Genomic DNA, 57,671 nt, shown 5'->3' with positions numbered 1-57,671 from the left:
CCGATGATCAATACGAGCTGTTCCGTCGCTACCTCGATACCCGCCACGCTGATGGCGGCATGGCCGATATGGACGTTTTCGAGTTCGCCGCGATGATCGAGGAAACCCCAATCCGCAGCCGCGTTGTGGAGTATGCCGACCCCGAGACCGGAAACCTGATCGCCGTCAGCCTGACCGATGTTCTGGATGACGGCCTCAGCATGGTTTATTCCTTCTACGATCCAAACCAGCCGCAGAACTCCTTGGGCACCTACATGATCCTCGACCATATCGAGATCGCGCGTGAGGCCGGCTTGCCCTATATCTACTTAGGCTACTGGGTACCCGGCAGTCCGAAAATGGGCTACAAAGCCAAGTTTTCCGGGCTAGAGGCCTATGTTCAGGGGCGCTGGGAGAAAATCTCCAACCCCGAGGCTTTCGCAGATGCCTCGCACCATCCTCTCGCCTCGGCTCCGATAGCTGAGCAAGTGGCAAACATCCAACTGCCCGACCGCCACCCTACCAAAGGCTGATCCCTTCATGAAACAGAGCCTGCATGCTGTCACCCTCGTGGTGCCTGATTACGATGCTGCGATCAATTTCTACACTGAAACGCTAGACTTCACTCTTTCCAAAGATATTGATCTGGGAGGCGGAAAACGCTGGGTCCTCGTCACGCCGCCGGGTTCAGGCGAGCCCTCCCTACTGCTGGCCAAAGCCGACGGGGCCGAACAAGAGGCCGCTATCGGGAACCAAACCGGAGGTCGTGTTGGGTTCTTTCTGGAAACCGATGACTTCCAACGCGATCACGCAGCGATGCACGCAAAGGGAGTCCATTTCGAAGAAAAGCCCCGTGTCGAACCCTACGGCACGGTCGCGGTATGGCAGGACCCTTTCGGCAATCGTTGGGACCTTATCCAATTCGCCTGATCCCGTTCATCCGGCCGAAGATAACTCGTGCAACGTCCGCGAAAGCGCTTCGCAAAAAAACTCAAGCAAGAAAGCAAAAGGGGGCCCTGCAGGCCCCCTTTTTCATTTGGACTAGACTCAGCGGATCAATTCGGGATCAGATCCGGCACGATGGTCACAATGGTCGGGAAGAACCATAGGATCGCAATACCAACGACCTGAATGATCACGAAAGGTACAACGCCACGATAAATATGGCCTGTCGTCACCTCTTTCGGGGCGACCCCTCGCAGGTAGAACAAGGCGAACCCGAAGGGAGGCGTCAGGAACGAGGTCTGCAGGTTCACCGCCACCATGATCGTCACCCATTTCGGATCGAACGACCCGCCATAGATCACAGGCCCAACGATGGGGATCACGATGTAGATGATCTCGAGGAAATCCAGCACAAAGCCCAGAATGAACAGCACCAACATCACGATCAGGAAGACCGTGAACTCGTTGTCAAAGCTGCGCAGGAACTGCTGGATATAATGCTCACCCCCGAACGAGATCACCACAAGGTTCAGCAACTGCGACCCGATCAGGATGGTAAACACCATCGAGGTCACCTTCGCCGTCTCGCGCACCACCGGCGTCAGAACCCCGCTTGAGAACAGGACCCAGCAGCCGAACAACAGACCGAACAGAGCGTACAGGTACGTCGCATAAGCCAGAATGAAGGCGATCCAGGTCTCAACCGGGACATTGCCCTGATTGATACGCAGATCGAAATTCACACCCATCAGCAAACAGATAATGACTGCAAAGGTCGACCAGATGATCACACTTCCGGACCGGCCCTGATCCTGCAGCTTGCGGTACGCAGCTAACATGATCGCACCACCGGCACCCAGTGCCGCAGCAGGTGTCGGATTGGTAACACCGCCAAGGATCGAACCAAGCACCGCGATGATCAGAACCAGCGGCGGGAACACAACTCGTATCAGATCGTTGGTGGCACAACGCGCGGCAGCCTCCTTACAGCCGTAGATCGCGATGGCGAAGGGAATCGCCAGCAACACGAATGTCGCCCCGGATGAGGTTGTTGGCTGGATGAAGAGAATATCCACCAACAGCATCAACAACAGGCCAATCGCCCCAACGATCAGAGGTTGCGGCGAGCGCGACGGCGCGATGCCACGACCCAGAACCAAGGTCAGCGCCAGCAGCACCACCACAATCGAAACACCGGTTCCGATAGGAGCCGCATTGGCGATCTTGGCGTCACGGGCGGCGGCGAGTTCCTCCTCGCTCAGACGCTCGGCGCTGGCAACGCCACCGGCGGCGTCGATTGCCTCCTGCTCGGCCACGGCCTGATCCCAGGCGGATTGGCCATGCAGCTCGATCATCGAGGCCTGACACTCAGCCGAGACATTCGTGCGCAAAGACGCACCCTGCCCCACATCCGAGAAGGCCGAGACCGAGATGTTCTGGCTGCCGATCACACCCGCGCTGCCCAGAAGCACCGCACCGACGATGATCGCAACCGGCGCACCCAGCAGCCAAGTCAGACCCTCAGAACGGGTGATCGTCTCACCAGAGCCACCCGACAGCTCAACAGCCGGAGCCTTGTCCGGGTTCAGCAGCGCATAACCAAAGGCATAAAGCGCATAAAGCAGCGCTAGCATAATCCCCGGCAACAAAGCCGCTTGGAACAAGGTTCCAACGGAGACCACTGCAGGTTCCCCCAAAAAGGTCAGTGCATCGGTACAGCCCGCCTCGACCGCACGCTCTTCCTGTGCCGTCGAATAAAGGTCACCCGCCAGCGTACCCAGAAGAACAATCACGATCGAGGGTGGGATGATTTGCCCAAGTGTCCCCGAGGCCGCGATCACACCTGTCGCCAACTCGGGCGAATAGTTGTTCCGCAACATCGTCGGCAGCGCCAGCAGGCCCATGGTCACAACGGTCGCACCAACGATACCAGTCGAGGCGGCCAGAAACGCACCCACGACAACAATCGACACGGCCAGACCACCGGGCAGCGGTCCAAAGACACGCGCCATCGTTGTCAGCAGGTCATTGGCGATCTTGGAACGCTCCAGCGTGATTCCCATCAGAACGAACATCAACACGGCCAGAAGGGTTTCAATCGACTGACCGGCCAGAACCCGTTCGTTCATGCGGTTCACGATGAAGGAAACATTCCGGTCCAGCGCGGTTTCCCAACCTGAGGGGAAGACCGGCTCGCCTATCCTTGGTAGGTCCGGGTATCGGAAAACCGAGACCGTATCGGGTTTCACCCCGGAATTCACCAGGTCTCGGTAAGCTTGTGAGCCAGTGTCAATCGCCTGGTGGATAAGCAGTCCAGCGCTGTCCAGCGCGGCGATGATCCCGAAGGAGATCACACCCGCTCCACCGATGGCGAAGGCCACCGGGAAGCCTGAGAGAATGCCTCCGAAAAGGCAAAAGAATACGATAATGAGGCCTATCTCGACGCCATCAAGTCCGAATAGCATTGTCTTGGTCTCCGTCCTTAATGTGCGCCTTCGTAGGCTTCTTCACCCTCGCCAAGGCTATCCTTGTCGAGGTATTTTCCGGCGCTTTCCGGCCCTTCCACGTATTCCAGATACGACCGCCACAGGAAGGCAACCGCGTGCAGGAACACCATGCCCGCAAAGATCACGAGCAGGATTTTGAACAGGAAATACGCGTTGAACCCGTTCGGGCTGAAGCCGATGGTTTCCACGTTCCAGCGCAGGGCGCGCGACTTGGCCACCAGCCTGTCCAGCGTGTCACTGGCCGAGGGTTTCGGTACGATCAGGTGCCGCCACATGAAGTACCAGCCATACATCCAGGTCAGCACGGCCATCGGCATCATGAACAACACCGCGCCGCACATATCGACCACTCGTTTGGCGCGGTGGCTGATACCGGCATAGATCAGGTCAACCCGCACATGCCCGCCCTGCACGAAGGTGTAGGTGCAGCACAGGCAGACGACCATCGCGTTATAGAGCTTCAGCTCTTCGGCAAACCAGCTGATGTCCTGATTGAAGGGGATACCCAGACCAAAAGACATATCAGGCCGGGCAAAGACACGCTGCATAAACACGATAACGATCTGCTGGATCACCATCAGCAAACCCGCCCAGGCAAAGAACCGCCCGGTCGTGTTGGCGAAGGCCTCGAGCCCGCGCACCATGCCCCACATCACGTTTCGGCAGTAGAGGCCGATGGCCGTCAGCACCAGAAACAGCGTGAAAACCACGAAGAAGAACTCGACCGAGCCTCCGTAGTAGACAAAGCGCATGATGGATTCTTTGTCGGACCAATCCAGCCACAGCTGCGGATGCGTGATCGCATATCCAAAATTATAGAAGGCTTCGGCAATGTTCTGAATGAACCAGATCAGTCCATTCCACAGGGCGCCGAAAAACGAGATACCGTTATCGTCCTGCATGTTGTCCCCGGGTCACATCAGTTGCACTGCAAATTATAGCGGCATGATGGGTCCGCGCATATGCAACAAGAAAGGCTCCCCCGCGATTGCGGGGAAACCGTTTGGTCAGTTCACTTGGGATTAGCCGCGAACGCGGTCGCGCTGAGCGGTATAGGCACCCGACGACAGGTTCAGCCAGCCCGAGGACGATGCCATCGAGGCCATTGCGCTGTCGTGGATCTTCTTGAACAGCTCGTCGCCCATGTTCTCGTCCAGAACCTCTTGCGAAGCCTGACCGAATGCGTCCCATACGCTGTCTGGGAATTCCATGACCTTCACGCCACCCGACTGCAGACGCTGCAGAGCTGCGCCGTTGTTGGCCAGGAACTGCGCCAGGTTCCACTGGTGCGCTTCGGCGGCTGCGATCTCGATGATCTTCTGCTGGGCCGGTGTCAGCTCGTCAAACACGTCGCGGTTGGTCGCCAGCGACAGACCAGCGCCCGGCTCGTGGAAGCCCGCGGTGTAGTAGGTCTTGGTGATTTCCTGGAAGCCCGCTTTTTCGTCCGCCCAGGGGCCGATCCACTCGGTGCCGTCGATCGCACCCGAGGACAGCGCCTGATACACTTCCGAACCCGGAATGTTCTGAACCGATGCACCCAGTTTACCCAGCGCCTGGCCACCCAGACCCGGCATGCGGAACTTCAGACCCTGGAAATCCTCGGGGCCGTTGATCTCTTTCGAGTACCAACCGCCGGCCTGCGCACCGGTGTTACCCGCCAGGAAGGATTTCAGACCGAAGATCGAGCCCAGCTCGTCGTGCAGCTCCATGCCGCCGTCGTGGTAGTACCAGTTCACCAGTTCCTGCGCGGTCATGCCGAACGGAACAGCGGTGAAGAAGGCATAGCCTGGGTGCTGACCCACAAAGTAGTAGTCAGCCGCGTGGTACATGTCGGCCTGACCGGAAGAAACGGCGTCGAACACTTCGAACGCACCAACCAGCTCGCCTGCTGCTTTGATTTCAACATTCAGGCTGCCATCCGACATCGCGTTGATGCTGTCGGCGCAGCGCTGCGCGCTGTCGAACACGCCGGCCAGACCACGACCCCACGAGGTCACCATGGTCAGGGTCCGCTGACCCTGCGCATAAGCCGGTGCCGCTAGTGCGGTAGCCGCAGCAGCCGAGCCGCCCAGAGCAGATTTCTTCAGAAATGAACGACGATCCATATGAGTGTTCCTCCCCTTCATAAGTCTTCACCCGGAGGTTTCCGGGCCTGTCGCTTTCAATGGATCGGAGCCTAGAGGCAGCGATATGAAAGGGAATACCTACTACTGCGTAGAAACCCGAATTTCTGCCCGTTTTTCGCAGATAAAATCGGCAAAAAAGCCAGCCATCCCACGTTCCCGAGGGCATTTACCCCCAGAAACGCTCAATCTTTTTGCATTTTCGCCGCCGCTTGCGTATCGATTCGACCATGCAAAGACTCCGACATCTGGTTTCGCTGACCTATGCGCAGAAACTGTCTTTGGTTGCGGCCATCCCTCTGGTCGTTGCCGTCGCGGCCATTGCCTTTCTGGTCGCCTATCAGGCCCGAGCGACATCCGAGCGCGAAATACAGGCGCTGGAGCTACGCCTGATCGAGGCCAAGAAGGAAGAACTGAAGAACTACGTCACGCAGGCCCGCAACGGGTTTGCCTATATCTACGGGCGCGCTGAACCTGACGATGACGTCGCCAAAACGCTGGTCACTCAGATTCTGTCGGCGATGATCTACGGGCAGGACGGGTTCTTCTTTGTCTATGACTATGACGGCACGAACTTGGTCAGCCCGCGCCAGACTCAGTTCATCAACCGCAATTGGGACGGTCTGACCGACAGCGACGGTACTCCGGTCGTGGATGAGTTCATCCGTCTGGCCCGCCAAGGTGCAGGCTGGCACAGTTTCATGTGGGAAAAGCCCTCGACCGGGGAAGAGGCGCAGATGATCGCCTATGTCGTGGGCCTGCAGGATTGGCGTTGGGCCGTGGGTACCGGTGTCTTCATCGACGACATATTGGCCACCGTCGCCAATGCCCGCGCCGAGGTCGAAGATCGGGTCCAGCGCACCTTCATGTATATCGGCGCCATCGTTGTGGCCTCGGTTCTGATTGTCTTCGCCTCGGGCATGTTGCTGAACATACGCGAGCGTCGGCTTGCAGATGCCAAGCTGAAAGAGCTAACCCAGCGGGTCTTCGACGCCCAGGAAGAAGAACGCGGCCGCGTCGCGCGCGAGCTACATGACGGGATCAGCCAGATTCTTGTCGGTGTGCGCTACGCGCTGGACAATGCGCGAAGGCGCTTGTCTCGAGGCGATGACGCGGGCGCGCAGGCCCCGTTGGACAAGGGCATTGATCATCTTGGCACTGCGATCACCGAAGTGCGCCGCATCAGCCGCGACCTGCGCCCTGGTGTGCTGGATGATCTGGGCCTCGGCCCGGCCCTCAAGGCGCTGACCGATGACTTCCGCGAGCGCACCGGGATCGAAACCGAGTTTTCGACCGTCGTCTTCCGCAACCGGCTGGATCAGGACAGCAAGATCGCCCTCTACCGCATCGCTCAAGAAGCTTTGACCAATATTGAGCGCCACGCAGACGCCTCGCATGTTACAATCGACCTGCGCGGGCACAAGAAAGGCGCGACCATGCGGATCACCGATGACGGGCGCGGGCTGCGTTCTGAACCGGATCAGAGCGGCACCGGCATCGGGTTGCGCAACATGCAGGAACGGATCGAACAGCTTGACGGCACGCTGCGTATTCTGTCATCACGCGGCCCGCAGGGGGGCACGGTGATCGAAGTCAGCCTGCCCCTCAGCCACCTGCTGCCGCCGCAGGAAGACGCAACACCGAACCGAAAGGCCGGGACATGACCATCCGAGTCCTCATCGTCGACGATCACCCCATGGTGGCCGAGGGCATACAGTCGATCCTCGAAAGCTATGATGAGATTGAGGTTGTCGGCACTTTGGGCAGCGGTCAGGCCGCGGTTGATCATGCGGCCGAGTTGACCCCTGACGTGATCCTGATGGACCTCAACATGCCCGGCCTCGGCGGCCTGAGCGCGACCGAACTGATCCTCGAACGCCTGCCCGAAACCCGCATCCTGATCCTCTCAATGCATGACAGCCCCGAATACATCTCGACCGCTCTTAGCCACGGGGCCAAAGGATACGTGCTGAAAGACGTCCCCACGGATGAGATCAAACAGGCGATTGATGCCGTGATGAAGGGCGAGCAATATCTATGCACCGGCGCCAGCGGGTCCTTAAAGCCCAAAGGCGACAGCACCCGCGAAGCCCTTACCGGGCGAGAACAGACCATCCTTCTGGAACTGGCGCAGGGCAAATCCAACAAAGAAGTCGCCCAGGCGCTCGATATCTCGGTCCGGACGGTCGAAACCCACCGCAAAAACATCAAACGCAAACTGGGCATCTCCTCAACAGCAGGCCTGACCCGTTATGCGCTGGAACATGGCGTGCTACAGGGCACCGGCGTCGGCTTCTAGGGTCAGGACCCATTCATCTTGCGCCACTGGCGCGCGAACGGCAAAAAAGCAGTGGTTTGGAGCGCGCCGGGACTGGCGGCGTCAATTCCAAGCGATCAAAGCCGCTGCTTTGCAGCGGTTCACGCGTCCGAAGGATTTGGCTGACTTTACTTCTGAGCTGCGTTACTTCCCTTTGAAATAGAACCACTATTCCTGCAGGGAAGTGCCTTGTCAGAACCAAAATCAGTCAAACCAGCGGTGCAAGATGAATGGGTCCTGACCCTAAGCGACCGCAGCGCGGCACGCGCTGCCCGGCCCAACCAGAGGAGGCGCGCCGCAGGCGCGTTGACGATGGGCGGGAGGGCTACCCGCGCGGCCTGATATCCTCACCGAAAAAGATCAACGTCCCATCCTCGTCAATGACGTGAAATTCGCGCTGCTGATAAGGCTGATCAAACGGAGGGCGCACACGTCCGTCGGGCAGATCTTCCAACCTCGGTTTGAGGCTATCATACAGCGCATCAACCCCCTCGACATCTATGTAAAAAGACTGCTCCTCCCCCAGCAGCTTGCCATCGTCTCGCGGCGGGCATTCCAGCAGCCGAATGGCCACCGGACCGCGTGACAGAAAGGCATAGTTGTCCTGCCGAAACCCGCAGCTGAATCCCAAACGGTCGCAATAGAAATCAATCTGGTTCTGCAACGACGAACACAAAACAAATGGAGTGAGTTGCAATACACGCGCCATGCCAAAGCCCTCCCTGAATGGGCCCTAGCCTACCTCCGTCGGCAACTCAGTCCAACAGCTCGTCGGCCCGACGGCCTTCCCGCGCGTAGTGATGCGGCAGAACCCGGCCATAGAGCTGTCGTGTCCTCTCAACACCGCCACACATGCCTTCGGTGTCCACAAACGAGAAGATGCCAACGTAGCGCTTGCGCGCACCTTCAACCGGCGCAACTCGGTGCAGGGCATAGCGACCTTTGAATATTTGCAGATCACCGGGCTGCAAGTCGATCCGGTGAACGGCCTGCATATTGCCGTCCAGAACAGCCCTTACCGCCGAAAAATTCTCGTCGTCTGAACTGCGCAGATCCGGGGCATATTCAAACGCACCGCCTGTTTCGGCATTCTGAATAGCCAAAGTGACAGTGTAGTTGTTGGTGTCGAAATGCCAGGGAAACCCCTGCCCCTCTTCCACGACATTGATGATGACATCCGCCAGCGGATCATCATAGCGAAAGAAGCGATCCTCAGGCTCATCCAGCGCATCGCGAATGAAGGGAAGAAAGCCGTTGAACTCGTAGATGCGCCTCAAAGGTCCTGATCCGGGGAAATTGTCCGCGGGCACAAACGCATTTGACCGGTCATAGAACCGGCGCACCGGATGCCCGATCCCAAAGCTTGGGTCGTCCTTGGTGAAATAGACATTCGTACGGTTGAAAGACCGGTGAGCCTTGGGCGCGACAGCATCTGCCTCTGCCAGTAACTGCTCCAACCCAGACTCATGCGCAAAGCCCGGCAAAACCGCGCACCCGTCATGCTCAAGCTCTCGGCGCAGATCACCGATCAACTGGCGGTACGCGGTCGAGTCCGGACGATCAATCGGATAGCGCCCCAAATCCACGAGTTCCTGCAGCAAGGCCGACCTCCCTATTTGCCCCTCATACAAGGTAGCCTGCCGCAGCACTTGGCGTGCTTCTGTTTCATTTCAGACATCGCGTTGGCGGATTTAGACAAGTCGGAAATCCGTCAAAAAACCACACGAACCCCTCCATTTTACCGGAAATTCCCGACATGCGTCATTTTGCGCAACAAAATGTCGCAAAATTCATCAATCCGGTCATGAAATTCATACGATTGACTGTTGACGCTCCGTCGTGCCGAACATAATGTCCCCTGCAAGCTGATAAGGAGCCTCTGGCGATGAACACGCTAGTCGTAATCGTAGGAAACACGCGTATGGGCCGGTAACGGAAAACCACAATAGAACCCATGCGCCTCCGAAAATCTCGGGGGCTTTTTTTTGGCAAACGCAAGACACATGTCGCGAACGGAGCAAAGCAGATGACACGTGAGATGACCGGCGCAAAGATGGTGGTTCAGGCCCTCAAGGATCAGGGCGTGGACACAGTATTCGGATACCCCGGTGGCGCCGTCCTACCGATCTATGACGAGATCTTTCTGCAAAACGACATTCGCCACGTCCTGGTGCGGCATGAGCAAGGCGCGGTCCACGCGGCCGAAGGCTATGCCCGGTCGACTGGCAAACCCGGCGTTGCGCTGGTGACATCCGGCCCCGGCGCGACCAACGCGGTCACCGGTTTGACGGATGCGTTGCTGGACTCGATCCCGATTGTTGTTCTGACCGGCCAGGTCCCCACCTTCATGATCGGCTCGGACGCGTTCCAAGAGGCCGACACCGTTGGCATCACCCGCCCCTGCACCAAGCATAACTGGCTTGTGAAGGACACGGATTCTCTGTCTGAGACCATGCACGAGGCGTTCCACGTCGCCACCTCGGGCCGTCCGGGTCCGGTTCTGATCGACATTCCCAAGGACGTGCAGTTTGCATCGGGTGACTATACCGGCCCCAAGACCTCGACCTCTCGCTATCAGCCTGTTCTGAAGGGCGATCTGGAAGAGATCACCGAACTGGTTGCCGCGATGGAAACCGCCAAGAAACCCGTTTTCTACACGGGCGGCGGCGTCATCAACTCGGGGCCCGCAGCCAGTCAATTGCTGCGTGAGCTGGTGGATGCGACGGGTTTCCCGATCACTTCAACCCTGATGGGTCTTGGCTCTTATCCGGCGTCCGGTAAGAACTGGCTGGGCATGCTGGGGATGCATGGCCTCTATGAGGCCAACCTGGCGATGCATGATTGCGACCTGATGATCAACATCGGCGCGCGGTTCGACGACCGGATCACCGGCCGTATCGACGCGTTCTCGCCGAACTCGAAAAAGGCGCATATCGACATTGACCCGTCCTCGATCAACAAGGTGATCCGCGTCGACATCCCGATCGTCGGCGACGTGGCCCATGTGCTGGAAGATATCCTGAAGGTCTGGAAATCGCGTGGTCGCAAGACCGACGTGGCCTCAGTCGCAAAATGGCAGGAGCAGATTGCCGACTGGCGCAAGGTCAACTGCCTTGCCTACACCAACAGCGAAAAGACGATCAAACCGCAATACGCGCTGCAACGTCTTGAAGAGCTGACCAAAAACCACGACCGCTACATCACGACCGAGGTTGGTCAGCACCAGATGTGGGCCGCGCAGTACCTTGGGTTCGAAGACCCCAACCGCTGGATGACCTCAGGCGGTCTGGGCACGATGGGCTACGGCACTCCGGCTTCGATCGGTGTGCAGATGGCGCATCCCGACGCGCTGGTGATCAACGTCGCGGGTGAGGCCTCGTGGCTGATGAACATGCAGGAAATGGGCACCGCCGTTCAGTACCGCCTGCCCGTGAAACAGTTCATCCTGAACAACGAACGCCTCGGCATGGTCCGCCAATGGCAGGAGCTGCTCCATGGTGAGCGCTACTCGCATTCGTGGTCCGAGGCCCTGCCCGATTTCGTCAAACTCGCCGAGGCCTTTGGGGCCAAGGGCATCCTGTGTTCCGACCCCGCCGATCTGGACGACGCGATCATGGAGATGATCAACTATGACGGTCCGGTGATCTTTGACTGCCTGGTTGAAAAGCACGAGAACTGCTTCCCCATGATCCCGTCGGGCAAAGCCCATAACGAGATGCTGCTGGGCGAGGCCGAAACGCAGGGCGTGATCGATTCCAAAGGTTCGGTTCTGGTTTAACAACATTCGTCGGAATTGACCGGGCGCCCGACGCCCGGTTTTCGCAAGATGATGAAAGGGACGTAAATGTCTGCCCTACATATCAAAAAAGGCTCTACCCGCCACTCGGCCTACAACCTACGCCCGACCTTTTCGGACGTGCAGGAGCGCCATACGATTGCGGTTCTGGTTGAGAACGAGCCGGGCGTTCTAGCCCGCGTGATAGGCCTGTTCTCGGGCCGTGGCTACAACATCGAAAGCCTGACCGTGGCCGAGGTCGACCACACTGGGCACCTTAGCCGCATCACCATCGTGACCACCGGCACCCCGCAGGTGATCGAACAGATCAAAACACAGCTGGGCCGTATCGTGCCGGTTCACGAGGTCCATGACCTGACTGTCGAAGGCCCCTCGGTCGAGCGGGAACTGGCGATCATCAAGGTCGTTGGCGAAGGCGACAAGCGGGTCGAGGCGCTGCGTCTGGCCGATATCTTCCGCGCCAATGTGGTCGACAGCACGTTGAACTCGTTCATATTTGAGATCACGGGCGCTCCCGACAAGATCGATGCTTTTGCTGACCTCATGCGCCCGTTGGGGCTCGTCGAAATCGCCAGAACTGGCGTTGCTGCCCTGTTGCGCGGCGACTGACAACTGCAAGGTCCCGGCAGGGCATCGCCGGGACCCTTCGCTTTTTTCGGCCAATGTCTATTTGATACTTCGCGCAAAAAAGCCTGCAAATAAACTGTAAAGGTCACCCCCAGTAGACAAATACCTATTGCCTTTACCCAACGTCGGATTAGCATCTCTGGTGCAACGCGGCGTGGGGAAACGTTGCTTTGGGGTCATCTTTACGATTTCGGTCACACATCCGGTCTGCCGATCTGCACCGCTGTTTTCACGACTGAAACCGCCGATGCAGGGGGAACCGATGCCAGAGGATACGCGCAGCCCGGACGAACTTCGCGCCATGTTCGGCGCGAACCTCAGACGCTTGGCGCGAAACTACCCTTCGATTTCTGCATTGTGCCGCGAACTAGGCATCAACCGAACGCAGTTCAACAGGTATCTTGCGGGCGAGAGCTTTCCGCGCGCGGATGTTCTGGACCGGATATGCCGCTTCTTTGATGTGGATGCCCGTATCGTTCTGACCCCGCTTGACGACATCCCGGATGCCAATACGCATCATGTGAACGCCACTCTGACGCAATTCCTCGGCTCGGGCGCTCAGGCCACCCACGACTGCACCTTTCCGCCAGGGTTTTATGCGGCGACGGACACCCGGACGTCCATTGTTTTGCACGCCAAACGGCTGCCACAATGCACGTTGATCCGTGGCTTCACACCGCGCAGCGTGATGCCCGGCAGCCCATCCATGGCACGAGAGGTGCGCGGTATAGCGAGCTGTTCCGGCGATTATGTCTACATGCTGATTTCCGGTCGTAACGGCCAAAACAGCCGGGTCTATGTGGTCAGCAAGAAAGATACCCTCTGGCAAGGTACAAGCTACACGCGCCCGGACAAAGACGACGCGCGCCCCGTGACCCTGACCCGGCTGGGGCAGGATGCAACAGATGCGCTCGGCGCCGCGCGCAAGCTGATAAGGGCCCACAGGCCCGACGAACGACGCTAGCTCGGGCCATCCTCGCAGATCAGGCGATACAGGTGCCAGCTTGCATGGCCTAAAAGCGGCAGCACCAGCAGCAGTCCCAAGAACCATGGCACCATCGCGACAAACGTCAGCACGGCGATGAAAATGCCCCACCCGATCATGACCGGAAAGTTGTCCCTCACGTAGGAGAAACTTGCGATCATTGCCGTCACAAAATCCAGCTCGCGGTCCAGCAGCATCGGGATGGACAGCACGGTGATCATGTAGAGGATCGTGGCAAAGACCGCCCCGACAGCAGACCCTACGGCCAACATCATCAACCCGTTCGACGTCAGGTACACCTCGAGCGACGAGGACACATTCGTCAGCGTTGACAGCCCCATGAACAGGGCAAAGATCATGTGGCCCAGAAAGAACCAGAACAGAAACATCACCACAATAATCGCGCAGATTGAGGGCAACTGGCGACGGCTCTGTTGCAGCACGACTCCGAATATCGCCTTGAAATCAAGCTCCTCCCCCGCCTCCAGGCGACGCGAGACCTCATAAAGCCCGACCGCAGCAAACGGTCCGATCAAAGGGAACCCGATCGCGGCGAGGACCAGCCAATAGCTTGTTCCCGTCCGAAGGGTCACCCAGGCGATCGCCCAGCCCGCCAACACATAGAACCCCGCAAATATCAAGCCGAACAGAGGCGCCCTGCGAAGGTCAACCCACGCCCGCCGCATCGCCTGTTTCAGCATCCCACTGTCAACAGGGCGCATCTTAGGCGCTCCGAAAGGTCTTTCCATCTGTTTCTCCTCCCCGTCTGGCCCTATCTCATCGCGGGCCTTTTCTGCGGCCATGTTGTTGCCTCGTGATACGCCGCCCCTATGGACAGCAGCCGCGCATCCGACCCTTTGGGCCCAAATAGCTGAAAGCCCATTGGCAGGCCTTCCGCTCCGAACCCGGCAGGCGCAGCCAGACAGGGCAAGCCAATCAGGCTGACCGGCACCGTCACCTGCATCCAGCGATGATAGGTATCCATCGCCCACCCCATGATCTTACGCGGATACGGCGTCTCGATATCGAAGGGCCAGACCTGTGCGGCAGGCAGGACCAAAGCATCATAGTCCTGAAACAGCCCAGCCGCCTGCCGGAACCACTCCGACCGAGTAACGCTGGCCTCATACACCTCCATCGCGGATAGCATCAGGCCACGCTCCAACTCCCACTGTGCGCTGTCCTTCAAGGCCTCTGAATTGCCCTGCAACGGTTGCAGTCCCGCCGCCACGGCCCAGGACCGCAGGGTAACCCAACTGTTCCACATCTTTTCCGCATCGAAGGGCGGAGACACATCCTCGACCACTGCGCCTTGGTCTTCGAAAACGCGTAGGGCATCGCGGCAAAGGTCCAGAATGCCATCCTCAACCGGAAATGCGCCGCCCCAATCTCCCAACCAACCAATCCGCGCCCCGCGCAGATCAGCGGCTTGAACGGGACTCACCTGCCCGGCATCCGCGACCAAAGGTGACCGGGGATCAGCGCCCGAGATCACATCGAACAAGAGCCCCAGATCCTCAGGGCTGCGCGCCATCGGCCCCAGGGTGGATAACTGATGCAGAAACCCGTCCCCAATAGGTTCCGAAGGTACCCGCCCCCAACTTGGGCGAAATCCGTAAACGTTGTTCCACGCGGCCGGATTTCGAAGGCTTCCCATCATATCCGAGCCATCGGCCAACGCGACCATCCCAGTCGCCAACGCAACCGCCGCGCCACCAGACGACCCCCCACAGGTACGCAAGCCGTCATAGGGGTTCCGGGTCGCGCCATAGACCGGGTTGAACGTGTGCGAGCCAAGCCCAAACTCGGGCGTGTTGGTCTTACCAATCAAAATCGCCCCCGCCGCGCGCATCCGCGCTGCAATCAGATCGTCCTGTTCGGGCACAAAATCGCGAAACAGCGGCGATCCCTGCGATGACACTATCCCGGCGACATTGACCAGATCCTTCACCGCAATCGGCAACCCGTGCAGTGGTCCCCGCTTCGGACCCGCATCCAGTGCCGCCGCCTCGGCCATCAGATCATCCGCGTCGCGCGGCGCCATAATCGCATTGACCGCTCCATTTACGGCCTCGATCCGCGCCAGCGTCGCAGCCATCACCTCGACCGATGAAACAGCGCCAGATGACAACTGATCGACCAGCGTCTTTGCGGAAAGCTGAGTGACATCCATCCGGGTTTCAATCGCCTCAATCCGTTGAATTCAAGTCCAGCCTAGCCGCGCACCCCGACCAATAAAACCCATTGTTTAAATACATCTTTTCCCGAATGGCTAAGCGCCACCCGGATCCCCTTCATCTGGCTAAAAATATCTCGGGGGAGTCGCGGCTTGCCGCGGCGGGGGCAGCGCCCCCTGCCCAGACTTAGTCGCCCTGCGCCTCGGACCGGCTTTTGCCCGCCACGTTCAATGCCAGGGTCGCCGCCATGAACCCATCCAGATCCCCGTCCAACACACCTTTGGTGTCCGAAGTCTCATGATTGGTCCGCAGATCCTTCACCATCTGATAGGGCTGCAAGACGTAAGACCGGATCTGGTTGCCCCAGCCCGCATCCCCCTTTGCCTCATGCGCCGCATTGATATCGGCGTTCCGACGGTCCAGCTCTTGCTGGTAGAGGCGTGATTTTAGCGCCTTCATGGCGATATCGCGGTTCTGGTGCTGCGACTTCTCGGATGAGGTCACAACGATCCCGGTCGGGGTGTGTGTGATCCGCACCGCCGAGTCCGTGGTGTTCACGTGCTGACCACCCGCACCCGAGGACCGATAGGTATCAATCCGAATATCGGCCGGGTTCACCTCAATCTCGATATTGTCATCGACCACGGGGTAGACCCAGACCGAACTGAACGAGGTGTGCCGTTTGGCCGCCGAGTCATAAGGCGAGATTCGTACCAGACGATGCACGCCGCTTTCCGATTTTAGCCAGCCATAGGCATTGTGACCCGAAATCTTGTAAGCCGCCGATTTGATACCGGCTTCTTCGCCCGCTGTTTCGGATTGCAGCTCGACCGTATAGCCCTTCTTTTCCGCCCAACGCACATACATCCGCGCCAGCATCGAGGCCCAGTCACAGCTCTCGGTCCCACCCGCGCCCGAGTTGATCTCGAGGAAGGTATCGTTGCTGTCAGCCTCGCCATCGAGCAGAGCCTCCAGCTCTTTCTTGGCGGCTTTGTCCTTCAGAGACTTGATCGAGGCTTCGGCGTCCTGAACAACCTCTTCATCCTCTTCCATCTCGCCCAGCTCGATCAGCTCGATATTGTCGCTGAGATCGGTTTTGATGGACTCGTAGGTCTCGATCGCGTCGACCAGCATCTGCCGTTCGCGCATCAGTTTCTGTGCGTTCTCGGGGCTGTCCCACAGGTTCGGATCCTCGACCCGCGCGTTGAATTCCTCAAGCCGATGGGGCGCGGTTTCATAGTCCATGCGCTGCGCCAGCAGCTCTAGTGACTTTTCGATTTCCGCCACGATATTCTGGGTTTCGGCGCGCATGGTCTTGCCCCAACTTGGTCAAACAGGACTGCGTGATAGCAAGAGCAGAAGGCCACCACAAGACGGGCCAGACGGGATTACACGTCTGGCCGTCAGAGATTTTGCAAAGCGATCAGTAGAGGCCGCCGGTACTCAAATCCCCTTGCGAGGCTTTGGGGCCAACAGTGACGGTGCTACCTGTCGAGGTCTGGACCTGAACGCCTGCGCGTTGCGCCTCTTCGAACAGCGGAAGGTCCGATCCGATGGCAAAGCCGCCGTCATAAACGCGGTCGATAAACCCATCCACACCATCCCGGAAGAACTCGGCCACGACATATTCGCCGGATGCGTCATCAGGCAGGCGCGCGCCACTGAAACGGTCGATCTTGATGAAGTGACCACCCTCGGGCACTTCGAACGGACCACCGCCGTATTTCTCAACGGCTTTTTCCATGAAGCTCTGGAAGACCGGCCCGCACATGGTGCCGCCATAAGCCCCCCGGCCCATCGGACGCGGACGGTCATAGCCGATATAGCAACCGGCAACGATGTTCGAGGTGAAGCCAATGAACCACGCATCCTTGGATTCGTTGGTGGTTCCGGTCTTGCCTGCCGTCGGCACCGGCAGGTTGACATAGCGCGACGCCGTCCCGCGATCCACAACACCCTTCATCATCGAAGTCAGCTGATAGGCGGTAATCGCATCCATGACCTGAGAACGGTTGGTCTCGATGGTCGGCGACTCGTTCGGTTCGAGCCAAGTTGAGTTGCAATCGAGGCACTGGCGATCGTCATGGCGATAGATCGTCTTACCAAAGCGGTCCTGAATCCGGTCGACCAGAGTAGGCTCGACCCGCTCACCGCCATTGGCGAACATCGCGTAGGCCGCAACCATTTTATACAGTGTGGTTTCCTCGGACCCCAGCGAGTTGGCCAGGAACGCACCCATTCGGTCATAGACACCAAACCGTTCCGCATAGCCCGCGACGACGGGCATCGTGACCTCTTGCGCAAGGCGGATGGTCATCAGGTTCCGAGACTGTTCGATCCCGGTGCGCAGTGGCGTTGGGCCGTAGAACTTGTTCGACGAGTTCTTGGGGCGCCACAGGCCCTGAGGAGTATTCACCTCAATCGGAGCGTCAACAACGATCGTCGCAGGGCTATAACCACTGTCCAATGCAGCGGCGTAGACGAACGGCTTGAACGAGGACCCCGGCTGACGCTGCGCCTGCGTAGCGCGGTTGAACACGGTATCCTGATACGAGAACCCGCCCTGCATCGCCAGAACACGGCCCGAATTCACGTCCATCGCGACAAAGCCGCCCTGTACTTCGGGCACCTGACGGGCGGACCACTGCCCCTCTTCCCCGGCCATGACAAGGATCACATCGCCGCGTTTGAAATTGTCGAAGAAGTTGCCCTGCATCCACTTGATGTCAGAGCGAGGAATGGTGCCATCGGCGGGGCCATCCTCGATCCCAACGGTCAATTGTTGTTCGGCCACATCCAGCACAACGGCCGGATACCATTGGGTCGGCAGAACGACGTCGCGGGGGATTTCCATCTGCGCCAGCGCATCGCGCCATTGGGCCTCATCCACCAGCTGTTCTTCTGCGATCACCTCGCCCGTGCCACGCCATCTGCCGCGTGACAGGTCGTATTTCTGCAATGCCTCACGCAGCGCACGCGCGGCCTCGACCTGCATTTCCTCGTCAACCGAAGCGCGCACGGTGAAACCACCCGTAAAGAACTCACCCTCACCAAAATCCTCGCTCAGCTGGCGGCGGATTTCGTCGGTGAAATAGTCACGTGGCGGCAGTGCGGTGCGGAAGCTTTCAAAATCCCCGTTCTGGACTGAACGCAGAGGCATCTCGACCTCGGCTTCATAGGTCGCCTGATCAATGTAACCGTTCTGGTTCATCTCGCGCAGAACATAGTTGCGGCGAGCCAGCAGGCGTTCCTTTTGGCGGACCGGGTGGTAGTCCGACGGCGCCTTGGGCATCGCGGCCAGCATCGCGGCCTCATGCGGGGCCAGTTCCTGCAGGGTCTTGTTGAAATAGGTCTGCGCCGCAGCGGTCACACCATAGGAGTTCTGACCCAGAAAGATCTCGTTCATGTAAAGCTCGAGGATCTGTTCCTTGTCGAGCGTATCCTCAAGCCGGGTGGCTAGGATGATTTCCTTGATCTTGCGCTCGGCCCGACGGTCGCCCGACAGCAGGAAGTTCTTCATCACCTGCTGCGTGATGGTCGAGGCACCGCGAACGGTTTCACCTTTGGTGCGTACAGCTTCGACACCAGCAGCGATGATGCCGCGCGGGTCATAGCCCTGATGGGTGTAGAAATTCTTGTCTTCCGCAGAAATGAACGCCTGTTTCACCAGGTCGGGGATTTCCTCGGACGGGGTGAACAGACGGCGTTCTTGGGCGAATTCGTCGATCAACTGACCCTCACCGGAATAGATCCGGCTGATCGTGGGCGGCTTGTACTGTGCCAGCGACTCGTGGCTGGGCAGGTCGCGACCATACATCCAAAAGACCGCGCCGATCACCAGCGCAACCATGAAGATACCCAAAGTCACGAGGCTGAAAACTGCCCCGAAAATCGATAGAATGAACCGGATCACGTCACTGCCTTTTTTTCGCGCTGTCGCCTATATAGGGATGCCAAGCCCGAGGGTCAAAACCACAAGCGCATTCTAGCCGTTTTGCGTCGTCAGGTCACTGTCCAATCAGGGATCGTCTGATCACATCTTGCTGCCGCCAGTCCTCGAGCCCCTGATAGATTCCCAGCGCCATTTTAGCGCGCCAGTCGGGATTTTTGATGTTTTTCAGGTCTCTGGGGCTGGAAAGAAACCCAAGTTCGACCAGAACGGACGGTATGTCCGCCGCCTTCAGCACCGAAAACGATGCGGTGCGCAGCGGTTTGCGATTCATCGGCCCGCCCTGTTGCGCCATGCCATTGGCAATCGCGCCCGCAAGCGATGTGGTGCGGGGTTTGGTCTCCTGCCGCGCCATATCCAGCAGCACATCGGTGACCTGATCATCAGCCCCGTTCAGATCGACCCCAGACAAAAGATCGCCCCGATCGTGGCGCTCGGCCAGTTTGACGCTGGCCACGTCCGAGGCATCCTCGGACAAGGTATAGACCGCCGCGCCGTGGGCCTGCCCGTCAGAGAGGGAATCGGCATGCAGCGAGATAAACACATCTGCACCCGCCCTGTGTGCCAGAGCGAGACGACGCTCTAGCGAGACGAACTGATCCTCGACCCGCGTCAGAACCACCTCGTAACCACCTGACCTCAATAGCAATTCACGTAGTTCACGCGCGAAGGTCAGCATCATGGTTTTCTCGTCAATGCCACCGAACTCGGCGCCCGGATCAATACCGCCATGGCCAGGGTCCAGCATCACCCGCAAGACCTGCGCTACGTTGCGCGGGGCCTCGGATGTGGTGACGGCAGGTTCTGGAAGATCCCAGCCGTGGTTCTGCGGCACGCCAGCGGACGCGTTGAACGTGTCAAAATCGGTACCGACCAATTGAAGGGTCAACAGCGCCGCGCCCGAGGCCTCATCCAAACGCAACTCGGCCGTGTCCACCGCCATAGGCGCGCCCAGTTCCAGCACCATACGGGACCAGCCGGGGACATAGGCCCCGAACTGCACGCCACTGATCCGGTCGGTTTGTAGGAAGTCGTCGGCGTTGAGGCCGGTCCAGTCGACCTCCTGAAAGTCGAGGACCATGCGGTAGGGATCGCGCAGCGTGAAGATGCGGTAAGGCACACCCTGGGTGACGCCAAGATCGACCTGAACCGCCGTGCGACCAGAATCGATGATGCGGCTTTGGTCCGGCTGCACGCGCGCCAGCGCAGTGAAGTCCTGCGCCAATGCGGCACCGGACAGCGCCCAGATCAGCGCGATGCAATAGAAAATCCTGCTCATGGCCTCAAGTTTTCCCGAGATCGTTTGAGCGTGACCCTAGCGCATCCGCCCCCTCTTGTGAACGCTTTACACCGGCTGCAACGCGCCGCGTTCGACCATGAAGCTGCGCAGACGCTCTAACCCGTCCTGAATATCGGCAGTGGCCCTTGCGTAGGAGAATCGCAGGGTCGCATGTCCTCGCTCAGGATCGAAGTCCAAACCTGGCGTGACGGCGACACCGGCCTTTTCCAGAATCTCGGCTGCAAAGGCGCGGCTGTCATCTGTCAGGTCAGAGACATCGGCATAGACGTAGAACGCCCCGTCAGGTGGCGCGATATTCGTGAAACCAGCTTTTGGCAGCCCTTCGAGCATCAGCTCACGGTTGCGGCGGTAAACATCGAGATTGGCCTGCAGCTCCTCGTCGCAATCCATCGCGGCCAACGCGGCCACCTGGCTGGCATGGGGAGCGCAGATGAACATGTTCTGAGCGATCCGCTCGACCACGCGGACCTGATCCTCGGGAACTACCATCCAGCCAACACGCCAACCTGTCATCGAGAAATACTTCGAGAAGGAATTGATCACATAGCACTCATCCGTCAGCTCCAACGCAGTGACGGCTTTGGCCTCATATTCCAGCCCGTGGTAGATCTCGTCACTGATGAACGAGGCACCCTGCCCCTGCGCGGCGTCGATCAACGCGCCCATCGACGCGTGATCCAACATAGTGCCGGTCGGATTGGCGGGGGACGCGACCATCAGGCCCTGAAGATCAAGCCCGGCAAAATCCGAAGGCACCGGTTGCAGCCGATTCTCGGGCAAGGTCGGCAGGTCGACAGGCACCAATGCAAGCGCCTTGAGAATCTGGCGGTAGGACGGATAGCCCGGCGCGCCGATCCCCACGCGATCCCCGCTGTCAAAAAGCGCGGTAAAGGCCAGCAAGAACCCGCCGGAAGACCCCGGCGTCACCACGACACGTTCGGGGTTCAGATCGACATTGTACCACTCGCCATACATCTGCGCGATCCGCTGTCGCAAGGCGGGCAGCCCAAGCGCGACGGTATACCCCAACGGGCCTTGCTCCATTGCCTTGGCGAGGGCTTCGGTCGCGCCTTTCGGGGCGCCGGTTCCGGGCTGACCGACCTCCATATGAATGATGTGGCGTCCGGCCTCTTCGGCTTTGCGCGCGGCCTCCATCACGTCCATCACAATAAACGGATCGACCCCGGACCGGGTTGAGTTTCTCATGCCCATCTCCCATGTTGCAGCCATGGCTTTTGAACGCGTATCCAGGCTGGCGTCAATCCCAGCCCTGATACTTGCGGCTGTCCTCTGGCTGACGGCGGCAGCGCAGAGCCACGCCCAAAGCCTGATCCGCGATCCCGATATCGAGTTTGGCCTGCGTGAACTGGCCTTTCCGGTGCTGCGTGCCGCCGGGCTAAGCACCAATCAGGTGCGTATTCTGGTGGTCAACGACAACACCTTCAACGCCTTCGTGATCGACTACAACGCGATCTACCTGAACTACGGCCTGATCCTGTCGGTCGACAGCCCCGAAATGCTGCAAGCCGTCATCGCCCATGAGGCCGCTCATATCGCCAACGGTCATCTGGCCCGCCGTCACCAGAACCTGCAGGACGCGCAGCGCAAGGCGAGCCTCGGTACGGCGCTTGCCTTGATCGCAGCCGCTGCGGGCGGAGGGGAAGCTGCTGCCGGGATTGCAGCCGGCACGCAGGGCGCGGCCATTCGCAGCTTTCTGGGGCACACACGGGCCGAGGAAGCCTCGGCCGATCGCAGCGCGGCCAGCTATCTGCGGTGGGCTGGAATCTCACCCAAGGGGATGGTCGCGATCCACCGGAAATTCGCAGGTCAGGAGTTGCTGAGCACGGCCAATCAAGACCCCTATATGCGCTCGCACCCCACCAGCCGGGACCGCTTGCGCGCGGCTGAGGCGTTTCTGGACGAGTTTGGCGATCAGACCCAACCCAATGAAACCGCCGACTATTGGTTTGCACGGGTGAAGGGCAAGCTCTCGGCCTTTCTGCGCTCTCCGAGTTGGACAATGCGCCGCGCGAAAGAGGAAACGGCTTACGACATCAGAATGATGCGCGAGGCGTCGGCCCATCACCAGAATCGCGATCTGGCACGTGCCCGCGCGGCGATAGATGAAGCCTTGAAAATTCGGCCCGAAGATCCCTTTTACTACGAACTGAAAGGCCAAATCCTTCTGGAAAACAGGCAATTGTCCGAGGCTGTAAATGCATATGCCCAAGCGGTTGAAATGGCACCTCACGATGCGTTGATCCTTGCCGGATACGGACGGGCGCTGCTGCTACAAGGCCAGACTGACACGGCGTTGGAGGCGCTAGAGAAAGCCCGCGCCCGCGACTACCGCAACGCGCGGCTGATGCGGGATTTGGGCGTGGCCTATTCCAAGGTCGGCAACAACGGGATGGCCTCGACCGTCACCGCAGAACGATACGCATTGCAGGGCCGGCTGGCCGATGCAGGCATTCACGCAAAACGGGCCATCGGGCAACTTCCCGAAGGCTCACCGGGTTGGCAAAGGGCACAAGATGTGTTGATTGCCTCGAAACGCGCAGAGAAAGCGAAAAGGAAACGCAAATGATCCTGAAACATGCAGCCCCCGCCCTTTTGGGGCTTTCCCTGATATCGACTTCGGCGCAGGCGCTAGACCTCAACGCGCTCAGCGACGCCGAAAAGGCCGAGTTCGGAGCGCAGGTGCGCGAGTATCTGCTGGAAAACCCCGAAGTGATCATCGAAGCGATCACCATTCTGGAGGAGCGCAACGCAGCGACCCAGGAGCAGGCCGACCGCGATCTGGTCGCTTCGAACGCGGATGAGCTGTTCAATGACGGCTATAGCTGGGTGGGCGGTAATCCGGATGGCGACATCACCCTGGTCGAGTTCATGGACTACCGTTGCGGCTATTGCCGCCGCGCCGTGCCCGAGGTGGCCAGCCTGTTGGCCGAAGACGGTAATATCCGTCTTGTGATAAAAGAGTTCCCGATTCTGGGCGATGCCTCAGTTCTGTCCTCACGCTTCGCCGTGGCAACCAAACATGTCGCCGGGGATGACGCCTATAAACAGGTCCACGACGCCCTTATGGAATTCAGCGGAGAACCCAGCGAAGTGACCTTGCGCCGTATCTCAGACGGGCTTGGGCTGGATAGCGACGCCATCATCGCCGCGATGGACAGCAACCAGGTCACCGAAGAGATCACCCGCACCCGAGAACTGGCACAACGCATGCAGATCACCGGCACGCCGTCCTTCGTTCTAGGCACCGAAATGCTGCGCGGCTTCCTACCCGCAGATCAGATGCAGCAGATCGCAGACGGAGTGCGGGCTGAACAAGGGTAGACTCCCGAAGTGAATCGTCGACAGCTTTTGATTGCCGGAGGGGCGCTGGGAGTTGTGGGTTTGCCAAGTCAATCCTCAACCCAGCCTCGTTCTGGCTACTACGTACCGGCCGAGGAAATGCGTCATCAGCGCACTTTCATGCAATGGCCCAGCAGTAGAAAAGTCTATCGCGACCCCATATTTCTAGACTTGGTACAACAGACAATTGCGGACATTGCCAACGCGATCGCGGCTTTTGAGCCTGTAACGATGTTGGCTGCAGAAGAACATCAAAACGCCGCCCGCAGGAGGCTTTCTTCGCAGGTCGAGCTTTGGGACATCCCTACCGAAGACCTTTGGTGCCGAGACTCCGGTCCGGTTTTTGTCGTAGACGGACAAGGCAAACTGGCCATCAGCCAAATCCAATTCAATGGCTGGGGGCAAAAGCAACTCCACGCCCTCGATGCAAAAGTAGCCAGCAGGGTCGCGGATCGGTTAGGCCTAACTCTGCGACCCACCGGTTTGCAAGGCGAGGCTGGTGGGGTCGAGCAGGATGGGCATGGGCTGCTCATGGCGCATGAAAGCTCTTGGGTGAATGAAAACCGCAATCCTGGCATGACACGCGGCGAAATCGAAAGCCGTCTGCTGGCAGCTTATGGCGCTGACCGCATCATTTGGTCCGAAGGTGTCTTGGGCGAAGATATCACCGACTACCATATTGATAGCCTCGCCCGCTTTACAGGGCCGGGGCGCGTTCTCATCAACCTTCCAGATGAACCAGACATGGGTGATCCGTTTCACCTAGCTGCACTGGACACTCATGATCGGCTTGCGGACGAAGGCTTGCAGATCGACGTAATCCCCGAACCTTTCGAACGTCGTGTTCAAGACCCGGAATTCGTAGCCTCATATGCAAACTACTATGTCTGCAACGGTGCAGTGGTGATTGCCGAGTTCGGAGATAGTGAAACGGACAAAATTGCGCGCAATGCCCTTGGGCGTCACTACCCCGGGCGCGAGGTCGTTTCATTGAATGTCGACATACTGGGCGAACTGGGCGGAGGCATTCATTGTGCGACGCAGCAAATGCCCGCAGTGTAGCTACTCTGCAGCCTCCTCTGCCGCATCCAGCTCAGAGGCCTTTTTCTCGACCTCTTCCACGATGTGATCGATCATCTGGTCGTTCGACATCTTGTGGCTAGCCTTACCTGCGAGATAGACCATGCCCGACCCTGCTCCGCCGCCGGTGAAGCCGACATCGGTCATCAGTGCCTCGCCCGGGCCGTTGACGACGCAACCGATGATCGACAGGGACATCGGCGTCTTTATGTGTTCCAGACGATGCTCCAGCGCCTCGACGGTTTTGATCACGTCGAACCCCTGACGCGCGCAGGAGGGGCAAGAGATGATGTTGACGCCGCGATGGCGCAGGCCCAGCGATTTCAGGATTTCAAAGCCAACCTTGACCTCTTCGACCGGGTCGGCGGACAGGCTGACACGGATCGTATCTCCGATCCCCATCCACAGCAGGTTGCCCAGCCCGATGGCGGATTTGATGGTGCCACTTACCAACCCTCCGGCCTCGGTGATGCCAAGGTGTATGGGGGCATCCGTGGCCTCAGCAATGCCCTGATAGGCCGCCGCCGACAGGAACACGTCGCTGGCCTTCACGCTGATCTTGAATTCGTGGAAATCATTGTCCTGCAGAATGCGGATATGCTCCAACCCGCTCTCGACCATCGCCTCGGGACAGGGCTCGCCATATCTCTCAAGCAGGTGCTTTTCCAGCGACCCCGCATTCACCCCGATGCGGATCGAGCAATTGTGGTCGCGGGCGGCCTTTATGACTTCTTTCACGCGTTGTTCGTTGCCGATATTGCCCGGGTTGATCCGCAGGCAAGCGGCGCCGGCTTCGGCCGCTTCGATGCCGCGGCGATAGTGAAAGTGAATGTCAGCCACGATGGGAACCGAGCTTTCGCGCACGATCTCTTTCAGCGCCTTGGCCGAGTCCTCATCCGGGACCGAGACCCGCACGATATCGGCCCCAGCCTCAGCCGCAGCCTGAACCTGCGCGACCGTTGCCGCCACATCAGTGGTCAGGGTGTTGGTCATGGTCTGAACGGCAATCGGAGCATCGCCGCCGACCGGCACGTTGCCGACCATGATCTGGCGGGATTTACGGCGGTAGATATCGCGCCAGGGACGTACGTGGTTGAGCGACATGAAGAGTGGTCCGCATCTGCCTAGGTTGCCTCATAGATAGTTCGGCAACCGGACTAGAGCAATGGCAAGACTATTCGGCAGGCTCGTCGGTTACTTGCGTCTGAAGTTCGGCAACCAATTGCTTGAGGGCACTGTTCTGTTCAGCCTCGAGATCGGCGACGGCATAGGTCTCAGCCACCGCGTCCTTGGACAGGACGACGCCCTTCGCCACAGTGCCAGGGGCACCAACCGGACCGAAATGCTCACCATTCATCGAAAAGAACACCGAACCCGACGCCCCGGCCCGCAACAGAGGAGGTTCTTCGGTCAGCGGCACTTCGAACACGCTGCCCTGTTCTACCGTGCCGAGCGTACCTTCGAAGATCACGCTGCCATCGGCGGCCGTGACGCGCATCCACGCAGGGTTCACGGCGACAATCTTCAACGTCGTATCCAGCTGCTCAACCACCTGCGGCAAGGCCGGGCGTTCAACCGTGTGCAATTCGGCCACCTGAACCTCGGGCAGTTCCGGCGGGCGGAATGTGCCAACGGTCCGCGGGTCAAGCGTGGAAATCGGAGCATCCCGTGCGACCATCACCGGCACATCCAGCGCTTGCGGGCGATAGAGGCGATCCAGCGCTTCGGTCGAAGCGGTCTCGACGGTGTCAGTGCTACGCGCCGCATCAAGGGGGTCTAGGTCCGACAGAACAACAGGAGCTTGCTCAACCGGGCTGACCTGCACCTGCTGGATTTTGTTCAGCACGGCCCAGCCGCCATAGCCAATGCCGCCGATAACGGCCAGCAACACTAGGGATGAGCCAATCGCGCGCGGTTCAACCTGACTGACAAAAGATTCTTTGCCAGGGATATATGGCGTGTTCGGAGACACAAACGGATCCCGCCCCATCGGGCCACGGGCCGGAAGATCTCCGGTCGGTTTGCGCACGACCGAGGCCTCGGCGGACATGCCATGCGCGACCTCAAAGCCGCTTTCCTTGCAAAAGGCGGCAAAGGTCTCATCCGGGTTCATGCCCAGATACCGTGCGTAAGAACGCACATACCCGGCGATGAAGCCGGGTGTATCGAACGCATCAGGATCGGCGTTTTCGATGGCAGCGATGTAGTTGGCTTTGATCCGCAGTTCGCGCTGAACATCTAAAAGGGATTTGCCCATGGTGGCGCGCTCGCCGCGCATCTGATCACCAAGCCGTACTTCGTAGTCGTCAAAACCCTTTGGTCTGACTTCCACACCTTCTTCGGAATCGCGCTGTGATCTGCGCCCAATCATTCCTGCCGCCCCATTTTGCCTGTCGCGTGTTTCACGCTAATGGCGAATCGTCCCCATAACGATTCGTCCACTTATTTTGTTAGCGTAAGCTTAACACGCGGCAAACACGTTGCACACTTTAGCGTGAGGTTAACCGGCAAGTTCGGCGCGATTTAGCGCACAATGTGACCAAAGTTCGTCCATCGCCTGAACCAGGCGGTTCATCTCACCAGGTCCATGGACCGGAGATGGGGTGAAGCGCAGGCGCTCTGTACCACGTGGAACCGTCGGGAAATTGATCGGTTGCACATAGATACCGTGGTCATCCAGCAAGCGGTCGCTCAGGATTTTGGTATGGACTGGGTTACCGACGATAACAGGCACGATGTGGCTGCCATGGTCGATCAGCGGCAGGCCCAAGCCTTTCAGACGCAGTTTCAGGATTTTGGCCTGTGTCTGATGCTGCTCGCGCAGTTCCGGTGTCACTTTCAGATGCGCGACCGAGGCCGCCGCACCAGCCGCAACAGCGGGCGGCAGAGAGGTGGTAAAGATGAACCCCGGCGCGTAGGAACGCACGGCGTCGCACATCTTTTCGCTGGCGGCGATATAGCCCCCCATAACGCCATAGGCTTTGGCCAGAGTGCCATTGATGATGTCGATGCGATGCGCCAGACGGTCACGCTCGGTCACACCACCACCGCGCGGGCCGTACATGCCAACCGCGTGGACCTCGTCGATATAGGTAAGCGCACCGAATTCATCTGCCAGATCGCAAATCTCTTCGATCGGGCCAAAATCGCCATCCATGGAGTAGACCGACTCAAATGCGATCAGCTTGGGGGCTTTGGGGTCGTCTGCTTCGAGCAGCTCACGCAGGTGGGCGACGTCATTGTGGCGGAAGATGCGCTTGGCGCCGCCATTGCGCCGCACGCCTTCGATCATCGAGGCATGGTTCAGCGCGTCCGAATAGATGATCAGCCCCGGGAACAGTTTCGGCAAGGTCGAAAGCGTCGCGTCATTGGCGATATAGGCGCTGGTGAACAGCAGAGCGGATTCTTTGCAATGCAAATCGGCCAGCTCGGCCTCAAGACGCTTGTGATATACAGTCGTGCCCGAGATGTTGCGTGTTCCGCCCGAGCCTGCACCCGCCGCATCGACGGCTTCGTGCATTGCGTTCAGAACAACCGGGTGCTGGCCCATGCCAAGATAGTCGTTGCCGCACCACACGGTAATGTTCTGTTGTGTTCCATCGGGACGGGTCCGAACGGCATGCGGGAAGTGCCCGTTGCGGCGTTCGATATCGATAAAGGTCCGGTAACGTCCTTCGTTATGCAGCCTGGCAATCGCTGAATCGAGCTGAGCAGTATAGTCCAACGGACCCTCCTTGATCGCCTCGGGCAAACCCCTCACCCAAAGCCTGTATTCCGCCACCTTACAGGGCATTGCCCCTAAAGCAGCTTTGTGTTCGCACGTTCGACCTTATTAAAGCCGCTAGTTAGAACCCAACTTTGATTTGCATCAAATATAAGCTTCATAGCCGCGCAGCAAGTAAACTTACGTCTAAAAGACGCGGGGAAACGACGCAGGTACAGAAGCTTAACTTCAGCCATTCACTACGGGGCAGTACTGCGCACTCTGCTCTGGACGGCAGCGCCAACACTGATAGGGTTCGCGCAAATCATTCTCTAGCAGGAGCCCTGTTATGTCGCTAGACGCCGTGCTGAACCGGATCGACTCTGATCTGCAAACCTCGATCGATCGCCTGATGGAGCTGTTGCGCATCCAATCGATCTCAACCGATCCCGCTTACAAGGCCGAGGTCGACAAGGCTGCAGACTGGCTGGTCTCGGACCTGCAGGGCATTGGTATTGCAGCGGAAAAGCGCGAAACACCCGGTCATCCTATGGTTGTGGGTCATGTGGGTGACGATAACGAAGGCCCACATGTGCTGTTCTACGGGCATTATGATGTGCAACCCGTCGATCCGCTGAACCTGTGGAACCGCGATCCGTTCGACCCCGCCATCGAGGAGACCGAAAATGGACCCGTCATTCGAGGCCGTGGTTCATCCGACGACAAGGGCCAGCTGATGACTTTTGTCGAGGCCTGCCGCGCTTGGAAAGCTGTCCACGGCACCCTACCCTGCCGCATCACCTTTTTCTTTGAAGGTGAAGAGGAATCAGGCTCGCCCTCGCTGGTGCCGTTCCTCGAAGCGAACAAAGACGAATTGCAGGCCGATCTGGCCCTGGTTTGCGACACCTCGATGGTGTCACGCGGAGTGCCTTCTATCGCGTCGCAATTGCGCGGCATGCTGAAGGATGAGTTCACCATCGTCGGCCCCCGCATCGACCTGCATTCCGGCCACTACGGCGGCCCCGGCCTGAACCCGCTGCGCGAATTGTCCAAGATCGTGGCTTCCTTCTATGACGATGAGACCGGACGGGTCGCTGTCGAAGGTTTCTACGAAGGCGTTCACGAGGTCCCGGCAGATCAATTGCGCCAGTGGGAAAACTGCGGTTTTGACGAAGCCGAATACCTGAACTCGGTGGGATATAGCCAACCGCATGGCGAAAAAGGTTATTCCACGCTGGAACAGCAATGGGCACGCCCAACGCTTGAGGTCAACGGCCTGTGGGGCGGCTACAACAGTGCCGGATCGAAAACGGTGATCCCGTCAGAGGCCCATTGCAAAATCACCTGCCGCCTAGTCGGTGACATGGACCCCGACGCATTGCGCGACAAAATCCGCAAGCACGTAGAAGAACGCCTGTCGCCGGACGCCAAAGTTGTCTGGGACAATGACCTCGAAGGGTCCCCAGCCTCGGTCATGAATCTCGATCGCCCTGAATTCGAAGCGGCACGTGATGCGCTGTCTGACGAATGGGGCCGCGAAGCCGTGTTCACCGGAATGGGCGGCTCAATCCCGGTTGTTGGTTACTTCGACACCGTTCTGGGCCTGGATTCGATGCTGGTCGGCTACGCCAATGACGACGATGCCATCCACTCTCCGAATGAGAAATACGATGTCAAAAGCTTCCACAAGGGCATTCGCTCTTGGGCCCGCATTCTCGATGCTTTGAATTCGTAGAAGTCTTTTGCGAGGCTCTGCCTCGCGCTCCGAGGTATTTTCGGCCAGATGAAGGACGGATCTCATGCTTCATCTGGCTATAAAAATCCCGGGGGAGTCGCGGCTTGCCGCGACGGGGGCAGCGCCCCCTAACCCCTTACATATGGATCACGCGATCATACGCATCCAGAACGCTTTCATGCATCATTTCTGACAGTGTCGGATGCGGGAAGACCGTGTTCATCAGGTCTTCTTCCGTCGTCTCCAACTGGCGACCGACCACGTAGCCCTGAATCATCTCGGTCACTTCCGCGCCGATCATATGCGCGCCCAACAGCTCACCGGTCTTGGCGTCGAAGATCGTCTTGATCATGCCCTCAGGCTCTCCAAGCGCGATCGCTTTACCGTTCCCGATGAACGGGAAGCGGCCCACCTTGATGTCGTAGCCCAGCTCTTTGGCCTTGGCTTCGGTATAGCCAACCGAGGCCACTTGCGGGTGACAATAGGTGCAACCTGCGATGCTTTCGGGTTTGACCGGATGCGCGTGTTTGCCTGCAATCAGGTCGGCCACCATGACACCTTCGTGGCTGGCTTTATGAGCCAACCAAGGCGCGCCGGCGATATCGCCAATCGCATAGAGACCATCAACGCCGGTGCGGCAGAATTCGTCTGTGACAACGTGGGTGCGGTCGATTTTCACACCCAGTGCTTCCAGTCCCAGATTCTCGACATTGCCGACAATGCCAACGGCCGAGATTACCGTGTCGAACTCGTGCTTCTCGACCTTGCCTTTGACTTCGATATGCGCGGTGACCTTGTCCTTGCCGCGATCAAGCTGCTTGACCATCGCCTTCTCCATGATGGTCATGCCCTGCTTGGTGAAGGCTTTCTTCGCGAAGGCGCTTATCTCGGCATCTTCAACCGGAAGCACGCGGTCCATCACTTCAACCACGGTCGTATCCGCGCCCAGCGTGTTGTAGAAGCTGGCAAATTCGATGCCGATGGCGCCTGAGCCGATGACAAGCAGTTTCTTGGGCATCCGCGGCGGCTGCAGAGCGTGTTTGTAAGTCCAGACCAAATCGCCATCCGCTTCCAGCCCCGGAAGCTCACGCGCTCGTGCACCGGTGGCGAGGACGATGTTCTTGGCGGTCAACTCTTCGGTGCCCTTCTCGGTTTTCACCGAAACTTTGCCCTTTGCGGTAATCGTCGCCTCGCCCATCACGACACTGACTTTGTTCTTCTTGAGCAAGTGGCCGATCCCACCCGACAACTGGCCGGCAACGCCACGTGAGCGTTTGACCACCGCGTCCAGATCGTAACCGAACTTGTCTGCCGTCAGACCAAAGTCCTTCGCGCGCTCCATCAGGTGGAAGACTTCTGAGGAGCGCAGCATTGCCTTGGTGGGAATGCAGCCCCAGTTCAGACAGATGCCGCCCAGATGCTCTCGCTCGACCACGACGGTTTTGAGGCCCAGCTGTGCCGCGCGGATTGCGGCCACATAGCCGCCCGGACCAGCACCGATTACGATCAGATCAAAAGATTTTTCAGCCATGTGTCCCTCTCGGCCCAGGTCGGTTTGAAATTTAGTTTAGCATTAAACTATTTTTCACAGCGCATCAATATAGACATACCGCGACAAAAGCGACGCCGGTACGTTAGGGTCGATACGTGCAGTTTTCAGCCTATACCCAAGCTTTTTCAAAGGCTAGAAAAGAACAGCTAGGGCCTCTGCCCACCATATATTCACAAAGAATTCGAAAGACTTATCATGGCCAAGACCCTCAAAGACCTTCTCCTTGCACTTCTGAATGCAACGCTGATCCTTGTCGCACTTTGCCTGTTTTTGGGTTGGAAACTGGCTTCGACGGTGGAGGACGTCACCTCGGGGCTGTCGGAAAAGCTACAAGTTGTCGCCCCGTTGCAGGACGAGGCGCAGGGTATTCGCGAGCAGCTTTCCGGACTGCGCAGTGATTTGGCCCGCATTCAAGAGGACGGTCTGGTGAGCAACACCGTCGTTTCTCTGCGAATGTCCAATACGCTGGACAAGCTGGAAACGATAGAAACCAAGCTGCAGACCGTTCAGACCCGGTTTGCAGAGTTGGCGGAATCACCTGACCAATTAATTGACCATGCAATTGAGACCTCGGCCGACGTGGTAGCCGACCGGATCATTGCTATCCGCGGATGCGGGCCCGAAAGTTAACCGGCTGCTTGCAACTCGCGCACAGTGGCGCCATAGCCGCCCATGTCGACATAGGCGGTCTCATGCACGGTTGGGGTACGTGACAGGGCCTCATTCCGATAGGGGAAGCGTCCGAATTTTCGGATTACCTCACGATGCGCGCGCGCGTGCAGCAGGTTGCTGGAATCTTCGCTGCTGAGGTTCTGGCAAATCAGACGCACACAGCGTTCCTGATCACACAGGTTCTCGGAATGCATCATCGGCAGATAAAAGAACTGCCGCGCGGGTTCGTCGATTTTCATATCCCAGCCCTTGTCCACCGCACATTTCGCTGCGGCCAGAGCCGCCCGATCCGACGAAAAGGCCCGTGCCTCACCCCGGAACATGTTACGCGGGAATTGGTCTGTTAGGATGATATAGGCCAGCGACCCGCTAGGATATGTCAGCCAGAGCGAAAACTTGCCCTCTGCCGCGGCTTCCCAAGTGGTCAGGAAACGGTCGCGGATCTGCTGATCCAGCGCGTCGTCCTGCATGTACCACCCCTTGGGGCCGACCTCATCCAACCAAAAACTCAATACGTCTTCAGGACCAACCATTGCCCTTAACTCCGTGTGTTGCCCTCCCCAGGGACGTAAGGTCATTTAAGGCTGTTTTACAGATTTGTAACAGTAAAATATTACTACATTTCGGACATATTTAGGCGTTAGCGGAAACATCTTGTGCGTCCTCCTCGGCCTCGGCGGCTTCGATGGCCACTTCCTGGGCCACCTCAAGCGCAACGGGGGATGCGGACGGGTACAGAGGCGACATGGTGCCGGTTTCGTCGACTGGGATCGCCGCGCGCTGCGTCATGCGATACATTGCGTAGCCGGCCATCGCGAACAGCAACGCCGCGATGAACAGGAAAAAGCCAGGAGGTCCAAAGATCCCGTCCCCCATCAACCAACCTGTAATCAGCGGGCCAGCAATCGCGCCCAAACCGTTGATGAAAAGCAAACCACCAGATGCAGCGGCCATGTCCTCACGATCCAGAAAATCGTTCGTATGGGCGATTAGCAGGGAATAGAGCGGGTTTGACATACCACCAATAAAGAAAGCGGTAACCAGAAGGATCGGGAAATTCACCCCGAATAGCATGCCAGCTACGGCACTGGCACCCCCCATGGCTGCCGCCAGCAGGATCAGAAAACGCCGATCCATCCGATCCGAGAACCATCCCAGCGGGTATTGCAGCACGATAGCGCCGATGTAGAAGGCGGCCACGAAGGTCGAAATCTCGATCAGGCTCAGCCCAGCACGCGCGCCATAGACCGCCGCCATGCCGAACTGCGCCGAGAACACTCCACCCAACAGGAACATGCCCACACAGCCCAAGGGGGATTTGCCCATCAACTCGCGCAGGGTCATGGGTTTGGTGGTATCGAATGCAGGGGTTGGAGAAATCGATAAAAGGATCGGCGCGAACGAGACGGAAACGAGGATCGACGCGATCACAAAAGTCTCATACCCTGCTGGATCGCCCAGCAGAACCAACCCCTGAGCCGAAATGATCCCCAGCATCTGCACAATCATATAGAGCGACAGTGCCTGCCCCCGGTTTTCATTACTGGCCGCGTTGTTGAGCCAGCTTTCAGCGGTCACGTACACGCCCGAGAAACAGAAGCCGATCACGGCACGCCCCAGGAACCACGCGATCGGGTCGGTCAGCATCGGATACATGATCATGACCGCTGAAATGAAAGAGGCCAGGGCTGCGAAGACACGCACATGGCCGACCCTGCGGATCATCTCAGGTGCGAGGCGCGATCCGCCCAGAAACCCCATGAAATAGGCCGACATCACAAAGGACATCTCAAGGGTCGAGAAACCTTCGATTTCACCGCGAACACCCAGAATCGTACCTTGCAGACCGTTGCCGACCATCAGCAAACCCATGCCGAGAAGAAGCGCCCAAGCGGTGGACAGAACCTGAATCATTTGGGCCTCCGGGATGTGCCAAGCTGAATTGCGAGTCGTTTTGCGATCAAAACAAATGCAGATCGCGCCTGTCTACGACATTCCCTGTCTGACAGTGTCGCGGCTGAGGGTTTTAGGGGATCAGAAGGGATGAATCCCCATACGAGAAGAAGCGATATTTCTGTTCAATCGCATGGGCATAGACGGACCGCATACGCTCTTGCCCCATCAGGGCCGAAACCAGCATCAGCAGGGTCGATTTGGGCAGGTGGAAATTGGTCATCAGTGCGTCTGTCACATGGAACTGAAAGCCCGGATAGATGAAGATGTCGGTTTCCCCTTCCCAAGGCGCGATCTGCCCACTGCGCGCCGCACTTTCGATCAGACGCAGTGCGGTGGTGCCGACCGGGATCACCCGGCCCCCTGCCTCTTTGGTGGCGCGGATCTCATCAGCGGCCTGCTGACTGACCCGGCCCCACTCGGAATGCATCTTATGAGTTGTCACATCCTCGACCTTGACCGGCAAAAACGTGCCCGCGCCCACATGCAGGGTCACGAGGCTGAACTCCACCCCGCGCTCGGCCAGTGCCGCCATCAGCGCATCGTCAAAATGCAGCGACGCGGTTGGTGCGGCCACAGCGCCCGAGTTGCGCGCCCAGATGGTTTGGTAATCCGTCTTGTCCTGCTCATCCGCTGGACGTTTGGCGGCGATGTACGGTGGCAAAGGCATAGCACCGGCCTGTTCAAGGGCGGCGTCGAAATCCTCACCACTGAGGTTAAACTGGAGATAGGCTTGCCCGTCCTCGACCCGGCCCAGAGTCGCACTGAGATCGTCGGAGAACACGATCTCTTCGCCCGGTTTGACCTTTTTCAACGGCTTGATCAGCGCGGTCCAGGACCCATCCGCCTGAGGCTCCAGCAACGTCGCCTCGATCGCAGCGGAAACCGGCCCCTGCGCGCTGTCGCGGTGCCGCCGTCCGCTGAGCCTTGCCGGGATCACGCGCGTATCGTTCAACACAAGCCGATCGCCGGGGCGCAGCCAGTTGGGCAGATCGAACACATGGCTGTCCGAGATCGCCTCGCGCTCGGCCACCAGCAAACGCGCGGACGAGCGCGGGTTGGCGGGCCGGGTGGCAATCAGGTCTTCGGGCAGGTGGAAATCAAAATCGCTGAGTTTCATGGCCGCGCCATACAAGGCCGCAAGAGATTCGGCCATATCCCTAGCGGTCGCTTTTCGGGGCGCCGTAAGTTCGCTTGGGTTCGTCAGGTTTGCGCGGTTGAGCGTTCGGCCCATCTGAAACCGTAGGGGCCGGAGGACGCAGAAGGTTGCGCAGGAACAGCGGCGCGAGGCCCGACAGCGGGTTCACCGAGACCTTCGGGTCTGCCAAAGGCCCCGTAAGGGAATAATTGAACCCGATGACCCCCTCGCCCTTTTTGGTAAAGACGCTGCCAACCGCATTCAGCAGGTAGATCGGGGAAATGGCACCCCGCAGGTTCAGCGTCCCGGCCACCGTATTCACCGTTCCGTCAAAAGACAGGCCCATGGACGGGCCAACAGCACTTCCGCTGAGAATCTTTACCTCGGTCGGGGTGATCCGCATCCGGCTGTCGATGGACGAGAAGAAAATGCCCTGGCCAGCCATCTCGTCCAGCAACCCGACCAGACTGATTGCGTTCAGCAGTGCAGCCATCGCAGGCGCATCCTGAATACGGGTGCTGACGATACTCAGGATCACGTCATAGCTGCCAGCTGCCGCGACCGGCTCCAACTGTACGTCCAACGTTCCGCCCCTTGCTTGCGTCAGCAAACCCGCCGAGCGCAAGACGGCGCCGGCATCGTTCGAGGTCAGCTCTACCGCGCTGCGCGCGCCCCGCGGGGTGAGGCGGCCTTGCATGGCAGCCCCTCCGTTGACACGAGCGTTGAAGGTACCGTTGACCCCTCCGGTCGTTTGAAAGGCGCCTTTGAAGCCGGTCAGCGCCACGCCCTCGGTGACTTGCAGACGGTCAAGCGTTACGTCGAGATTCGGGCCAGCGCCCGAGCCGCTGCTGCCGCCCTCGGAACCGCCGAACGTGGCGCGGCCCAGGTTCAGCACCCCGCCGAGAACGCGAATGTCAGGTGCGGCATTGCCCCGCCCGATCAGCTCAGCCGGTACAGCCAGCCAGTTGCCCAGATCGAAGGAACTGAAGGAAACACGGTCAAAATCCCCGTCCCGAAAGGTGATCGACGCTGCGGTCCGCAACCCCGCCGCCTGTAGGTTCAGGGCATCAACCTTCAGCCCATCGCCCAGTGTTGCATCAGCAGTCAACGTGCCGCTGGTCGACGCGGGTTTGCGCCATCCCAGCTCGGGTATAGCCAGCGTGACGCCAACCAGATCGGAATAGGCCGACAGTTGCGGCGGTGCGCCTGCACCGATACCGAGCGTAAAATCAGCCGTGCCAGACCCGCTTAGGAAGCTTTGCGGCAATCCGGCCTTCAATTCAGCCATCAGGCGCTGAGACAGCTCGATCTGCCCCGTCAAGGTGCTGCGCTGCGCCGTCTCGCCATCAATCGGCTGTTGCCATTTGGCCTGCATGGGCACATCGCCGAACAGGCCCTGCCCTTCGATTTGCACTCCAGTCTGGTCTCCGGACAACTCCAGCATCGGTGCGCTGACGGAAAATCCCGGCACCAGACGGTCGCTCCGCAGGTCGCCGAGGCTGCCTGTAAAGTGAAACTGCGTGTCCTGAAACTTGAGACCCTTGATCAGCGGCAAGGACAACGTGCCCGAAAGCACCACATTTCCCTCGGCCATATCGACCGGCAGCCCCGCCTTGCTGAGCAGGCTAAGCGGCGGGCGATCCAGTAGTGATAGCGCGGCAGTGACACCCCCCGTTGCACTTATCCGTGCAATACCCGGCGTATTTTTTTTGATTTCGGTATCGGGAATGATAAACGACGTCCCCGACGCATCCACCGCCCCGCCCTGATCGGCCATCACCACACCCTGCTGTGCTGTTGCGGTAAAGCGGTCGTCAATCAGGCTGGCCTGCCCCTGCGCGCCTACGACCGGAGGCAGCGTCTTGGCAAAACGGATGGTGGCATCCTCGAACCCGAAATCCAGATAGATGTCGGGTTTGTTGTCGGGCCGCAGACGCAGCGCGAAATCCATATCCGACAACGCCCCCTTGGAGAGGTTCTTGGTCACCCATTCCCGCGGCTTCGGTGCCAGACGCTCGGGCCAGTAGTTCAGAACCTCATCCGAATTCATCTGGTTGAGATGCGCATCCAGATCGGCCGACCAGCCATCGGCCAGCCCGACCAGCAGACCCGAGGCCCGCACGCGGTGGCCGCCATCCTCGATCGTCATCTGACCTACGCGCAGCCGGAAAGGGGCGAATTTCATCTGAACGTCCAGATCGGCCCTTTTCAGGTTCAGAGGCTCGGGGAAGAGGTTGGCCGGGTTGACGTTGATCCCCGTCAGGCTCCACTGCCCATCCAGACTGTCGAGCGTGCCGTTTTCCACCCCTTGCAGATAGGCTTTGCCCGTGGCCTGCACCGATCCCCATGCGGAATCGATCGAGACCTCGTTGAAGTCCAGCTCCTGCCGGTTGGGGTCATAGGTGAAATAGGTGCGCGCAGAGTCGAACGGGATGGCGCGTGTCTCGGGGTTCGGCTGAACCGCCCCGGCCCCCAGATTGAGCGTCGCGAAAACAGGGCCGAACGCGCCTGAACCATCCACACTGCCCCGCACCGCGCCCGAGATCGGCGTTTTCAGAACCTGCAACCACGCCAGCGCCGGGCTTTGGCCGTAGATATCCTCGGCCGGGAGGTCGGTGATCGTCACGCCAAAGCGCGCCTCGGGCGTGCCCAGAATGCTAGTATAGTTCGCCTCGATCTGGCTGACAAAATCGCGCCCCGACAGGACCGAGAACCCGGTGGCCAACCGCATGTCATCGTCATTGCGGGTAAGCTGAATGTGGCCGCCGTCCAATATCCAGGACCGCCCCAACCGCAGATCGCGATAGTCCAGCGTGATCGCATCCAACTGCACCGAGGTCAGCGCAGACAGGGCCGGAGACAGGAACACCTCATCCCCGGCCTCGATCAATTCGGCCAGGTTCGACGCGCTTTGCACCGGCGCGCTGCCAGTGCCCACTGTCAGCGTCAGCGCGCCGTCCTCACCTCGGGTCAGGGCGATCTGCGCTCCGCTGAGTATGATCCGCTTGGGCCGCACATGACCCCGCAGCAAGGGCCGCATCGCAAGACTGGCCCGCATGTCCGACACTTGGGCGATCTGTTGTCCGGCCTGATCACTGATGGACACATCCGTCAGTCGCAAACGGGGCCGCCAGCCTTCGTGAATGATAAAGCTAACATCGCCAAAGCGGATCTGGAGGCCACCCAGATTCTCCTCCAACCGCGCCTCAACGTGACTGCGCAGCCAGGCCGGGGCGTGCATGCGCTGGCCCAGCACCATGAACCCCGTGACCACAGCCAGAACGACCAGCAAAACAACGCCGCGCAACGTCCAGATGCCCGCCGTCCGACGGCGCGAGCGGCGGCGTTTCGGTTGGCCAACCTCTTCGCTATTGTCCTGATCCTGCTGCACCAATTTGCGTTCCACGCCTTTCAACCCGTCCGCGTTGCCCTATGATATCGGGCAGCGTTTAAAAACCTTTAGCGGAGTTTCCAATGCCCGACGTTTCAGACATGGCCCCTGATTTCACCCTTCCCCGAGACGGCGGCGGTGAGGTATCCCTCGCGGATCTGCGCGGCAGTACCGTCGTTTTATTCTTTTATCCCCGCGATGATACGCCGGGCTGCACCAAGGAATCCATCGGTTTTTCGGAGCAGCTTCAGGCCTTTGCCGATGCGGGCGCTCAGGTCTTCGGCATCTCGCGCGATAGCGTTGCCAAACATGACAAGTTCGTCGCCAAACACGACCTGACCACGCCTTTGCTGTCGGATGAAAACTCGACCGTCTGCGATGATTACGGCGTCTGGGTCGAAAAGAACATGTATGGCCGCAAATCCATGGGCATCGAACGCTCGACCTTCCTGATCGACGCCGAGGGCCGCATCGCTCAAGTCTGGCGCAAGGTCAAAGTGCCGGGCCACGTGGATGCGGTACTTGAGGCCGTCAAGGCGATGTAGCCCCCTCGACCCCGCGCGCCATCCGGTTTATCCCCGGCCCCGACACGACAAGGCGGAGCGTACCCGTGCCCAAAACACTGACCCAGATGGCAACCGAGGTTCTGACAACAGCGGACGGGCGGGAGAAAACCGCCCTGTCCAAACGCCATGCCGCCGCTTGGTTCGCATCGCGTAAGGGCGAGGGTGACGCGATTGAAATCGGCACCGCAACCCCGCCTTTGAACCCTGCACGCCCTAAAAAGCCCGAGCTACTCTCACCGCGCGAAGTGCCAAAGCGCAAACCGGGGTCCGAGGCCGGACGGATCGCGCTCCTGCACGCTGTTGCACATATTGAACTGAATGCCGTGGATCTGCATTGGGACATCATTGCCCGCTTCGGTCACGTGCCCATGCCGATCGGTTTTTACGATGACTGGGTCAAATGCGCCGAAGAAGAATCGCGCCATTTTGAGATGGTGTGCGATTGTCTGGAACAGATGGGCAGCCTTTACGGCGCCCTGCCCGCCCATGCAGGCATGTGGCGCGCCGCCGAAGACACTGCCGAAGATCTGATGGGCCGCCTTGCAGTGGTTCCCATGGTGCTAGAGGCACGCGGGCTGGACGTCACACCCGGCATGATCGATATCTTTCGCAAGGCAAAGGCGGAACAGGCCATCGCTGCACTCGAGGTGATCTATGCGGAAGAGGTCGGCCACGTCGCCTATGGCTCCAAGTGGTTCCATTTTCTATGTGGACGCGAAAACGCCGACCCCAAGGACGTCTTCCACCAATTGGTTCGGCGCTATTTCCACGGTGCCTTGAAACCGCCCTTTAACGAAGAGAAGCGTGCCGAGGCAGGATTGCCGCCGGACTTCTACTGGCCGCTAACCGAGGACATGCCCGCGCCGGGTCAGGTCTCAGACTGAGTCTAAAGGTAAATTTCGGCAGGTTTTCGCCGATCCGTAGGGGGAAAACTGCACCTTCAACGACAAATTGGTCAACAAACTTGCCGGAATGCTGAGACCCTATTAAGCATCCCGTCCAAGGGACGGCTATTGCACCACGACCGGTCCCGATCTTGGGGATGAGAGGTAAGACGCGTGAGAACACGTCTGGCAATTAAATTTCACTCGCTGCTCGAACGGCATTTCCCGGAACGCCGGGTTTTTCTGAAATCTGACAAAGACACGCGGTACATCCGTCTCAGCTCGGAAACGCAGATCGCTGCGGTGGCCGGTGTGGCCGTCATGGTTGGCTGGACCGCCGTCGCCACAGCGATTCTGCTGATGGACAGTATCGGATCTGGCAACTTCCGCGAGCAAGCCAAACGCGATCAGGCCACCTATCAAGAACGTCTCAACATCCTGTCCGCTGAGCGTGACGCCCGCGCTCAGGAAGCCTTGGCCGCGCAGGACCGGTTCAACGCTGCACTGGCGCAGGTCTCGGCGATGCAGTCCGAGCTTTTGGCCTCGGAAAACCGTCGGCGCGAGTTGGAGACTGGGATCGAGGTGATCCAGACCACGCTGCGCGCAACGATGAAGCAACGCGAAGAGGCCCGTGGCGAACTGGCGAAGCTGCAACAGGATGCGGATACAACGGACTCCTACGTCGTGGCCGCCTCGGCCCCGGCGCAGATGGAATTCATGACCGACGCGCTGGCTCGCACCGCGGAAGAGCGGGATCAGATCGCAGCCGACGCGCGTGATGCGCTGGACCAGCGCGATGACCTGGAGCTGGAAATCCGACTGATGCAGGAACGCAGTGACGAGATTTTCCGCCAGTTGGAAGAGGCGATGGTGATCTCGGTCGAGCCTCTGGACAAGATGTTCCGCCAGGCGGGTATGCCCACAGACCGCATCATCGAAGAGGTGCGACGCGGATATAGCGGTATGGGCGGTCCGCTGACCCCTTTATCCCTGAGCACCCGCGGCGAGGAGAGTGACATCTCCGCCGACGAGGTGCGCGCAAACCAGCTTCTACAACAAATGGATCAGTTGAACCTTTATCGTCTGGCGGCCGAAAAAGCGCCCTTTGCGAACCCGGTTCATTCCGCTGTGCGGTTTACCAGCGGCTACGGCTCGCGCCGCGACCCCAAAACGGGCGGACGCCGGATGCATAACGGCGTCGATTTCGCGGGTCCCCAAGGCACCGATATCTTTGCAACCGCAGATGGCGTGGTCACCCATGCCGGTTGGCAGTCCGGCTTTGGACGCCTTGTGAGGATCAAACACGCCTTCGGGATTGAGACACTTTACGCTCATAACACCAAGATCAACGTTAAGGTCGGCCAAAGGGTCTCGCGCGGGGATCATATTGCTGATATGGGTAGCACCGGACGGTCCACCGGCACGCATTTGCACTATGAGGTGCGCGTGAACGGAAAACCTGTAAACCCAATGACTTACATCAAGGCTGCGAGAAATGTTTTCTAAGAGCAAAATCAACGAGCCCGCATCCAAGGAGTCTGAGGCGGCAAAACCTGCTGCTCCGGCGACTCCGGCGGCCCCTGCCCCTTCTGAACCCAAGGCCAGCACGGCACCCAAGCCTAAGCCGCCCGCATCGGTCCTGTCTTCGGACCTGCATATCACCGGCAACATCAAGACAACCGGTGATATTCAGGTTGAAGGCACTGTCGAAGGCGACATCCGCGCGCATCTGCTGACCATCGGCGAAACCGCGACCATCAAAGGCGAAGTCACTGCAGACGATGTTGTTGTCAACGGCCGCATCGTAGGTCGCGTGCGTGGCCTGAAAGTCCGCCTGACCTCGACCGCACGTGTCGAAGGCGACATCATCCACAAGACAATCGCCATCGAAAGCGGCGCGCATTTCGAAGGTTCGGTTCAGCGTCAGGACGATCCCCTGAACCCTGGCCGCGGTGCAAAACCGGGTGCCAACCCGGCTGCGGAAGTCAAACAGTAAAGCAAATCCAACCCGGATTTTTAAAACGCCGCAGGCCATCCTGCGGCGTTTTCGATTCAACTGTGGGCCTTGCTCTGAATCCAGTTCCAAGCTTGAACTGATACGGCTAAGCTCCACCCATGTGGATGTTTTTTGCTCTTGTCGCAGCCCTAGCAGGCGCTTTTCTGTATTGGTCCTGGTCAAAGAAAAAGACGCGTGCAGCACTTCTGGCCGAGCCTCTCAGCGAAGACGACCGGCGCATCATCGCGGCACAGGTCCCCATCCTCCAACGTGTTCCTGCCGACCTGCGTGAGAAACTGGATGGCAAGATCAACTTGTTTTTAGAACAGGTGAGCTTTTACGGTTGCGACGGGCTGGAAGTCACCGATGAGATGCAACTCTCCATCGCCGCGCAAGCCTGCCTGCTCGTGGTGAACACCGACACCTGGTACGACAATCTGACGACTGTTCTGATCTATCCCAATGCTTTTAAGTCTCGTCAGCAAAGGCGCAGCGGTTATGTGATCACTGAGAAAGAGATCATCCGAACCGGCGAAAGCTGGGACCGTGGCCCGGTGATCCTGTCATGGGCCCATAGCAAGCAAGGCGCGATGAATGACCATGACGGGCACAACGTGGTATTCCATGAGTTCGCACACCAGATCGACGACCTGTCGGGTGGCACCAACGGAGTTCCGGTCTTGGCAAAGGGACAGAGCTATGCTGAGTGGGAAAAGGTCTTTCTAACGGCCTATTCCGACCATGTCGCGGCAGTAGAGGCCGGGCATCGCACCGTCATCGACCCTTACGGTGCCGAAGGCCATGAGGAGTTCTTCGCTGTCTCGGTCGAGGTGTTTTTTGAGCGCCCTCTCGCCCTGCAAAAGGCGGCACCTCATGTCTATGAACAGCTTGCCGCGCTGTTCAATCTCGATCCCGCGACATGGGGTGGCATACCTAACTGACGCGCAGGCCGTGAAAATTCCCCCAAACGCAAGTTTCACAAATCACAGTTTTTGAATTACTCTGGTTCTCATTGATTAATGGAGGACTATTCATGTCATCAAAACTCATGGCCGAATTCTTCGGCACGTTCTGGCTGGTTCTGGGCGGCTGCGGCAGCGCAGTTCTGGCGGCAGGGGTCGCTGATGTCGGCATAGGATGGCTTGGTGTATCCTTCGCCTTCGGCCTGACCGTTTTGACAATGGCTTATACCGTGGGCCATATCTCGGGCGGGCATTTCAACCCCGCGGTGAGCCTCGGCCTGATGATCGGAGGGCGCTTTCCCGCCAAAGACCTATTGCCTTATTGGGTCGCTCAGGTGCTGGGTGCAATTGCGGCAGCGGTGGTGCTGTATGTGATCGTTAGTGGCGCGCCTGGTTTTGAAGGCGTGGGCGGGTTTGCCTCAAACGGCTATGGCGAGGCGTCACCCGAAGGCTATTCCATGATGTCTGCGCTGGTGATCGAGATCGTGCTGACCGCGTTCTTCATCGTGATCATTCTGGGGGCCACCTCCAGCGGAGCACCTGCGGGCTTTGCCCCGATCGCCATCGGCCTGGCCCTGACCCTGATCCACCTGATCTCAATCCCTGTCACCAACACGTCGGTTAACCCGGCACGGTCCACGGGCGTGGCACTGTTTGCGGATGGCCCCGCCCTTGCACAGCTCTGGCTGTTCTGGGTCGCCCCGCTGATCGGGGGTGCCATCGGTGCGTTGATCTGGAAAGCAATGGGCGACGACTGATCTAGGTCCCTAGCCCACAAGAAAACCCCGGCGCATGGCCTGCGCCGGGGTTATTCGTTACTCGGTCACAGTGACCTTTTTCATCGCGTCGGGCTGGCCGACAACGGCGCCGTTCTGACCAGCACCGCGTTTGATCGCATCAACTACGTCCATCCCGTCCGTGACCTGACCGACAACGGTGTACTGGCCATCCAGAAACGGTCCCGGCTCGAACATGATGAAGAATTGCGAGTTCGCGCTGTTGGGGTTCTGAGACCGCGCCATGCCGACCACACCGCGATCAAAGGTGATGTCCGAGAACTCGGCCGGCAAGTCAGGACGGTCCGAGCCACCACGACCTGCATTGGCAGCGTTGAAGCTGCCCTTGGTCTGGTTGCCGAACTGAACATCACCGGTCTGGGCCATGAACCCTTCGATCACGCGGTGGAAGACGACCCCGTCATACTCACCTGCGTTGGCGAGCGCGGTGATCTGCTCAACGTGCTTGGGTGCGACATCTTCAAACAGGTCGATGATGATGGTGCCATTGGCCTCACCCTCAACCTCGATCTGCAGCCCGGTGGCCAGCGCGGGGCTGGCCAGCAGGACAAAAGCGGCGGCGAGCTTATGCATCTGCCGCTACCTTGACGCTGATCATGCGGTCCGGGCTCGCAGGCGGCTCGCCCCGTACAATAGCGTCTACATGCTCCATCCCGCCGATCACGCGGCCATAGACCGTGTACTGACCGTTCAGGAAGTGGTTATCTTTGAAGTTGATGAAAAACTGCGAGTTTGCCGAATCCGGGTTCTGCGAGCGCGCAGCGCCCAGAGTTCCACGGTCATGCGGCAGTTTCGAGAATTCCGCTGGAACGTTCGGCAGAGACGACCCGCCTGTGCCCGCCATGCGGATGTTGAATCCGTCTTCCATGTCGCCGTGCTGAACGTCGCCGGTCTGGGCCATAAAGCCGTCAATCACACGGTGGAAGGCCACGTTGTCATACTCGCCCCCACGGGCCAGTTCCTTCATCCGGGCGCTGTGCAGAGGCGCCACGTCAGGCAGCAGCTCAATGACGACATTGCCGTCTTTCAGCTCAATGATGATTGTGTTTTCGGGATCCTTGATCTCGGCCATCTGGCCCTCCTGTCGTTTGTCTTGCGCAAATACCTATGCGCCAAGCGCCTGAATGCCAAGTGACGCATTGACCTGAGGGCAAAATGCAGGAAAAGAACCGCCCAAAGGGTATCAAAACACGAGGATTGCGCGATGGGCTGGAAAACACTGGACGATATGGACCTGAACGGCAAACGCGTGCTGGTCCGCGTGGATATCAACGTGCCGGTCGTTGACGGTGTTGTAACCGACGCCACCCGTATTCAGCGTATTGTTCCCACCGTGCAGCACATTCTGGCATCTGGTGGCAAACCCATCCTGCTGGCTCATTTCGGTCGTCCCGGCGGTGAGCGACGTGAAAGCCTGTCGCTGAACCAACTTGTCCCGACCTTGGCAACTGCTTTCGGCGCGAAAGTCCTGTTCGCTGCCGATTGCGTGGGCACTGAGGCTGAACTGGCCGCCGACGCATTGCAGCCCGGTCAGGTGCTTCTGCTGGAAAACACCCGTTTCCACGCGGCTGAAACCAAGAACGATCCCGATTTGGCCGCTGGCATGGCGCGTCTGGGCGATGTCTACTGCAATGACGCGTTCTCGGCCGCGCACCGCGCCCACAGCTCGACCGAGGCGCTGGCCCGTTTGCTGCCCGCCTGCGCCGGTCGCCTGATGCAGGCCGAGCTTGAGGCGCTGGAGGGCGCTCTGGGCGCACCAAAACGCCCTGTGACAGCCGTTGTTGGCGGCGCGAAAGTGTCGACCAAGCTGGAGCTGTTGGGCAACCTGATCGACAAGGTCGACTATCTGGTCATCGGCGGCGGTATGGCGAACACGTTCCTTGTCGCCAAGGGCATTGATGTCGGCAAATCGCTGGCCGAAACCGCGATGAAAGACACCGCCGCAGCGATTCTGGCCAAGGCCGAAACATCCGGCTGCACCATCGTACTGCCCGTTGATGTGGTGGTCGCCGAGAAATTCGAAGCAAACGCCCCGCATCAGGTCCTGCCCGCCGATCAGTGCCCCGCAGACAGCATGATCCTGGACGCAGGCCCTGAAAGCGTCGCCGCCATCACCGAGATCTTCGGCAATAGCCAGACCTTGATCTGGAATGGCCCGCTTGGAGCGTTCGAGTTAGAGCCGTTTGACGCCGCCACCAACGCCGCCGCCCTAAAAGCCGCTGCGCTGACACGCGCGGGTCAGTTGATCTCGGTCGCGGGCGGCGGGGATACCGTTGCCGCGCTGAATGCATCGGGCGCGGCCAAGGACTTCTCGTATATCTCGACCGCAGGCGGTGCCTTCCTGGAATGGATGGAGGGCAAGACCCTGCCCGGTGTCGCAGCACTGGACCAGTGATCATCGCGGCGCGTTCCAACCCGTGCCGCGAGACAATCTGACTCATCCAAGAAATTTTGCGAATCAGGGGATTCACATCCCGAATCACCTGTGACATAGTGCAATCAGAGGCCCACAAAGGGCCCGTTATTGAGGCAGACTTCATACGGCGGTCAACAGAGTGTCCCGTTCCCATCGGCCCGGTTTGGGCGCAGTTTTTTTCTTCTCGGTGGCTTTTATGCTGGGTGTATATTTCACCTTCGCCGCCGTCCAGGGAGACTATGGCCTGTTCCGACGGGTTGAGATTTCGGCGGAACGGGACGCCCTGTCACGCGACCTCGCGGCGCTCAAATCTGAGATTTCCGAGATGGAAAACCTCACCCGTCGCCTCTCGGACAATTACCTTGATCTCGACCTGCTGGATCAACAGGCCCGATCCGTACTGGGCATGATCCGCGCGGATGAAATCGTCATCCGCTAACCCCCTTCTCCCCCTGCATGAATTGCGCAAAGCTACGCTGCGTCATATTTACGCTCGCCAGATCGCAAGAAATGCTCTAAAAGATAGTTTAACGCTAAACTATCTGTCCGAAAGGGGGAGATCGCCACAATGGCTGCGCGAAAAACCACAAAGAAACCAAACGTTTCTGCGGAAGAGCTGAAAACCTACTACCGCGAGATGCTGTTGATCCGTCGATTCGAAGAAAAGGCGGGGCAACTTTACGGTATGGGTCTGATTGGTGGTTTCTGCCACCTCTACATCGGACAGGAGGCGGTTGTTGTCGGCCTTGAGGCTGCAGCAAAAGAAGGCGACAAACGCATCACATCTTATCGCGACCACGGCCACATGCTGGCCTGCGGAATGGATCCGGGCGGCGTGATGGCCGAACTGACCGGGCGTGAGGGCGGCCTGTCCAAGGGCAAAGGCGGCTCGATGCATATGTTCTCGAAAGAGAAGCATTTCTACGGCGGCCACGGCATCGTTGGCGCTCAGGTCCCGCTAGGCGCGGGTCTGGCCTTTGCAGACAAGTATAAGGAAAACGGCGGCGTGACCTTCACCTATTTTGGTGACGGTGCTGCGAACCAGGGTCAGGTCTACGAGACGTTCAACATGGCCGCCCTCTGGGATCTGCCAGTCGTCTTCGTAATTGAGAACAACCAATATGCGATGGGCACAGCACAAGCGCGCTCGACTTCTTCGGCGGATATCTACCACCGCGGTCAGGCCTTCGGGATCCCGGGCGAAATGGTCAACGGCATGGATGTTCTGGCCGTCAAAGCCGCAGGCGAGAAAGCCGTCGCCCACTGCCGCGCAGGCAAAGGCCCCTACATCCTTGAGGTCAAGACCTACCGCTATCGTGGTCACTCGATGTCCGACCCGGCCAAGTACCGCACCCGCGAAGAAGTTCAGAAGGTCCGCGAGCAAAGCGACCCGATCGAACATGTGCGCGAGCTGCTGCTGACCGGCAAACATGCGACCGAGGATGACCTGAAGGCGATCGACAAAGAAATCAAAGAAGTCGTGAACCAAGCCGCCGAATTCTCGAAAGAAAGCCCCGAGCCTTCCGTCGAAGAGCTTTGGACTGACATTTACGCCTGAGAGGACGAATAAGACATGGCAACCGAAATTCTCATGCCCGCCCTTTCGCCCACAATGGAAGAGGGCACGTTGGCCAAATGGCTGGTTAAGGAAGGCGACACCGTATCTTCCGGCGACATCATGGCCGAGATCGAAACCGACAAGGCCACGATGGAGTTTGAGGCCGTTGACGAAGGTATCGTCGGCAAAATCCTGATCAGCGAGGGCACCGAAGGGGTCAAGGTCAACACCCCCATCGCGATCCTTGTGGAAGAAGGCGAAGACGCCTCCGCCCTGCCCGCGGCTGCCCCCGCAGCCGCAACGGTGACCGAGGCCGCCCCTGCGGCGGTTGAGGCCCCCGCTCCGGCAGCTACCGCCCCGGCCGCTCCGGTTGTGGACCTATCGCCCGATTGGCCTGCCGACGCAGAAATGAAAACCGAGACCGTTCGTGAAGCGCTGCGAGACGCGATGGCCGAAGAGATGCGCGGCGACGAAGACGTCTATCTGATGGGCGAAGAAGTCGCCGAGTATCAGGGCGCTTATAAAATCAGCCAAGGTCTGCTGGACGAATTCGGCCCCAAACGCGTGATCGACACCCCGATCACCGAGCATGGCTTTGCCGGGATTGCGGTTGGTTCAGCTTTCGGTGGCCTGAAACCCATCGTCGAGTTCATGACCTTCAATTTTGCCATGCAGGCGATTGACCAGATCATCAACTCCGCCGCCAAGACGCTCTACATGTCAGGCGGTCAGATGGGCTGCCCCATCGTGTTCCGTGGCCCCAACGGTGCCGCCGCCCGCGTGGCCGCGCAGCACTCTCAGGATTACGCCGCATGGTACATGCAGATCCCCGGCCTGAAAGTCGTGATGCCGTACTCGGCCGCTGATGCCAAAGGCCTGCTGAAATCGGCGATCCGCGACCCCAACCCGGTGATCTTCTTGGAAAACGAAATCCTCTACGGACGCACATTCGACGTGCCGCAAGTGGATGACCTGTCCATTCCTCTGGGCAAGGCCCGCATCTGGCGCGAAGGCTCGGACGTTACCATCGTCAGCTTCGGCATCGGCATGCAATATGCCCTAGAAGCCGCCGACAAACTTGCCGAAGAGGGCATCAGCGCGGAGGTCATCGACCTGCGCACCATCCGTCCGATGGACACAGGCGCGATCATCAACTCAGTGATGAAGACCAACCGTCTGGTCACTGTCGAAGAAGGTTGGCCGCAAGGCTCTGTCGGCAGCTACATCAGCTCGGTTGTGATGCAGGAAGCGTTCGACTATCTCGACGCGCCGGTCATCAACTGCACCGGCAAGGATGTCCCGATGCCCTATGCCGCGAACCTTGAAAAGCTGGCCCTGATCACCACGGATGAGGTGATCGCTGCCGTCAAACAGGTGACCTACCGGTAATGGAGATCAGGGGCCGCGATCCAGCAACCGAATGCTACCGTGTCGAGATAGACATCGACAACCGCATCGTACGGGCGCTTGTGCCCGAGCGACTGGCGGCGGATATGCGGTTGATAGGCGCGCGCCCCTCGCACCAGACCGCCTATGTCTGGATGGCGGAGAACAAAGAAAAAATCGAGGCTGCGATTGCGACGCTCGCACGCGGCACCGGGCGCCCCAAGGCGCCCTTTGACCAAATTACTCTGATTGAGGAGCGCTGAAATGCCCACCGAAATCCTAATGCCCGCCCTGTCTCCGACCATGGAGGAAGGCACCCTTGCCAAATGGCTGGTCAAAGAGGGCGACACCGTCTCCTCCGGCGACCTTTTGGCCGAGATCGAAACCGATAAAGCCACGATGGAGTTCGAGGCTGTTGACGAAGGCACCATCGGTAAGATCCTGATCCCGGAAGGCTCCGAAGGGGTCAAGGTCAACACTGCCATCGCCGTCCTGCTTGAAGATGGCGAAAGCGCCGATGATATTGGCGCCGCACCGGCCGCGGCCCCAGCGGCTGCACCTGCCGCCGCCGCGAGCAACGAGGTCGCCGCGCCAGCGGCATCCGAGGCGCCCGCCCCTGCTCCGGCAGCACCGGCCAAAGCCGACGGTGGTCGCATCTTCGCCTCACCGCTGGCCCGTCGCATCGCGGCGCAAAAGGGCCTTGATCTGGCACAGATCACCGGCTCCGGCCCACATGGTCGCATCGTCAAAGCCGATGTGGAAAGCGCAACTGCAGCGCCAGCAGCAGCCCCGGCCCCTGCCGCAGCAGCCACGCCCGCAGCGGCGGCACCGGCTGGCCCATCGGCAGATGCCGTGGCCAAGATGTACGAGGGTCGCGACTACGAGGAAATCAAGCTCGACGGCATGCGCAAGACCATTGCCGCGCGCCTGTCCGAGGCCAAGCAGACCATCCCACATTTCTACCTGCGCCGCGATATCAAGCTCGATGCACTCCTCAAGTTCCGCAGCCAGTTGAACAAGCAGTTGGAAGGCCGTGGCGTAAAGCTCAGCGTCAATGACTTCATCATCAAAGCTGTCGCCAACGCGCTGCAGCAGGTCCCCGAATGCAACGCAGTCTGGGCGGGCGACCGCGTGCTGCAGTTGAAACCGTCTGATGTGGCCGTTGCGGTTGCGATCGAAGGCGGTCTGTTCACTCCGGTCCTGCAGGATGCCGACACCAAGTCTCTGTCTGCCCTGTCGACCGAGATGAAGGACCTTGCCGGTCGCGCCCGCGAACGCAAGCTGGCCCCGCATGAATACCAGGGCGGCACATTCGCGGTTTCGAACCTCGGCATGTTCGGCATCGACAATTTCGACGCCATCGTGAACCCACCGCATGCAGGTATTCTTGCGGTCGGCACCGGCCTGAAGAAACCGGTTGTAGGCGAAGACGGAGAGCTGACGGTCGCTACCGTGATGTCCGTCACGATGTCGGTGGATCACCGGGTCATCGACGGCGCGCTTGGGGCACAGTTGCTGCAAGCCATCGTCGAAAACCTGGAAAATCCGATGGTCATGCTGGCGTGAAAAAACTCTACCCGCCGGGGTCTGACCTCGGCGGGTGCTCTCACGATCACGGCCACGATGTGAGCAAGTGTGATCGCCCCAAGGGTTGCCGCAGCAACCGCACTCTCCCACCTTTGAGACAGATGGTTTTGAACCTCAAAGGTGGTCCATGCGCTTATCTGTTTTGACCAAGATATTGCTTGTCCTTGCTGCAACCGCGCTTGCGGCGGACACGGCACTCGCAAAACCCAACAGCTATCCGGGCGAAAACTCCAGGTTCAAATCCAGTGATCCAGCCGTGATCGCCCAGCAAAAGGCTGAGCGCCAGCAACGCATCGAAGAGCGTAAGGAACGCAGGGAGCAAAGACGGCAGGAGCGGTTGAACAGAAAGAACAACCGCTCAAACTGAGGTTTACTGGTCCTTGCCCAGCATGTGGTCCATCGAGATCGAGGGCTGATCGCACCCCGCCTCGCCCACTATTTTGGCCGGGATGCCGGCAACTGTCTTGCAGGCGGGAACCTCTTGTAGCACCACCGATCCTGCGGCGATCCGGCTGCAGTGGCCGACCTCAATGTTGCCAAGAACCTTGGCCCCGGCACCGATCAGAACTCCATCACCGATCTTTGGGTGGCGCTGCTCTTCTTCCTTGCCGGTCCCGCCCAACGTCACAGAATGCAGCATCGAAACATTGTCACCAACCACAGCAGTCTCACCGATCACGATGGAATGGGCGTGGTCGATCATGATCCCTTTGCCGATCCTGGCGGCGGGGTGAATGTCTATGCCGAAAATCTCAGACGACCGCATCTGGAAGAAGTAGGCCAAATCATGCCGTCCCTTGCGCCACAACCAGTGGGCTACGCGATAGGCCTGCATCGCCTGATATCCTTTGAAATAAAGGATCGGCTGCAGTAGACGGTGGCAGGCTGGATCGCGCTCATAGACGGCCATCAGGTCGGCGCGCGCGGCCTCAATCAAACTTGGGTCGTCGGCATAGGCCTCGTCCACGATCTCACGCAGGACCATCATCGACATCTCGTTCGAACACAGCTTGGCCGCCACTCGGTACGACAATGCCCTTTCAAGACTGCGGTGATGCAGAATACAGGCATGCACCAGCCCGCCCATCAGGGGCTCTTGCTCAACGGCGGTATGGGCCTCGGTCGTGATCCGGTTCCAGACCGGATCGACGGGGGTCACGTGGCTGCGCTTTTCAAACATGGCTTTTGATCCTTTGCTGCGCCTAGCATGCCATTTAGTGGTAAAAACGCCAAACGCAAACCCGTGATCTTCAACTTAACCAAAATGAATGTGTTCCAAGTGGGTGCTGGCGCCTTTCGGCTCTCTAAAAAGTCAGCCCAGCGCCCGCCGAGCCTGACGTAGTATAAGTTGGCGCAAAACCATCTCAAAACACTGGCAATAATCAAGATCGTCAAAGCCCGGTTCATCCGCCAGCACCCGAGTGCGGGCGGCTGTCATCAGGGATCCATTGCCGTAGAGCGGGTGCAGCCGACCAGTGCGCTGGACATGGCGGTCGGCCAGTTCGGCCTCTGCCACCATCCTGATACAGAGGGTTCGACGACAACGCTGCGGCACAGCCAAGAGGGCGCGTGCCGCAGCGCTGACGTCTCCGTGGAGGACGGGGCGCACAGGTCTTACGCGACTTGAATGCGAGCCGCCGGACCAGCGCCGTATGTGGCTGAGATTTGCGCGATCTCGACCGCATATCCACCTGTCAGGCCATCGGCGGACTTCACGGCTGCGGTATAGGCCCAGCGTGGTTCGGCCACGATCTGTTCGCGGACTAAGGCACCGTTGGCCCGGACACGTATGAGGTAGGACTCGTTTTCCTCACCTAACGGTACATCCAACCCCGTCCAGTCATCCCCTGCGATCCGCGTGCGCCTGATCCAACTGAACGTGTCCGCGTCCGGCAGGGTCTGCACAGACACATGCACCGGCGCATAGGGGCGTAGGCCGTTCCCGTCAAAGGCCTCGACCATATACTCGTAGGATGGGTCGTCATACCCGCGCGAGGCCGGGCCGATCCGAAAATGCCGGGCCACGCGCCGCTCGCTTGGCAACAGGCTGGTCTGCGCCACACGCTCATCCAGCAGGACGAAGTTTGATCCTTCGGGCCAGACGTCTAGCATCAGGGCATCCGTTCCTAGCTGACCGCGTAGACGTCCGGACAACGCATAGACCCCCGGCTCTTGCAGGGCGGCGTCAGAGAACTGGAACACCTCCCAATTGCCCGGTGTTCCGTCACCTATGGCCGCCAAATTGGCCCCATTCAGCAAGGATGTGCGCGGACGGGACTCCAGAATGCCGTCAATCAGCTTGACCCGCAGAGGCGCGCCCTCATCCCAGGTCCCGGCTGAGGCGCGATGCAGCGGCGTTTCCGTAAAGCCCATCACCGCCTGGTCCGAAATGACGTCGCGCAGCGCATAGTCCTCATCCCTGGCCGAGGCATGAACGGCGACGCTACCGGGCCAAGGATCGGCCGAGACAGCGAGATACGGCGCGTGCGGAGCCTCTGTCCCCGTCAACAGCGGCAGGTCCATGAACACCGGCACGACGGGCACAGGGGCGACGAAGGGCCGGATCGCTACTGGATCGTCCTGCAACCCGTTGGCCGTGTAGACGCCGCGCTCGATCCGCACCGCCTCGGCCAGTTGCAGGTCGGCTTTCTCCAACCGGTCGATACGATAGAGCGCACTGCCGTCCTGTTCTGACAGGCGAACCACGTCTCCGGCCCCCAGATGCAACAGAGAAGGAGGCAGGGCAAACCGGGCGGTATCGCGGGACACACGCGCCTCGCTGAGCCAGCGTTCGGCGGTCTGGCGACCCTCGGCGCGGGTCATGGACAGGGGCATCTCGTTTACCGCAACCGCATGGGTCTGCGCGTCGGGCAGCACGGCCTCTTCCGCGACCAGATCGTGATCGGCATCCGATTGAACAAAGCGCAAGCGAACACGTCCGGTCATCTCGGCCTCGGCCTCGCGGCGGTATTCCACGGTGCCGTCGAGATCGGAGCTGACAGCCAGATGATCCGGGTCCAGCGCCACAGCACCAAAGCCATCACGTGTCTGGAACCGCAGGACACCGTCCCGTTCGATCGCGTCAAACCCATAGCGCAGCATCAACGGTTGCAACGCCGAACGCGCGTCCGAGACGTCCTCGACCGCATAGCCCCGGACCACGCCATAGAGCTGCGAGACGTCAATATCCGTGACCCCTGCCCCATGGCAGATTTCGGTCACCACTGAAGCCAGAGTACGCGCGCCAGATCGACCGTTCAGCCAATGCCCTCGGGCGTAGTTTTCGCCATCGTCCCATTGGCTTCGCAGGTTCGGAAAGGTGGGATATGGCCGCGCGTCCCAGGCCCAGACATAGGCGTTGGAGAGGTCCAGCATTGGGCCGTCATAAATCTCGGATACCGGGTTGTTCTGGGGCTCGGACCAGTAGCCCAGCGTTGCCGTCAGATATTGCACCTGAATGAAGTCATCCCTGAGGCCGTTGGAATGCGGCGGCAGGCTCGATTCCGAGGATTTGGGATCGAGAAACTTGTTCGGCTGGTTGGTACCTTTATCCACGGCCGCGCAGCCCAGTTCGGTGAACCAGATCGGCTTGGACCCCGGCACCCAATCGGTCGGATCATTCTGGCGCACACCGCCAATCCGCTCGTGATGCCAGTTCGACCACCAGTTCCGCAGGTCCTTGTAACGCCAGATCCAGGGCTCATCATGGGTGCTGTCTTCGATCGGAGTGCGAATCTGCGCCTCGGCCTCCTCGGGCGAAGCGTAGTACCAGTCATAGCCCTCGCCGCCTTCGACATTGGCGCGCAGGTAATCCAGATTGTAGATCGACCCGGCATCGGCATCCTGATGGTCTTCGCCATCGCGCCAATCTGACAGAGGCATGTAGTTATCGATACCGACAAAGTCGATATTGTCATCCGCCCAAAGGGGATCGAGGTGAAAGAACCTGTCTCCCGTCCCCGTGGGTTGATAGCCGAAGTATTCGCTCCAATCCGCTGCGTAGCCGATCTTGGTATCCGGTCCCAAAATCTGCCGCACATCCGCAGCCAGTTGGCGCAGCTGTTCGACGGCAGGAAAGCCGTTTTCTCCGCGAATCTGGGTCAGGCCCCGCATTTCCGAACTGATACAGAAGGAACTTACGCCGCCTGCGATCTGGCAGAGGGTGGCATAATGCAGGATAAAGCGCCGCAGTCCCCATTCCTGCGGGCCTGAATAGGTTACCTGCCCCGCGCTGATGCGAAAATCGCTAACTTGAGCCGATCCGAAAAACGCGGCCACTTGCGCATCGGCGTCGGCTGTCTGGTCCGGCGACCCGTCGCGCCCCGGAGCCACGTCCAGCGTGATCCGTCCGCGCCAGGGCAGATGCGGCTGCTCTCCATCCGACCAGGGGTCGGGCAAGCCGTTCTGCTGCAACTGATCCATCAGGATGAACGGGTAGAACATCACATCCTTGCCGCCCACCTTAAGATGCTGGATCGCCTGCACAACCGCGCCATCCGCCGGGGTGCCACCGTAAACGGGTCGGTCATCCTGATGCTGGACCACCTCGGCCGTATGGCGCCGCAGGCCCGACACGACCCACGGCATATTCACGCCATCTATGTCATCGCGAACGACCTTGGGCGTGATCTGACACTCACCACAGCGCAGGTCATTCCCGAACCACGACACAATCAGGGAGGCCGCCTCGCAGCCCGGCAGCTCACGCGCCAGCGCTTTGGTCGAGGTGATCAGATCCGGCTCACCCGAGGCCGAGTTGACATTGGCCGCCCAACTGCGTCCGCGCCCTTGGGAATAGTTCACCTGAGTGCTGGCCAGTGCATATTCACCAGTGCCCGGCATCAGGGCCACGCCCTTGACGATCTGGCCCAGCGCGGACGCATGATCCGGCATCTCGGGCTGTGTAGGACGTACCACTTCGAACGAGAACTGAGGCACCCGGTTGCCAAAGGACGCCAGCTGGAAATCCTCGATCACCGCATAAGCCGTGCCTCGATAGGCTGGGACATTGCCGGTGCCTTCGACGGCCTCAATCAGGGGATCGGGGAGTTGATCCTGCGTCCCGTGATAGACACGGATGTTCAGGCTCGCGCGCTCTTGCTCCTCACCATCGGCCCAGACGCGCGTGACATCGGCGATCTCACCCGCGCCAACCGCAATCGCCAAAGAGATCGAGTAGCTGTAGGTGGTTGTTGTCACCTTGGGCGGTTTCGGCGAACCCTTGCCGCCCCCGCCAGAGGATTGCGTGCTTGTGGTCCGGGTCTCCAGAAAGTCCGAGGCCCAAATCACTTGACCGCCTAAGCGCATACGGCCAAAGACAGTGGCAACGGGGGCGCCCTCGGCTGTTTCGGTCAGGCGGAAACGGTCCATGCGGCCGGTCTCGACCACTTCGCTGCCGCTGCCCATGACCGATTGGCTCATCATGCGTTGGTCGATCACGCGGCCCAGCGTGGCCCCGACCGCACGACCGACAATGGCAGTAGACAGGCCGGCCACTGTGCCGCCGATCGAGCCGCCCAGCGCAGCCCCTGCTGCAGAAAGAAGAATAGTAGCCATCAGCGACCCTCCAACGGAAACTCAAAACAAGCGACCACCCGGCGGCGCCAGGGGTCGCTCAGGGCGTTTTCGACCACGCCATGTCCGGAATAGGCATGGATGAAGCGCGGCACCTCGCCGATGCTGCTGACGATACCCAGATGTTTGGCAACGCTGCTGTCCCGCATCCGAAACAGCAGCACGTCTCCGGCGACCATTTCGGCCGGAGGCTTTTCGCTCAGGTGCCTGCGCGCAGCAGCCCACATGCGTTCCTCACCCTGCGGTTCGGACCAGTCCATGCTGTAGACGGGAACCGCCTCGGGTTCGTGCCCGATCACCTCGCGCCACACGCCGCGCAGAAGGCCCAGACAATCCGTCCCGGCCCCGCGAACCGAGGCTTGATGCACGTAAGGCGTGCCCAGCCACGCGCGTGCGGTGTCCACGACATCTTGCTTGCGTTTCGTCATCGTCTGCTACCGCCTGTATTCGCGTTGCCTTTCTTTGGCACGGCCATCACCCAGTCTTCACCCGGAAGATCCGGAAAGCCCTGAAAGTTCAGAAAATTGTTGAATTTCAACCGGCAGGTCTCCATTCGCTTGTCGCAGCCAGCGGTCAGGCGCACCCGGTCTCCAACGGCCAATCCACCCCCGATGCTGGCCCACAGGGTGATCTCGCGCCCATCTTCCGTCCGACGG

The 57,671-nt window shown here is 59.4% G+C and carries 51 protein-coding genes (2 of these 51 cut by a window edge); 25 read left to right on the top strand and 26 right to left on the bottom strand.

What is annotated here, in order from left to right:
* Nucleotides 1–512, top strand: partial view of an arginyltransferase gene (locus ACR0NO_RS12985; protein ID WP_170373969.1) — the 3' portion only. The gene continues 313 nt to the left of window position 1, outside the view; the window shows 512 of its 825 coding nt (coding positions 314–825); its start codon lies beyond the left edge, outside the window; the stop codon is at nucleotides 510–512.
* Between the two features lie 7 nt (nucleotides 513–519).
* A complete protein-coding gene (locus ACR0NO_RS12980) occupies nucleotides 520–909 on the top strand; it encodes a VOC family protein (protein ID WP_480724231.1) in 390 nt (129 codons plus the stop codon).
* Nucleotides 910–1,034: 125 nt separating this feature from the next.
* Here the strand turns inward: ACR0NO_RS12980 and ACR0NO_RS12975 are convergent, their stop codons facing one another.
* The 3 genes from ACR0NO_RS12975 to ACR0NO_RS12965 form a co-directional block, all read right to left on the bottom strand.
* On the bottom strand, nucleotides 1,035–3,389 hold the full coding sequence (locus ACR0NO_RS12975) for a TRAP transporter large permease subunit (RefSeq protein WP_170553241.1): 2,355 nt from the start codon (nucleotides 3,387–3,389) through the stop codon (nucleotides 1,035–1,037).
* A 17-nt stretch (nucleotides 3,390–3,406) separates the two neighbouring features.
* Nucleotides 3,407–4,333 carry a TRAP transporter small permease subunit gene (locus ACR0NO_RS12970; RefSeq protein WP_480724230.1) on the bottom strand — a complete coding sequence of 309 codons (927 nt, stop codon included), beginning with the start codon at nucleotides 4,331–4,333 and terminating at the stop codon, nucleotides 3,407–3,409.
* 120 nt (nucleotides 4,334–4,453) lie between these two features.
* A complete protein-coding gene (locus tag ACR0NO_RS12965; RefSeq protein ID WP_170373973.1) occupies nucleotides 4,454–5,536 on the bottom strand; it encodes a TRAP transporter substrate-binding protein in 1,083 nt (360 codons plus the stop codon).
* 248 nt (nucleotides 5,537–5,784) lie between these two features.
* Here ACR0NO_RS12965 and ACR0NO_RS12960 point away from each other — a divergent pair, with 248 nt between their 5' ends.
* Together ACR0NO_RS12960 and ACR0NO_RS12955 are read left to right on the top strand one after the other, a co-directional pair.
* Entirely contained in the window at nucleotides 5,785–7,218 is a 1,434-nt protein-coding gene (locus tag ACR0NO_RS12960; protein WP_480724229.1) for a cache domain-containing protein, read from the top strand.
* Nucleotides 7,215–7,853, top strand: a complete 639-nt coding sequence (locus tag ACR0NO_RS12955) for a response regulator transcription factor (protein ID WP_480724228.1) — start codon at nucleotides 7,215–7,217, stop codon at nucleotides 7,851–7,853. The genes ACR0NO_RS12960 and ACR0NO_RS12955 overlap by 4 nt, the downstream gene beginning before the upstream one ends.
* A gap of 343 nt (nucleotides 7,854–8,196) precedes the next feature.
* Here the strand turns inward: ACR0NO_RS12955 and ACR0NO_RS12950 are convergent, their stop codons facing one another.
* Together ACR0NO_RS12950 and ACR0NO_RS12945 are read right to left on the bottom strand one after the other, a co-directional pair.
* Entirely contained in the window at nucleotides 8,197–8,580 is a 384-nt protein-coding gene (locus ACR0NO_RS12950; RefSeq protein WP_480724227.1) for a bleomycin resistance protein, read from the bottom strand.
* A 46-nt stretch (nucleotides 8,581–8,626) separates the two neighbouring features.
* On the bottom strand, nucleotides 8,627–9,472 hold the full coding sequence (locus ACR0NO_RS12945) for a HalD/BesD family halogenase (RefSeq protein ID WP_480724226.1): 846 nt from the start codon (nucleotides 9,470–9,472) through the stop codon (nucleotides 8,627–8,629).
* Between the two features lie 425 nt (nucleotides 9,473–9,897).
* Here ACR0NO_RS12945 and ACR0NO_RS12940 point away from each other — a divergent pair, with 425 nt between their 5' ends.
* From ACR0NO_RS12940 to ACR0NO_RS12930, 3 genes are all read left to right on the top strand, one after another.
* Nucleotides 9,898–11,649 carry an acetolactate synthase 3 large subunit gene (locus tag ACR0NO_RS12940; RefSeq protein ID WP_480724225.1) on the top strand — a complete coding sequence of 584 codons (1,752 nt, stop codon included), beginning with the start codon at nucleotides 9,898–9,900 and terminating at the stop codon, nucleotides 11,647–11,649.
* 66 nt (nucleotides 11,650–11,715) lie between these two features.
* On the top strand, nucleotides 11,716–12,276 hold the full coding sequence (gene ilvN, locus ACR0NO_RS12935; RefSeq protein ID WP_170373979.1) for an acetolactate synthase small subunit: 561 nt from the start codon (nucleotides 11,716–11,718) through the stop codon (nucleotides 12,274–12,276).
* Between the two features lie 280 nt (nucleotides 12,277–12,556).
* Nucleotides 12,557–13,258 carry a helix-turn-helix domain-containing protein gene (locus ACR0NO_RS12930; protein ID WP_170721849.1) on the top strand — a complete coding sequence of 234 codons (702 nt, stop codon included), beginning with the start codon at nucleotides 12,557–12,559 and terminating at the stop codon, nucleotides 13,256–13,258.
* Here ACR0NO_RS12930 and ACR0NO_RS12925 read toward each other — a convergent pair.
* The 6 genes from ACR0NO_RS12925 to ACR0NO_RS12900 form a co-directional block, all read right to left on the bottom strand.
* Nucleotides 13,255–14,028: a DUF2189 domain-containing protein gene (locus tag ACR0NO_RS12925; RefSeq protein ID WP_480724224.1), complete on the bottom strand. Its 774-nt coding sequence runs from the start codon at nucleotides 14,026–14,028 to the stop codon at nucleotides 13,255–13,257. The two genes, ACR0NO_RS12930 and ACR0NO_RS12925, sit on opposite strands and share 4 nt — an antisense overlap.
* Nucleotides 14,029–14,051: 23 nt before the next feature.
* Complete coding sequence (locus ACR0NO_RS12920) at nucleotides 14,052–15,452, bottom strand: amidase (RefSeq protein WP_480724223.1); 1,401 nt, start codon at nucleotides 15,450–15,452, stop codon at nucleotides 14,052–14,054.
* A gap of 190 nt (nucleotides 15,453–15,642) precedes the next feature.
* The gene (prfB, locus tag ACR0NO_RS12915; RefSeq protein ID WP_480724222.1) at nucleotides 15,643–16,767 is read right to left on the bottom strand and encodes a peptide chain release factor 2; all 1,125 of its coding nucleotides are present in this window, start codon (nucleotides 16,765–16,767) and stop codon (nucleotides 15,643–15,645) included.
* 112 nt (nucleotides 16,768–16,879) lie between these two features.
* The gene (locus ACR0NO_RS12910; protein ID WP_480724221.1) at nucleotides 16,880–19,369 is read right to left on the bottom strand and encodes a penicillin-binding protein 1A; all 2,490 of its coding nucleotides are present in this window, start codon (nucleotides 19,367–19,369) and stop codon (nucleotides 16,880–16,882) included.
* Between the two features lie 94 nt (nucleotides 19,370–19,463).
* On the bottom strand, nucleotides 19,464–20,684 hold the full coding sequence (locus ACR0NO_RS12905) for an N-acetylmuramoyl-L-alanine amidase (protein WP_480724220.1): 1,221 nt from the start codon (nucleotides 20,682–20,684) through the stop codon (nucleotides 19,464–19,466).
* Between the two features lie 66 nt (nucleotides 20,685–20,750).
* Complete coding sequence (locus ACR0NO_RS12900; RefSeq protein ID WP_480724219.1) at nucleotides 20,751–21,911, bottom strand: pyridoxal phosphate-dependent aminotransferase; 1,161 nt, start codon at nucleotides 21,909–21,911, stop codon at nucleotides 20,751–20,753.
* Between ACR0NO_RS12900 and ACR0NO_RS12895 the strand changes: the two genes are divergently transcribed.
* Genes ACR0NO_RS12895 through ACR0NO_RS12885 form a run of 3 tightly spaced genes read left to right on the top strand, consistent with a single transcriptional unit; the run spans nucleotide 21,910 to nucleotide 25,127 of the window.
* Nucleotides 21,910–23,292 carry a M48 family metalloprotease gene (locus ACR0NO_RS12895; RefSeq protein WP_480724218.1) on the top strand — a complete coding sequence of 461 codons (1,383 nt, stop codon included), beginning with the start codon at nucleotides 21,910–21,912 and terminating at the stop codon, nucleotides 23,290–23,292. The two genes, ACR0NO_RS12900 and ACR0NO_RS12895, sit on opposite strands and share 2 nt — an antisense overlap.
* Nucleotides 23,289–24,047, top strand: a complete 759-nt coding sequence (locus ACR0NO_RS12890) for a DsbA family protein (protein WP_170373987.1) — start codon at nucleotides 23,289–23,291, stop codon at nucleotides 24,045–24,047. Before ACR0NO_RS12895 ends, ACR0NO_RS12890 begins: the two co-directional genes overlap by 4 nt.
* 9 nt (nucleotides 24,048–24,056) lie before the next feature.
* A complete protein-coding gene (locus tag ACR0NO_RS12885) occupies nucleotides 24,057–25,127 on the top strand; it encodes an agmatine deiminase family protein (protein ID WP_480724217.1) in 1,071 nt (356 codons plus the stop codon).
* On the opposite strand, the gene ispG is transcribed toward ACR0NO_RS12885, so the two are convergent.
* From ispG to hemA, 3 genes are all read right to left on the bottom strand, one after another.
* The gene (ispG, locus tag ACR0NO_RS12880; protein ID WP_480724216.1) at nucleotides 25,128–26,249 is read right to left on the bottom strand and encodes a flavodoxin-dependent (E)-4-hydroxy-3-methylbut-2-enyl-diphosphate synthase; all 1,122 of its coding nucleotides are present in this window, start codon (nucleotides 26,247–26,249) and stop codon (nucleotides 25,128–25,130) included.
* Nucleotides 26,250–26,319: 70 nt separating this feature from the next.
* Nucleotides 26,320–27,516: a helix-turn-helix domain-containing protein gene (locus ACR0NO_RS12875; RefSeq protein ID WP_480724215.1), complete on the bottom strand. Its 1,197-nt coding sequence runs from the start codon at nucleotides 27,514–27,516 to the stop codon at nucleotides 26,320–26,322.
* Nucleotides 27,517–27,645: 129 nt separating this feature from the next.
* A complete protein-coding gene (hemA, locus tag ACR0NO_RS12870; RefSeq protein WP_480724214.1) occupies nucleotides 27,646–28,869 on the bottom strand; it encodes a 5-aminolevulinate synthase in 1,224 nt (407 codons plus the stop codon).
* A gap of 328 nt (nucleotides 28,870–29,197) precedes the next feature.
* Here hemA and ACR0NO_RS12865 point away from each other — a divergent pair, with 328 nt between their 5' ends.
* Nucleotides 29,198–30,583: a dipeptidase gene (locus ACR0NO_RS12865; protein ID WP_480724213.1), complete on the top strand. Its 1,386-nt coding sequence runs from the start codon at nucleotides 29,198–29,200 to the stop codon at nucleotides 30,581–30,583.
* Nucleotides 30,584–30,719: 136 nt separating this feature from the next.
* On the opposite strand, the gene lpdA is transcribed toward ACR0NO_RS12865, so the two are convergent.
* A complete protein-coding gene (gene lpdA / locus ACR0NO_RS12860) occupies nucleotides 30,720–32,114 on the bottom strand; it encodes a dihydrolipoyl dehydrogenase (RefSeq protein WP_480724212.1) in 1,395 nt (464 codons plus the stop codon).
* Between the two features lie 216 nt (nucleotides 32,115–32,330).
* Here lpdA and ACR0NO_RS12855 point away from each other — a divergent pair, with 216 nt between their 5' ends.
* The gene (locus ACR0NO_RS12855; RefSeq protein WP_480724211.1) at nucleotides 32,331–32,765 is read left to right on the top strand and encodes a hypothetical protein; all 435 of its coding nucleotides are present in this window, start codon (nucleotides 32,331–32,333) and stop codon (nucleotides 32,763–32,765) included.
* Here the strand turns inward: ACR0NO_RS12855 and ACR0NO_RS12850 are convergent.
* From ACR0NO_RS12850 to ACR0NO_RS12835, 4 genes are all read right to left on the bottom strand, one after another.
* Nucleotides 32,762–33,340 carry a DUF924 family protein gene (locus tag ACR0NO_RS12850; RefSeq protein ID WP_170373995.1) on the bottom strand — a complete coding sequence of 193 codons (579 nt, stop codon included), beginning with the start codon at nucleotides 33,338–33,340 and terminating at the stop codon, nucleotides 32,762–32,764. The two genes, ACR0NO_RS12855 and ACR0NO_RS12850, sit on opposite strands and share 4 nt — an antisense overlap.
* Before the next feature lie 100 nt (nucleotides 33,341–33,440).
* Nucleotides 33,441–34,721, bottom strand: a complete 1,281-nt coding sequence (locus ACR0NO_RS12845) for an MFS transporter (RefSeq protein ID WP_170688841.1) — start codon at nucleotides 34,719–34,721, stop codon at nucleotides 33,441–33,443.
* Nucleotides 34,722–34,833: 112 nt separating this feature from the next.
* A complete protein-coding gene (gene queA, locus ACR0NO_RS12840; protein ID WP_480724210.1) occupies nucleotides 34,834–35,880 on the bottom strand; it encodes a tRNA preQ1(34) S-adenosylmethionine ribosyltransferase-isomerase QueA in 1,047 nt (348 codons plus the stop codon).
* A 40-nt stretch (nucleotides 35,881–35,920) separates the two neighbouring features.
* Nucleotides 35,921–39,304 (bottom strand): YhdP family protein, encoded by a 3,384-nt coding sequence (locus ACR0NO_RS12835; RefSeq protein ID WP_480724209.1) that lies wholly within the window; start codon nucleotides 39,302–39,304, stop codon nucleotides 35,921–35,923.
* Between the two features lie 68 nt (nucleotides 39,305–39,372).
* On the opposite strand from ACR0NO_RS12835, the gene ACR0NO_RS12830 reads away from it, so the two are divergent.
* From ACR0NO_RS12830 to aqpZ, 6 genes are all read left to right on the top strand, one after another.
* Nucleotides 39,373–39,834: a peroxiredoxin gene (locus ACR0NO_RS12830; RefSeq protein WP_480724208.1), complete on the top strand. Its 462-nt coding sequence runs from the start codon at nucleotides 39,373–39,375 to the stop codon at nucleotides 39,832–39,834.
* Between the two features lie 86 nt (nucleotides 39,835–39,920).
* On the top strand, nucleotides 39,921–40,739 hold the full coding sequence (locus ACR0NO_RS12825) for a ferritin-like domain-containing protein (protein ID WP_480724240.1): 819 nt from the start codon (nucleotides 39,921–39,923) through the stop codon (nucleotides 40,737–40,739).
* A gap of 174 nt (nucleotides 40,740–40,913) precedes the next feature.
* Nucleotides 40,914–42,245, top strand: coding sequence for a DUF5930 domain-containing protein (locus ACR0NO_RS12820; RefSeq protein WP_480724207.1), 1,332 nt, complete (start codon nucleotides 40,914–40,916; stop codon nucleotides 42,243–42,245).
* A complete protein-coding gene (locus tag ACR0NO_RS12815; RefSeq protein WP_170676405.1) occupies nucleotides 42,235–42,735 on the top strand; it encodes a bactofilin family protein in 501 nt (166 codons plus the stop codon). The genes ACR0NO_RS12820 and ACR0NO_RS12815 overlap by 11 nt, the downstream gene beginning before the upstream one ends.
* A 119-nt stretch (nucleotides 42,736–42,854) precedes the next feature.
* Nucleotides 42,855–43,676, top strand: coding sequence for a M90 family metallopeptidase (locus tag ACR0NO_RS12810; protein WP_480724206.1), 822 nt, complete (start codon nucleotides 42,855–42,857; stop codon nucleotides 43,674–43,676).
* A 92-nt stretch (nucleotides 43,677–43,768) separates the two neighbouring features.
* Entirely contained in the window at nucleotides 43,769–44,455 is a 687-nt protein-coding gene (gene aqpZ, locus ACR0NO_RS12805) for an aquaporin Z (RefSeq protein WP_170458789.1), read from the top strand.
* A gap of 57 nt (nucleotides 44,456–44,512) precedes the next feature.
* On the opposite strand, the gene ACR0NO_RS12800 is transcribed toward aqpZ, so the two are convergent.
* Entirely contained in the window at nucleotides 44,513–45,067 is a 555-nt protein-coding gene (locus tag ACR0NO_RS12800; protein WP_480724205.1) for a peptidylprolyl isomerase, read from the bottom strand.
* A complete protein-coding gene (locus ACR0NO_RS12795) occupies nucleotides 45,060–45,566 on the bottom strand; it encodes a peptidylprolyl isomerase (protein WP_480724204.1) in 507 nt (168 codons plus the stop codon). The genes ACR0NO_RS12800 and ACR0NO_RS12795 overlap by 8 nt, the downstream gene beginning before the upstream one ends.
* Nucleotides 45,567–45,698: 132 nt before the next feature.
* Here ACR0NO_RS12795 and ACR0NO_RS12790 point away from each other — a divergent pair, with 132 nt between their 5' ends.
* The 7 genes from ACR0NO_RS12790 to ACR0NO_RS12760 all read left to right on the top strand — a co-directional run bounded on the left by ACR0NO_RS12790 (nucleotide 45,699) and on the right by ACR0NO_RS12760 (nucleotide 51,808).
* Nucleotides 45,699–46,889: a phosphoglycerate kinase gene (locus ACR0NO_RS12790; RefSeq protein WP_480724203.1), complete on the top strand. Its 1,191-nt coding sequence runs from the start codon at nucleotides 45,699–45,701 to the stop codon at nucleotides 46,887–46,889.
* A gap of 160 nt (nucleotides 46,890–47,049) precedes the next feature.
* Entirely contained in the window at nucleotides 47,050–47,349 is a 300-nt protein-coding gene (locus tag ACR0NO_RS12785) for a septum formation initiator family protein (RefSeq protein ID WP_170640755.1), read from the top strand.
* Nucleotides 47,350–47,478: 129 nt separating this feature from the next.
* Nucleotides 47,479–48,468: a pyruvate dehydrogenase (acetyl-transferring) E1 component subunit alpha gene (gene pdhA, locus ACR0NO_RS12780; RefSeq protein WP_170466225.1), complete on the top strand. Its 990-nt coding sequence runs from the start codon at nucleotides 47,479–47,481 to the stop codon at nucleotides 48,466–48,468.
* Nucleotides 48,469–48,483: 15 nt separating this feature from the next.
* Nucleotides 48,484–49,857 (top strand): pyruvate dehydrogenase complex E1 component subunit beta, encoded by a 1,374-nt coding sequence (locus tag ACR0NO_RS12775; protein ID WP_480724202.1) that lies wholly within the window; start codon nucleotides 48,484–48,486, stop codon nucleotides 49,855–49,857.
* The gene (locus ACR0NO_RS12770) at nucleotides 49,857–50,117 is read left to right on the top strand and encodes a hypothetical protein (protein WP_170374009.1); all 261 of its coding nucleotides are present in this window, start codon (nucleotides 49,857–49,859) and stop codon (nucleotides 50,115–50,117) included. The genes ACR0NO_RS12775 and ACR0NO_RS12770 overlap by 1 nt, the downstream gene beginning before the upstream one ends.
* Before the next feature lies 1 nt (nucleotide 50,118).
* A complete protein-coding gene (locus ACR0NO_RS12765) occupies nucleotides 50,119–51,420 on the top strand; it encodes a pyruvate dehydrogenase complex dihydrolipoamide acetyltransferase (protein ID WP_480724201.1) in 1,302 nt (433 codons plus the stop codon).
* 148 nt (nucleotides 51,421–51,568) lie between these two features.
* Nucleotides 51,569–51,808, top strand: a complete 240-nt coding sequence (locus tag ACR0NO_RS12760) for a hypothetical protein (RefSeq protein ID WP_480724200.1) — start codon at nucleotides 51,569–51,571, stop codon at nucleotides 51,806–51,808.
* 3 nt (nucleotides 51,809–51,811) lie between these two features.
* Here ACR0NO_RS12760 and cysE read toward each other — a convergent pair whose 3' ends face one another.
* From cysE to ACR0NO_RS12735, 5 genes are all read right to left on the bottom strand, one after another.
* Complete coding sequence (gene cysE, locus ACR0NO_RS12755) at nucleotides 51,812–52,621, bottom strand: serine O-acetyltransferase (RefSeq protein ID WP_170374012.1); 810 nt, start codon at nucleotides 52,619–52,621, stop codon at nucleotides 51,812–51,814.
* 132 nt (nucleotides 52,622–52,753) lie between these two features.
* On the bottom strand, nucleotides 52,754–53,050 hold the full coding sequence (locus tag ACR0NO_RS12750) for a DUF7742 family protein (protein WP_170676419.1): 297 nt from the start codon (nucleotides 53,048–53,050) through the stop codon (nucleotides 52,754–52,756).
* A 5-nt stretch (nucleotides 53,051–53,055) separates the two neighbouring features.
* Entirely contained in the window at nucleotides 53,056–56,997 is a 3,942-nt protein-coding gene (locus tag ACR0NO_RS12745; RefSeq protein ID WP_480724199.1) for a baseplate multidomain protein megatron, read from the bottom strand.
* A complete protein-coding gene (locus tag ACR0NO_RS12740; RefSeq protein WP_480724198.1) occupies nucleotides 56,997–57,443 on the bottom strand; it encodes an NlpC/P60 family protein in 447 nt (148 codons plus the stop codon). Before ACR0NO_RS12740 ends, ACR0NO_RS12745 begins: the two co-directional genes overlap by 1 nt.
* Nucleotides 57,440–57,671: the 3' portion of a DUF2163 domain-containing protein gene (locus ACR0NO_RS12735; protein ID WP_480724197.1), read on the bottom strand. It continues 656 nt past the right edge of the window; only the last 232 of its 888 coding nucleotides appear in the window; its start codon lies off the right edge, out of view — the gene reads right to left on this strand; the stop codon is at nucleotides 57,440–57,442. Before ACR0NO_RS12735 ends, ACR0NO_RS12740 begins: the two co-directional genes overlap by 4 nt.

Source organism: Ruegeria sp. CL3, assembly GCF_056536505.1.
Note: the sequence above shows the minus strand (reverse complement) of the source record. Positions and strands in the feature narration are given on the sequence as shown.

Coding starts and splice junctions, on each gene's coding strand:
- ACR0NO_RS12980 (WP_480724231.1), top strand. CDS start 520: ATGAAACAGAGCCTGCATGCTGTCACCCTCGTGGTGCCTGATTACGAT.
- ACR0NO_RS12975 (WP_170553241.1), bottom strand. CDS start 3,389: ATGCTATTCGGACTTGATGGCGTCGAGATAGGCCTCATTATCGTATTC.
- ACR0NO_RS12970 (WP_480724230.1), bottom strand. CDS start 4,333: ATGCAGGACGATAACGGTATCTCGTTTTTCGGCGCCCTGTGGAATGGA.
- ACR0NO_RS12965 (WP_170373973.1), bottom strand. CDS start 5,536: ATGGATCGTCGTTCATTTCTGAAGAAATCTGCTCTGGGCGGCTCGGCT.
- ACR0NO_RS12960 (WP_480724229.1), top strand. CDS start 5,785: ATGCAAAGACTCCGACATCTGGTTTCGCTGACCTATGCGCAGAAACTG.
- ACR0NO_RS12955 (WP_480724228.1), top strand. CDS start 7,215: ATGACCATCCGAGTCCTCATCGTCGACGATCACCCCATGGTGGCCGAG.
- ACR0NO_RS12950 (WP_480724227.1), bottom strand. CDS start 8,580: ATGGCGCGTGTATTGCAACTCACTCCATTTGTTTTGTGTTCGTCGTTG.
- ACR0NO_RS12940 (WP_480724225.1), top strand. CDS start 9,898: ATGACACGTGAGATGACCGGCGCAAAGATGGTGGTTCAGGCCCTCAAG.
- ilvN (WP_170373979.1), top strand. CDS start 11,716: ATGTCTGCCCTACATATCAAAAAAGGCTCTACCCGCCACTCGGCCTAC.
- ACR0NO_RS12930 (WP_170721849.1), top strand. CDS start 12,557: ATGCCAGAGGATACGCGCAGCCCGGACGAACTTCGCGCCATGTTCGGC.
- ACR0NO_RS12925 (WP_480724224.1), bottom strand. CDS start 14,028: ATGGAAAGACCTTTCGGAGCGCCTAAGATGCGCCCTGTTGACAGTGGG.
- ACR0NO_RS12920 (WP_480724223.1), bottom strand. CDS start 15,452: ATGGATGTCACTCAGCTTTCCGCAAAGACGCTGGTCGATCAGTTGTCA.
- prfB (WP_480724222.1), bottom strand. CDS start 16,767: ATGCGCGCCGAAACCCAGAATATCGTGGCGGAAATCGAAAAGTCACTA.
- ACR0NO_RS12905 (WP_480724220.1), bottom strand. CDS start 20,684: ATGAGCAGGATTTTCTATTGCATCGCGCTGATCTGGGCGCTGTCCGGT.
- ACR0NO_RS12895 (WP_480724218.1), top strand. CDS start 21,910: ATGCCCATCTCCCATGTTGCAGCCATGGCTTTTGAACGCGTATCCAGG.
- ACR0NO_RS12900 (WP_480724219.1), bottom strand. CDS start 21,911: ATGAGAAACTCAACCCGGTCCGGGGTCGATCCGTTTATTGTGATGGAC.
- ACR0NO_RS12890 (WP_170373987.1), top strand. CDS start 23,289: ATGATCCTGAAACATGCAGCCCCCGCCCTTTTGGGGCTTTCCCTGATA.
- ispG (WP_480724216.1), bottom strand. CDS start 26,249: ATGTCGCTCAACCACGTACGTCCCTGGCGCGATATCTACCGCCGTAAA.
- ACR0NO_RS12875 (WP_480724215.1), bottom strand. CDS start 27,516: ATGATTGGGCGCAGATCACAGCGCGATTCCGAAGAAGGTGTGGAAGTC.
- ACR0NO_RS12865 (WP_480724213.1), top strand. CDS start 29,198: ATGTCGCTAGACGCCGTGCTGAACCGGATCGACTCTGATCTGCAAACC.
- lpdA (WP_480724212.1), bottom strand. CDS start 32,114: ATGGCTGAAAAATCTTTTGATCTGATCGTAATCGGTGCTGGTCCGGGC.
- ACR0NO_RS12855 (WP_480724211.1), top strand. CDS start 32,331: ATGGCCAAGACCCTCAAAGACCTTCTCCTTGCACTTCTGAATGCAACG.
- ACR0NO_RS12850 (WP_170373995.1), bottom strand. CDS start 33,340: ATGGTTGGTCCTGAAGACGTATTGAGTTTTTGGTTGGATGAGGTCGGC.
- ACR0NO_RS12845 (WP_170688841.1), bottom strand. CDS start 34,721: ATGATTCAGGTTCTGTCCACCGCTTGGGCGCTTCTTCTCGGCATGGGT.
- queA (WP_480724210.1), bottom strand. CDS start 35,880: ATGAAACTCAGCGATTTTGATTTCCACCTGCCCGAAGACCTGATTGCC.
- ACR0NO_RS12830 (WP_480724208.1), top strand. CDS start 39,373: ATGCCCGACGTTTCAGACATGGCCCCTGATTTCACCCTTCCCCGAGAC.
- ACR0NO_RS12825 (WP_480724240.1), top strand. CDS start 39,921: ATGGCAACCGAGGTTCTGACAACAGCGGACGGGCGGGAGAAAACCGCC.
- ACR0NO_RS12815 (WP_170676405.1), top strand. CDS start 42,235: ATGTTTTCTAAGAGCAAAATCAACGAGCCCGCATCCAAGGAGTCTGAG.
- ACR0NO_RS12810 (WP_480724206.1), top strand. CDS start 42,855: ATGTGGATGTTTTTTGCTCTTGTCGCAGCCCTAGCAGGCGCTTTTCTG.
- aqpZ (WP_170458789.1), top strand. CDS start 43,769: ATGTCATCAAAACTCATGGCCGAATTCTTCGGCACGTTCTGGCTGGTT.
- ACR0NO_RS12800 (WP_480724205.1), bottom strand. CDS start 45,067: ATGCATAAGCTCGCCGCCGCTTTTGTCCTGCTGGCCAGCCCCGCGCTG.
- ACR0NO_RS12795 (WP_480724204.1), bottom strand. CDS start 45,566: ATGGCCGAGATCAAGGATCCCGAAAACACAATCATCATTGAGCTGAAA.
- ACR0NO_RS12790 (WP_480724203.1), top strand. CDS start 45,699: ATGGGCTGGAAAACACTGGACGATATGGACCTGAACGGCAAACGCGTG.
- pdhA (WP_170466225.1), top strand. CDS start 47,479: ATGGCTGCGCGAAAAACCACAAAGAAACCAAACGTTTCTGCGGAAGAG.
- ACR0NO_RS12775 (WP_480724202.1), top strand. CDS start 48,484: ATGGCAACCGAAATTCTCATGCCCGCCCTTTCGCCCACAATGGAAGAG.
- ACR0NO_RS12770 (WP_170374009.1), top strand. CDS start 49,857: ATGGAGATCAGGGGCCGCGATCCAGCAACCGAATGCTACCGTGTCGAG.
- ACR0NO_RS12765 (WP_480724201.1), top strand. CDS start 50,119: ATGCCCACCGAAATCCTAATGCCCGCCCTGTCTCCGACCATGGAGGAA.
- ACR0NO_RS12760 (WP_480724200.1), top strand. CDS start 51,569: ATGCGCTTATCTGTTTTGACCAAGATATTGCTTGTCCTTGCTGCAACC.
- cysE (WP_170374012.1), bottom strand. CDS start 52,621: ATGTTTGAAAAGCGCAGCCACGTGACCCCCGTCGATCCGGTCTGGAAC.
- ACR0NO_RS12745 (WP_480724199.1), bottom strand. CDS start 56,997: ATGGCTACTATTCTTCTTTCTGCAGCAGGGGCTGCGCTGGGCGGCTCG.
- ACR0NO_RS12740 (WP_480724198.1), bottom strand. CDS start 57,443: ATGACGAAACGCAAGCAAGATGTCGTGGACACCGCACGCGCGTGGCTG.